This is a genomic window from Burkholderia sp. MSh2, from assembly GCF_000731655.1.
Taxonomy (GTDB): Bacteria; Pseudomonadota; Gammaproteobacteria; order Burkholderiales; family Burkholderiaceae; genus Burkholderia; species Burkholderia paludis.
Window position 1 is genome coordinate 57,672 of sequence record NZ_JPGM01000012.1, and the last position, 57,671, is coordinate 115,342.

Annotated in this window: 48 protein-coding genes (2 of these 48 cut by a window edge); 9 read left to right on the plus strand and 39 right to left on the minus strand. The window is 67.8% G+C overall.

Annotated features, from left to right (window positions below; genetic code table 11):
- From GQ57_RS09165 to GQ57_RS09220, 12 genes are all read right to left on the minus strand, one after another.
- Positions 1-227, minus strand: the 5' portion of a protein-coding gene (locus tag GQ57_RS09165) for a VOC family protein (protein ID WP_034197692.1). It extends 736 nt beyond the left edge of the window; only the first 227 of its 963 coding nucleotides appear in the window; the start codon lies at positions 225-227; its stop codon lies off the left edge, out of view.
- Between the two features lie 18 nt (positions 228-245).
- Positions 246-1,736 (minus strand): aldehyde dehydrogenase, encoded by a 1,491-nt coding sequence (locus GQ57_RS09170; RefSeq protein ID WP_034197693.1) that lies wholly within the window; start codon positions 1,734-1,736, stop codon positions 246-248.
- A gap of 72 nt (positions 1,737-1,808) precedes the next feature.
- The gene (locus tag GQ57_RS09175; RefSeq protein ID WP_034197694.1) at positions 1,809-2,624 is read right to left on the minus strand and encodes an aspartate dehydrogenase; all 816 of its coding nucleotides are present in this window, start codon (positions 2,622-2,624) and stop codon (positions 1,809-1,811) included.
- The gene (locus tag GQ57_RS09180) at positions 2,617-4,284 is read right to left on the minus strand and encodes a thiamine pyrophosphate-binding protein (RefSeq protein ID WP_031399104.1); all 1,668 of its coding nucleotides are present in this window, start codon (positions 4,282-4,284) and stop codon (positions 2,617-2,619) included. Before GQ57_RS09180 ends, GQ57_RS09175 begins: the two co-directional genes overlap by 8 nt.
- Positions 4,277-5,074 carry an SDR family oxidoreductase gene (locus GQ57_RS09185; RefSeq protein WP_034197695.1) on the minus strand — a complete coding sequence of 266 codons (798 nt, stop codon included), beginning with the start codon at positions 5,072-5,074 and terminating at the stop codon, positions 4,277-4,279. The genes GQ57_RS09180 and GQ57_RS09185 overlap by 8 nt, the downstream gene beginning before the upstream one ends.
- Complete coding sequence (locus GQ57_RS09190) at positions 5,071-5,925, minus strand: IclR family transcriptional regulator (RefSeq protein WP_031399106.1); 855 nt, start codon at positions 5,923-5,925, stop codon at positions 5,071-5,073. The genes GQ57_RS09185 and GQ57_RS09190 overlap by 4 nt, the downstream gene beginning before the upstream one ends.
- Positions 5,922-6,818 (minus strand): alpha/beta fold hydrolase, encoded by an 897-nt coding sequence (locus tag GQ57_RS09195; RefSeq protein WP_034197696.1) that lies wholly within the window; start codon positions 6,816-6,818, stop codon positions 5,922-5,924. Before GQ57_RS09195 ends, GQ57_RS09190 begins: the two co-directional genes overlap by 4 nt.
- Positions 6,819-6,836: 18 nt before the next feature.
- Entirely contained in the window at positions 6,837-7,364 is a 528-nt protein-coding gene (locus GQ57_RS09200) for a cupin domain-containing protein (RefSeq protein WP_031399108.1), read from the minus strand.
- A 29-nt stretch (positions 7,365-7,393) separates the two neighbouring features.
- Entirely contained in the window at positions 7,394-8,164 is a 771-nt protein-coding gene (locus tag GQ57_RS09205) for an SDR family oxidoreductase (RefSeq protein WP_031399109.1), read from the minus strand.
- Positions 8,157-9,230: an aromatic ring-hydroxylating dioxygenase subunit alpha gene (locus tag GQ57_RS09210; RefSeq protein WP_031399110.1), complete on the minus strand. Its 1,074-nt coding sequence runs from the start codon at positions 9,228-9,230 to the stop codon at positions 8,157-8,159. Before GQ57_RS09210 ends, GQ57_RS09205 begins: the two co-directional genes overlap by 8 nt.
- Positions 9,231-9,287: 57 nt before the next feature.
- Entirely contained in the window at positions 9,288-9,599 is a 312-nt protein-coding gene (locus tag GQ57_RS09215) for a recombinase-like helix-turn-helix domain-containing protein (protein ID WP_031399111.1), read from the minus strand.
- A gap of 1 nt (position 9,600) precedes the next feature.
- On the minus strand, positions 9,601-9,918 hold the full coding sequence (locus GQ57_RS09220) for a non-heme iron oxygenase ferredoxin subunit (protein ID WP_027789384.1): 318 nt from the start codon (positions 9,916-9,918) through the stop codon (positions 9,601-9,603).
- Positions 9,919-9,985: 67 nt separating this feature from the next.
- Between GQ57_RS09220 and GQ57_RS41485 the strand changes: the two genes are divergently transcribed.
- The 3 genes from GQ57_RS41485 (at position 9,986) to GQ57_RS09230 (ending at position 11,890) form a co-directional block, all read left to right on the plus strand.
- Entirely contained in the window at positions 9,986-10,201 is a 216-nt protein-coding gene (locus GQ57_RS41485; protein ID WP_152603225.1) for a hypothetical protein, read from the plus strand.
- A gap of 160 nt (positions 10,202-10,361) precedes the next feature.
- Complete coding sequence (locus tag GQ57_RS09225) at positions 10,362-11,441, plus strand: porin (RefSeq protein ID WP_031399112.1); 1,080 nt, start codon at positions 10,362-10,364, stop codon at positions 11,439-11,441.
- 146 nt (positions 11,442-11,587) lie between these two features.
- A complete protein-coding gene (locus tag GQ57_RS09230; RefSeq protein ID WP_031399113.1) occupies positions 11,588-11,890 on the plus strand; it encodes a DUF1330 domain-containing protein in 303 nt (100 codons plus the stop codon).
- A 35-nt stretch (positions 11,891-11,925) separates the two neighbouring features.
- Here the strand turns inward: GQ57_RS09230 and GQ57_RS09235 are convergent, their stop codons facing one another.
- The 16 genes from GQ57_RS09235 to GQ57_RS09310 all read right to left on the minus strand — a co-directional run bounded on the left by GQ57_RS09235 (position 11,926) and on the right by GQ57_RS09310 (position 27,944).
- The gene (locus tag GQ57_RS09235; RefSeq protein WP_031399114.1) at positions 11,926-12,819 is read right to left on the minus strand and encodes an IclR family transcriptional regulator; all 894 of its coding nucleotides are present in this window, start codon (positions 12,817-12,819) and stop codon (positions 11,926-11,928) included.
- Positions 12,820-13,079: 260 nt separating this feature from the next.
- Positions 13,080-13,559 (minus strand): type 6 secretion system effector deamidase TecA, encoded by a 480-nt coding sequence (gene tecA, locus GQ57_RS09240; RefSeq protein WP_031399115.1) that lies wholly within the window; start codon positions 13,557-13,559, stop codon positions 13,080-13,082.
- A 99-nt stretch (positions 13,560-13,658) separates the two neighbouring features.
- A complete protein-coding gene (locus GQ57_RS09245; protein ID WP_034197697.1) occupies positions 13,659-14,138 on the minus strand; it encodes a hypothetical protein in 480 nt (159 codons plus the stop codon).
- Positions 14,139-14,198: 60 nt separating this feature from the next.
- Entirely contained in the window at positions 14,199-15,632 is a 1,434-nt protein-coding gene (locus tag GQ57_RS09250) for a Do family serine endopeptidase (protein ID WP_034197740.1), read from the minus strand.
- Positions 15,633-15,697: 65 nt separating this feature from the next.
- Positions 15,698-16,075 (minus strand): hypothetical protein, encoded by a 378-nt coding sequence (locus GQ57_RS09255; RefSeq protein ID WP_031399118.1) that lies wholly within the window; start codon positions 16,073-16,075, stop codon positions 15,698-15,700.
- A gap of 46 nt (positions 16,076-16,121) precedes the next feature.
- On the minus strand, positions 16,122-16,985 hold the full coding sequence (locus GQ57_RS09260) for a hypothetical protein (RefSeq protein WP_034197698.1): 864 nt from the start codon (positions 16,983-16,985) through the stop codon (positions 16,122-16,124).
- Positions 16,986-16,993: 8 nt separating this feature from the next.
- On the minus strand, positions 16,994-17,884 hold the full coding sequence (locus GQ57_RS09265; RefSeq protein ID WP_031399120.1) for a peptidylprolyl isomerase: 891 nt from the start codon (positions 17,882-17,884) through the stop codon (positions 16,994-16,996).
- Between the two features lie 212 nt (positions 17,885-18,096).
- Positions 18,097-18,675, minus strand: a complete 579-nt coding sequence (locus GQ57_RS09270) for a YbjN domain-containing protein (RefSeq protein WP_031399122.1) — start codon at positions 18,673-18,675, stop codon at positions 18,097-18,099.
- Positions 18,676-18,734: 59 nt separating this feature from the next.
- Positions 18,735-19,418, minus strand: coding sequence for a hypothetical protein (locus GQ57_RS09275; protein WP_031399123.1), 684 nt, complete (start codon positions 19,416-19,418; stop codon positions 18,735-18,737).
- 12 nt (positions 19,419-19,430) lie between these two features.
- Positions 19,431-21,242, minus strand: a complete 1,812-nt coding sequence (locus tag GQ57_RS09280; protein WP_031399124.1) for a putative porin — start codon at positions 21,240-21,242, stop codon at positions 19,431-19,433.
- Positions 21,243-21,334: 92 nt separating this feature from the next.
- Positions 21,335-22,033, minus strand: coding sequence for a TonB C-terminal domain-containing protein (locus GQ57_RS09285; protein ID WP_031399125.1), 699 nt, complete (start codon positions 22,031-22,033; stop codon positions 21,335-21,337).
- A gap of 4 nt (positions 22,034-22,037) precedes the next feature.
- Complete coding sequence (locus GQ57_RS09290; protein WP_011354695.1) at positions 22,038-22,448, minus strand: ExbD/TolR family protein; 411 nt, start codon at positions 22,446-22,448, stop codon at positions 22,038-22,040.
- Positions 22,449-22,467: 19 nt separating this feature from the next.
- Entirely contained in the window at positions 22,468-24,264 is a 1,797-nt protein-coding gene (locus tag GQ57_RS09295; RefSeq protein WP_031399126.1) for a DUF2341 domain-containing protein, read from the minus strand.
- Between the two features lie 67 nt (positions 24,265-24,331).
- Positions 24,332-25,984 (minus strand): ShlB/FhaC/HecB family hemolysin secretion/activation protein, encoded by a 1,653-nt coding sequence (locus tag GQ57_RS09300; RefSeq protein WP_235215041.1) that lies wholly within the window; start codon positions 25,982-25,984, stop codon positions 24,332-24,334.
- Positions 25,985-26,133: 149 nt separating this feature from the next.
- Entirely contained in the window at positions 26,134-26,778 is a 645-nt protein-coding gene (gene cysC / locus GQ57_RS09305) for an adenylyl-sulfate kinase (protein WP_034197699.1), read from the minus strand.
- Positions 26,775-27,944 carry a TIGR03032 family protein gene (locus GQ57_RS09310; RefSeq protein WP_235212696.1) on the minus strand — a complete coding sequence of 390 codons (1,170 nt, stop codon included), beginning with the start codon at positions 27,942-27,944 and terminating at the stop codon, positions 26,775-26,777. The genes cysC and GQ57_RS09310 overlap by 4 nt, the downstream gene beginning before the upstream one ends.
- A gap of 638 nt (positions 27,945-28,582) precedes the next feature.
- On the opposite strand from GQ57_RS09310, the gene GQ57_RS09315 reads away from it, so the two are divergent.
- Together GQ57_RS09315 and gspK are read left to right on the plus strand one after the other, a co-directional pair.
- The gene (locus tag GQ57_RS09315) at positions 28,583-29,146 is read left to right on the plus strand and encodes a hypothetical protein (protein ID WP_031399130.1); all 564 of its coding nucleotides are present in this window, start codon (positions 28,583-28,585) and stop codon (positions 29,144-29,146) included.
- 36 nt (positions 29,147-29,182) lie between these two features.
- Entirely contained in the window at positions 29,183-30,178 is a 996-nt protein-coding gene (gene gspK, locus GQ57_RS09320) for a type II secretion system minor pseudopilin GspK (protein ID WP_031399131.1), read from the plus strand.
- Positions 30,179-30,448: 270 nt separating this feature from the next.
- Here the strand turns inward: gspK and GQ57_RS09325 are convergent, their stop codons facing one another.
- Complete coding sequence (locus GQ57_RS09325; protein ID WP_034197700.1) at positions 30,449-32,086, minus strand: transposase; 1,638 nt, start codon at positions 32,084-32,086, stop codon at positions 30,449-30,451.
- Positions 32,087-32,268: 182 nt separating this feature from the next.
- On the opposite strand from GQ57_RS09325, the gene GQ57_RS09330 reads away from it, so the two are divergent.
- Positions 32,269-33,093 carry a hypothetical protein gene (locus GQ57_RS09330; RefSeq protein WP_034197701.1) on the plus strand — a complete coding sequence of 275 codons (825 nt, stop codon included), beginning with the start codon at positions 32,269-32,271 and terminating at the stop codon, positions 33,091-33,093.
- A 294-nt stretch (positions 33,094-33,387) separates the two neighbouring features.
- Here the strand turns inward: GQ57_RS09330 and GQ57_RS09335 are convergent, their stop codons facing one another.
- The 6 genes from GQ57_RS09335 to gspG all read right to left on the minus strand — a co-directional run bounded on the left by GQ57_RS09335 (position 33,388) and on the right by gspG (position 37,375).
- The gene (locus GQ57_RS09335) at positions 33,388-33,639 is read right to left on the minus strand and encodes a FecR/PupR family sigma factor regulator (protein WP_235212697.1); all 252 of its coding nucleotides are present in this window, start codon (positions 33,637-33,639) and stop codon (positions 33,388-33,390) included.
- A 258-nt stretch (positions 33,640-33,897) separates the two neighbouring features.
- Positions 33,898-34,893, minus strand: coding sequence for a FecR family protein (locus GQ57_RS09340; RefSeq protein ID WP_031399135.1), 996 nt, complete (start codon positions 34,891-34,893; stop codon positions 33,898-33,900).
- A gap of 11 nt (positions 34,894-34,904) precedes the next feature.
- Complete coding sequence (locus GQ57_RS09345) at positions 34,905-35,453, minus strand: RNA polymerase sigma factor (protein ID WP_031399136.1); 549 nt, start codon at positions 35,451-35,453, stop codon at positions 34,905-34,907.
- Positions 35,454-35,459: 6 nt separating this feature from the next.
- Entirely contained in the window at positions 35,460-36,206 is a 747-nt protein-coding gene (locus GQ57_RS09350) for a secretin and TonB N-terminal domain-containing protein (protein WP_034197702.1), read from the minus strand.
- Positions 36,207-36,378: 172 nt separating this feature from the next.
- Positions 36,379-36,921, minus strand: a complete 543-nt coding sequence (locus GQ57_RS09355; protein WP_081894903.1) for a GspH/FimT family pseudopilin — start codon at positions 36,919-36,921, stop codon at positions 36,379-36,381.
- The gene (gene gspG, locus GQ57_RS09360; RefSeq protein ID WP_265183112.1) at positions 36,896-37,375 is read right to left on the minus strand and encodes a type II secretion system major pseudopilin GspG; all 480 of its coding nucleotides are present in this window, start codon (positions 37,373-37,375) and stop codon (positions 36,896-36,898) included. Before gspG ends, GQ57_RS09355 begins: the two co-directional genes overlap by 26 nt.
- Positions 37,376-37,439: 64 nt before the next feature.
- On the opposite strand from gspG, the gene GQ57_RS09365 reads away from it, so the two are divergent.
- Positions 37,440-37,886, plus strand: coding sequence for a type II secretion system protein N (locus GQ57_RS09365; protein WP_052001183.1), 447 nt, complete (start codon positions 37,440-37,442; stop codon positions 37,884-37,886).
- A 13-nt stretch (positions 37,887-37,899) separates the two neighbouring features.
- Here the strand turns inward: GQ57_RS09365 and gspF are convergent, their stop codons facing one another.
- Positions 37,900-39,117: a type II secretion system inner membrane protein GspF gene (gspF, locus tag GQ57_RS09370; RefSeq protein ID WP_031399141.1), complete on the minus strand. Its 1,218-nt coding sequence runs from the start codon at positions 39,115-39,117 to the stop codon at positions 37,900-37,902.
- On the opposite strand from gspF, the gene GQ57_RS41490 reads away from it, so the two are divergent.
- Both GQ57_RS41490 and GQ57_RS09375 read left to right on the plus strand, forming a co-directional pair.
- Positions 39,116-39,469, plus strand: coding sequence for a hypothetical protein (locus GQ57_RS41490; RefSeq protein ID WP_152601748.1), 354 nt, complete (start codon positions 39,116-39,118; stop codon positions 39,467-39,469). The genes gspF and GQ57_RS41490 overlap by 2 nt on opposite strands.
- 313 nt (positions 39,470-39,782) lie before the next feature.
- The gene (locus tag GQ57_RS09375; RefSeq protein ID WP_031399142.1) at positions 39,783-41,087 is read left to right on the plus strand and encodes a substrate-binding domain-containing protein; all 1,305 of its coding nucleotides are present in this window, start codon (positions 39,783-39,785) and stop codon (positions 41,085-41,087) included.
- 574 nt (positions 41,088-41,661) lie between these two features.
- On the opposite strand, the gene GQ57_RS09385 is transcribed toward GQ57_RS09375, so the two are convergent.
- From GQ57_RS09385 to GQ57_RS09395, 3 genes are all read right to left on the minus strand, one after another.
- Positions 41,662-54,552: a filamentous haemagglutinin family protein gene (locus GQ57_RS09385; protein WP_437341006.1), complete on the minus strand. Its 12,891-nt coding sequence runs from the start codon at positions 54,550-54,552 to the stop codon at positions 41,662-41,664.
- A 65-nt stretch (positions 54,553-54,617) separates the two neighbouring features.
- Complete coding sequence (locus tag GQ57_RS09390; protein ID WP_052001185.1) at positions 54,618-56,885, minus strand: tetratricopeptide repeat protein; 2,268 nt, start codon at positions 56,883-56,885, stop codon at positions 54,618-54,620.
- Positions 56,882-57,671 carry the 3' portion of a tetratricopeptide repeat protein gene (locus GQ57_RS09395; RefSeq protein WP_034197703.1) on the minus strand. Its footprint extends 1,454 nt past the window's final position, so 790 of the gene's 2,244 nt are visible here — the last part of the coding sequence; its start codon lies beyond the right edge, outside the window — the gene reads right to left on this strand; the stop codon is at positions 56,882-56,884. The genes GQ57_RS09390 and GQ57_RS09395 overlap by 4 nt, the downstream gene beginning before the upstream one ends.

A 57,671-nucleotide genomic window follows, 5' to 3' on the forward strand; every position in this document is an offset into this window, starting at 1 on the left:
GCGACGCCCCACGTGACCTCCCGCAGCGTCGGGCCCGCCTCGAACGCGGGCGGCAGCGCCGGATCGTCGGCCTTGACGACCAGCACGGTGCAGCCGTTCAGCGTCTCGAAGCGCACCTGCGTTTCGTCGTGCGCGACTTCCTTCAGCCCCCAGTCGGCGAAAAAGCGCCGGCAGGTCGCGAGATCGTCGACACCATACGTGATCTGCTCGATTCCCAAGATGCTCATTGCGTCATTCCCCTTCGCTCAGTTCGCCCACGGCAGCGGCGCGTCGTTCAAGCCCCAGTAGAGGCTCTTCTGCTGCATGTACTCGCGGATGCCGAGACGCCCCTTCTCGCGGCCCATCCCGCTCTCCTTCCAGCCCGAGAACGGCGTGGAGATCGAGAACAGCTTGTACGTGTTGATCCAGACGGTGCCCGTCTCCAGCGCGCGCGCAATGCGCCACGCGCGCTTGTAGTCGCGGGTCCAGATTCCGGCCGCGAGCCCGAACACGCTGTCGTTCGCCTGCGCGATCAGCGACGCTTCGTCGTCGAACGGCATCGCGACGAGCACGGGCCCGAAGATCTCTTCCCGGCAGATGCGCGCGCTGTTCGGCAGGCCTTCGAGAATCGTCGGCTGATAGAAGAAGCCGTGCTCGCGCCCGTCGCCCGTCGGACGCTCGCCGCCGCACAGCAGGCGGCCGCCTTCCTCGAGACCGAGCGCGACGTAGCGCTCCACCGATTCGCGATGCTTCGCGGTAATCAGCGGCCCCATCTGCGTGTCGGGGCGGGTCGGGTCGCCCACGCGCAGCTTGCGTGCGCCGGCCACCAGGCGCGCCATGAACGCGTCGTACACCGAGCGCTGCACGAACAGCCGCGAGCCCGCGATGCACGCTTCGCCCGACGAACTGAAGATGCCGTACAGCACGCCGTTGACCGCGTGGTCGAGATCGGCGTCGTCGCACACGATCGTCGGCGACTTGCCGCCGAGTTCGAGCGACACCGGCATCAGCTTCTCGGCCGCGAGGCGCGCGATGCCGCGCCCCACCTCGGTGCCGCCCGTAAACGACACCTTCTTCACCAGCGGATGCCGCACGAGCACGTCGCCGATCACCGAGCCCTTGCCCGGCAGCACGCTCAGCACGCCCTTCGGCACGCCGGCTTCCTCGCAGATGCGCGCCAGCGCGAGCGACACGAGCGGCGTGACTTCGGCCGGCTTGAGCACCACCGCGTTGCCGCCGGCGAGCGCCGGCGCGAGCTTCTGCGCATCGGACGCGATCGGCGAATTCCACGGCGTGATCGCGGCGATCACGCCGATCGGCTCGTACACGCTCATCGTCAGGTAGTCGCCGCGCGACGGCGTCAGTTCCTCGTCGAGCGTTTCGAGGCACGCCGCGAAATAGCGGAACGTGTTCGCGGCGCTGGCCACCAGCACGCGCGTCTCGCCGATCGGCTTGCCGTTGTCGCGGCGCTGCAGGTTCGCGAGCGCCTCGTGGCGCTGCATGATCAGATCCGCGATGCGGTACAGCACCTGCGCGCGCTGGTGCGGCTTCAGCCCGGCCCAGTCGGCGCGGCGCCATGCCGCGTCGGCGGCCTCGACGGCGTCGGCCGCGTCTTCCGCGTTCGCGGTCGACACTTCCATGTTCGGCGACTGGTCGGCCGGATAGACGCTCGTGTACGGCGCGCCACGGCCGCGCCGCCACTCGCCGCCGATCAGGATGTTGCCGTCGGGCACGAGGCTCGTATCGAAAGGAGTCATGTCACAAGTCCCACAAATCTGTGTCTGCACGTCCGCCCTCGCCGTGGCGCGGGCGGACCTTCAATGGCCCGGTCAGATCACGCAGCGGGCCGCACGGTTGCGCAGCGCGCGGATCGCGCTGTACGCCGTCAGCGCGGACGTCTTCGGGTTGTCGGGCAGCGGCTTGCCGCTCATTTCCAGCGACATTTCGCCGAACGCGCCGCGCGCGACGATGCGGTGCACGTTGCGCGTCACGGCCGGATCGGCGATCAGGCGCACGTGCGTCGCGTCGAGGCCCAGGCCCGCGAGCGCCACCGTCGCCGCGACGTTCGCGTTCTTCGGATACAGGCGCGCGGCGTCGCGCGCGGTGCCCTCGAAGATCACCTTTTCCTCGCGCATCGCGCCCAGGTCGCACAGCGCCTCGGCCGGCGTGCCGAGCCAGCCGAGCGGCGGCTTGCGGCCGACGTACAGCACTTCGTCGAGGCCGCCCTGCTTCGCGGAAGCCAGCGCATCGATGCCGCCGATCGCGCCGGACAGCAGCGTCACGGTCGCGTCGCCTTCGTCGGCCGCCTGCGACAGCACGTCGAGCAGCGCGAGATCGGACAGCGCGCCGATCGACGCGACCGCGCAATCGGTGCCGGCCTTCAGCAGCGGCACGACGTGATCGACGAGCGCGCTGTGGCCCGCGCATTCGAGCGCGAACGCGGGGCGGCAAGCCAGTGCGTCGACCGACGACACGACTTCCACCGCCGCGCCGAGCACGCCCTGCACGGCCGCGCGCTGGTGCTCCGGCACGATCACGTGCGCGACGCGCAGCGACGCGTCGTGCTCGACCCCGTGGTACACGGCCGCGCCGATCGCGCCGAAGCCGATCATCGCGACATCGACGGGAGCGTGCGCGTTACGCATACTGGCGCTCCGTCGGCGCTTCCTTCTTCACCGGCGGGCCCGCGAACGCCGACGCGAACGAGCCGACCGACAGCATGTCGACCTCGACCATCACCGGCCCTTCCTTCGCCATCCCCTCGCGCACGATCGCCTCGGCCTGATCGAGTGACGTGATCCGGTAATGCGTGAGGCCGAAGCTCGCGCAGAACTGCGCGAAATCGGGCTGGTGCAACTGCACGAAGCAGCGGCGGCCGCCGTAGTGCGCGTCCTGGATGTTGCGGATCACGCCGTAGCACTGGTCGTTCATCAGCACGATCATCACGTTCGCGTTTTCCTGAACGGCCGTCACGAGTTCGCCGACGTTGACCATCAGGCCGCCGTCGCCGACGAGGCAGACGGTCTTTGCCGCCGCGTCCGCCAGCGCCGCGCCGATGCCCATCTGGATGCCCTGGCCGATGCCGCCGCCGAGCGCATGCACGCCCGAGCGCGGCTCGAAGATCTTCAGCAGCCGGTTGCCCCAGGTGCTGTTCGAGATCGTCACGTCGCGCACCCAGTTGTAGTCGCGGCCGATCGCGCCCTGCAGCGTGTCGACGAGCGTCTTGTACGGCCCGAGGCCCTTCGCCACGTCGGCCGACGCCTGCTCGCGCGCCGCCGCGAGATCGGCCGCGAATTGCGGGTCGACCGCCAGGCGGCCTTCGAGGCGGTCGGCCAGCTCGGCCAGCACGCGCTTCGAATCGCCGTGCACGAACAGCTCGTTGCGATAGCCGCGGTTGTCGGCCAGCGCGTCGGCGTCGACACGGAACAGCGGCTGCGGCAGCGCGAGCTTGTACTTCAGCGTTTCGTTGCCGCGCAGGCGCGAGCCGACGACGACGAGCGCGTCGCAGGTCTTGTAGAACGCTTCGACGGACGCGTGCACGTTGAATGCGCCGAGCGTCGCCGGATGATCCTCGGGCAGCACGCCGCGGCCCTGCACGCTCGTCACGACGCCGAAGCCGAGCTTCACGAGCCGTTCGACTTCCGCGCGGGCGTGGCGGGCGCCGCCGCCGAGCCACAGCAGCGGGCGGCGCTTCGCGGCGAGTGCGTCGGCGAGCTTCGCCACGCGGGCGGCGTCGTGCTCGCGCACCGCGACGTGCGCCGGCGCGAGGTCTTCCGGCCATTCGATTTCGGCGGCCTGGATGTCGATCGGAATCTCGACCGATACGGGGCCCGTCGGCGCGGTCTGCGCGATGCGCACGGCTTCGCGGATCGTCGGCAGCACGGTCTCGACCGTGCGCACGCGGAACGCGGCCTTCGAAATCGCGTCCAACATCGACAGCTGGTCGGGCGCTTCGTGGATGTACGCGAGATCCTGGTCGAGATACGGCGTCTCGATCTGCCCGGTGATGTGCAGCAGCGCGGTGCCGGCCGTCAGCGCCTCGACCATCGCGCCGGCCGCGTTGCCGGCGGCGGTGCCCGTGCTCGTGAACGCGACGCCGAGGCCGCCCGACACGCGGGCCAGGCCGTCGGCCATGTTCAGGGCGCCCGCCTCGCCGCGCGCGCCGACATACCGGATGTTGCCGCGCGAATTGATCGCGTCGAGGATCGGCATGTTGTGGATCGAGATGACACCGAATGCGGTTTTCACGCCGCACTGCTCGAGAAAGGCGGCAATCAGCTCGCCAACCGTGGTTTTTTTAGACATGGCGTGCAAAGCCTCCAGAAACGTCGATATGGCTGCCCGTCGTGTAGGACGACAGATGCGTTGCGAGATAAAAAAGCGCCCAGGCGGCCTCGTCGGGCTTGCCGAAGCGATTCAGCGGAATGTTCTTCTTGCGGGCGAGCGCGCCCGTCCAGTCTTCCCAGCTTTCGCCGGGCTGCGCCTGCGCCTCGTGACGGCGGCGCCACTGGCCCGACTCGACGATGCCGATCAGGATCGAGTTCACCCGGATGCGCTGCGGCGCGAGTTCGGCCGCGAGCGACTTCACGAGGCTCAGCACGCCGGCGCGCGCGGACGACGTCGCGACCATGTGCGGCTCGGGCTGCAGCGCGAGCAGCGAATTCACGCAGGTGACCGTCGGCGCGTGCGCGTCGCGCAGCAGCGGCAGGAACGCGCGCGTCGGGCGGATGATGCTGAAGTACTTCAGCTCGAGTTCTTCGCGCCATGCGTCGTCGGTCGTGTCGGCGAAGGTCGACACGCGGCCCTGGCCGGCGTTGTTGACCAGCATGTCGGCGCGGCCGAAGCGGGTGGCGACCGCTTGCGCGAACGCGCTCACGTCGGCTTCGTCGAGCACGTTGCAGCGCGCGGCGAGCAGTTGCGCGTCCGGATGTTTCGCGCGAAGCCCGGCCTCGGCGCGCGCGAGACGGTCGCTGTCGCGGCCGCAAATCGCGACCGACGCGCCGGCCTGCAGGAAGCGTTCGGCGGTCGCGAGGCCGATGCCGGACGAACCGCCCGTCACCACCGCCACCTGCCCGGTCAGATCGATCTCAATCATCGGAGTCCTAAAGCCTTCAGAAACGTATGCTCGTCATCCGAGCGGTAATTGAGCCGCCGCGACAGTTCCGCCGCCGCGCGCTGCACCTTGTCGATCAGCCCGTCCGAGATCAGCGCCGCGTCGATCTCCGGGCGCGGCACCGTCACCGTGATGCACGCGACGATCCGCTGCGTCTCGTTGCGCACCGGCGCGGTGACCACCGAGATGCCGCGCTCGAACGACGAGTTGCTGACGCCGTAACCGCGCAGCGCATCCTCGCGGATCACTTCGTACAGCGCGTCGACCGTCTCCGGCGTCGCGCTCGTCATCCGGTTCAGCGTGCCTTCCGGGTACAGCACGTGCAGCTCCTGCAGCGACAGGTCGCCCATCAGCACGTGGCCGTGCGTCGTCGCATGCGCGGGCAGGCGCGTGCCGACGTTCACGCGGATCGAACTGAACACCGGCGACTGGCTCTGCGCCTTCGCGACGAACACCACGTCGCGGCCGTCGCGGATCACGATGTGCGTCGTGAAGCCCGTCGCGTCGCGCAGGCTCTCGATCACGGGCAGGCCGAGATCGGTCAGCTCGAGCGAGCTCAGGTATTCGAAGCCGAGCCGCAGCACGGCAATGCCCAGCTTGTAATTGCGGTCCTTGTCGGCGCGCTCGAGGAAGCCGAGCGATTCGAGCGTCTGCAGCAGACGGAACACCGTCGTGCGCGGAATGCCGAGCCGCTTCGACAGCTCGGGGGCGCCGAGCACCGGCTCGCGCGGCGAGAACTCCGCGAGAATCCGCAGCCCGCGTTCGAGGCCGGGCACCACGTAGCCGGCGTCGGCCTTGCCGTTGTCGGGCGCTTGTTGCAGCGGTTCGCTCATGCGCGCCCCCGTTGCAGGTCGCACTGACGGCAGAAGGTTTCGATCAGCGCGGAATAGGCCTCCGGCGCTTCCACGTAGCCGGCGTGACCGACCTGCGGAATCACCTGCAGCCCGACCTGCGCGGCCGCGGCGATCCGCTCGCATGCGGCCGGCGGCGTAATCGCGTCGTTCGCGCCGACGGCCACGGCCGTGCGGCCGCGAAAACCGGCGAGATCGGCCGCGAGATCGGCGTTCGCAAGCAGGTGCGTGGCCTGCGCATAGCCGTGCGGCACGATGCGCGCCATGTTCCAGCGCACCCAGGCGCGCGCGTCCTCGCTCGCGAAACCGGACAGCATGTTGCCGCTGCGCTGCCTGGCGAGCCCGGCAGGGCCGAGTTCCGCGAGCATCGCGAGCCGCGCGTCGCGGCGCGATTCGCGCGTGTCGGCGGGCGCGCTGCCGTAGCCGCCCGCGGGCGAGATCAGCAGCAGGCCGGCGATCCGCCCGGGCAGCGCGCGGGCCAGCCCGCCGGCCACGATCGCGCCGAGCGAATGGCCGACCAGCACGTAGCGTTCGATGCCGAGCGCCTCGAGCCACGCGTTCAGCGACGCCGCGTAATCGGCGGCGACCGGCGACGCGCCGGACACGGGCGTCGACACGCCGTAGCCGGGCGCATCCCAGGCGAGCACGCGGCGCGACGCGCCGAGCGCGTCGAGCTGGCGCACCCACGACGCGGCACCCGAGCCGATGCCGTGCAGCAGCACGACGGGCAGCGTACGGCCCGCATGCTGCGCGCCGGCTTCGCGATAGCCGATCGTGCCGGCCGCGCCGGCCGCGCAACGCTGCTCGGGAAACTGCCCGAGCAGCGCGGCGAATGCCGACGGACGGCCCTGATCACGTTTGTCGATGACACGCATTGCTTTGCCCGCTCCGTCTCAACGCTTGATCTTCGCGAGCGGCGAATCGGGCGGATACGTCGGCGTGATCGGCTTCGACGAACCGAGCATCACGCACATCAGCGCGTCTTCCTCGCCGATGTTGATTTCCGTGCGATACACACCCGGCGGCACCGAGATCAGGTCGCGCTCGCCGAGGATCGCTTCCCACGTCTCGCCGTCGCGCTCGCAGATCACCTTCATCTTGCCGCGCAGCACGAAGAAGATTTCCTCGACGTCGATGTGGATGTGGCTCGGGCCGATGTTGCCGGCCGGAATGACCATCGTCGAGAACGTGAAGTTGCCGGCCGGCACCGTGTTGACGTCCTTCGCGACGCCCGTGCCGCCCGTGCCGACATAGCGCATCTGCGCGCGACGGTACTTCGGGTCGTAGTCGGCCTGGAACTTCAGCGCGTCCCAGTCGTAGCGCCGCGTTGCGTAGCGCGCCACGCGTCCTTCCATCCAGTCGCCGAAGCTTGCGTCTTCGGGCTGGTCCCACGACTTGCGTTCGAGATCGGCGTCCGCCATCGTCCTCTCCTTCATCAAGGGTAAAAACATCAATTCATTACGAAGCCGCCGTTCACCGGCAGCAACTGGCCCGTCACGAAGCGCGCGCCGTCCGACAACAGGAACAGCACGGGGCCCGTCACGTCGTCGGGCACCTGCGCGCGCGTCAGCGCGCGGCCCTGCATGTAGAACGCATGGCGTTCGGCCGGCACGTAGGCCGTCGCCTCGACTTCGGTCAGCCCGGGCGCGATCGCGTTGACCGTCACGCCGTGCGCGCCGAACTCGCGCGCCTGCGCATGCGTCATCGCGATCACCGCACCCTTGCTCGCGACGTACGCGAGCAGCTTCGGCGCGCCCCACAACGCGGTGTCGGACGCGAGGTTCACGATCGCGCCGCGGCCCGACTGCGCGAGGTGCGGCAGCGCTGCATTGCTGACGAGCCACACGCCGCGCACGTTCACGTTCATCACGGCGTCCCAGGTCGACACGTCGAGCTCCGTCGACAACTTGCCGCCCGAGTTCGTGATCGCCGCGTTGTTGATCAGCGCGTCGATGCCGCCGAGCGCCGCCGCGCCCTGCGCGACGAACGCGTCGACGCTCGCCGGATCGGCCAGGTCGAGCGTGAAGAAAAATGCGGCGTGGCCGGCCTGCGTGAGCTGCGCGGCCAGCGCGCGGCCCTCGTCGGCGAGCACGTCGCCGAACGCGACCTGCGCGCCCGCCGCGACCAGCGCCTTCACGAACGCCGCGCCGAGCCCGCGCGCGCCGCCGGTGACGAGCACCCGGCGCCCCGCGAGCGACACGACCGGTGCGTGCTCAGCCATTTGCCGGCTCCGCCGCGGCCTGCGCCGCGCGATGCGCGTCGAGCGCGGAAAGATGTTCCTGCGCGCGCTGGCGCAGCATCCGGCGCACGCGCGTGATGCCGACGTCGTGCTGATACAGGTATTCGTGATCGCGCGCTTGCGGCGCGAGGCTTTCGAGGACGTAGCGGTCCTGCTCGAGCACGTCCCAGTGCAGGCCCTCGAGACGGTTGCGGTACATGAAGCGCCACACGTCGCGCTGCCAGCCGCCGACCTTGCGCGTGCGCCAGAAGTAGACCTGGCAGTGGTCGCCGTCGACCGGCGTCGCGAAGCCGATGATCCCGAAGTTGCCGCCGGGGCCGAACTTCTGCTTGTACGGAATCGCGAGACGCATCCACAGGCAGCCGGTTTCGCCGAGCTCCACCCAGTCGAAGTTCACGTCGCGCTGGCCGATCTTCTCGAACATCAGGCCCGTGTCCGTCTTGCGCACGCGCATGTCGGCCTGCTTGTCGCCTTCGGCCATCGAGTGCGACGTCGCGTGCAGGTAGGCGCCGTGCATCGGGTCCATCACGTTGTCGATCGCGTACTGGTAATTGCACGTCCAGTTCGACACGCACAGGAAGTGCGCGTACTCGTCGTCGACCAGTTCCTCGGGCAGGTTCAGCGGCGCCGGCTCGCGATGCGCGTCGTCGCCGAACCACAGGAAGATCGCGCCGGCACGCTCCTCGACCGGATACGACTTCACGCACGTCGTGCCTTCAAGCGGACAGTTCGACACGGCCGGCACGCGGCTGACCGTGCCGCCGCCGTCGACCTCGATGCCGTGGTACCAGCAGGCGATGTTGCCGCCGAGGTTCCAGCCGAGCGACAGGCGCGCGCCGCGGTGCGGGCAGCGATCCTCCAGCGCGTGGACCTTGCCGTCGTGATCGCGCCACAGCACGATCTGCTCGGACAGGCGCGTGAGGCCGACAGGCGCGTTCGACACCTGCCAGCTCGGCGCGACGGGATGCCAGTAGTTCTTGATGCCGCGGTCGAGATAGTCGCGGACCGGGTCGGGTTGTGTCGTGTTGTGTTGTACGGGGGACGTCATCAGTGTGCTCCGGATTCGGTTGTCGTCGGATCGTCGGGTCTCACGCGCTCGGCGCGCTCATTCCGCGAGCGCGGCCAGCTCGGCGCGGAAGCGCTCGGCGGTCCACGGCGAGCCGTCCGGCGCGCGGAAGCCGATGCGGTTCAGGCCCGCGACGACCTCGTCCAGCTCGACCGCGCCGGCTTCGAACACGCGCTCCAGCGCATCGCCGAGGTCGTTCTCGTACTGGGTCGGCGCGGCCTTGCGGTTCTGCCAGACCTGGTTCCCGGCCTGGCCGGGGATCTCGATCTGCCCCTTGCCCGCGACGTTGTTCGGCTGCGGCGCCACCCACGGCTTCAGGAAGGGATTGAAGTTGACGGTCGCTTCTTTCATGTCATTCCACCTTGATCTGGATTTCCTCGCCGGCGAGGCGCACCGCGTACTGCTTCAGCGCGCGCCCGCCCGGCCCCTTCAGGCATTCGCCCGTCCTGATGTCGAACACGGCCTCGTGCAGCGGGCATTCGACGGTGCCCTCGTCGACGAAGCCCTGCGTCAGCAGCGCATACGCATGCGGGCATACGTTCTCGAGCGCATACACGTCGTCGCCGACGCGGTAAATCCCGATTTCGACGCCGTCGGTCCGCTTGAACTCGATCGGCGTGTCCTCCGACAGCGCGCCGGCATGCCCGGCGCAAATCCATTGTTCAGACATCTCACACCCTTCCTTCTGAGCGACGCTCGGTTGTCTCCGATTTGTTCCATACCCGGAACAGCAGTTTATGGATGGTGATTATAGGAGCGACTTTCCACGAGTAAAACAAAAAGCTGCATGTCCTAGGGAAAACACCGACCGCCCGGTCGCCGATCGCTTTCTGACGCCTTGCCGGAAGTATTTTTTTGTTTTACAGCAGGGATTTACCGCCTTTTCCCGGGTGTGGCGCAGCGTCGCCGCGCAGCCGCCTGAAGCCGGTCCGTCCCGAAAAATTTATTTTTGATCCGGCGGCCGACGCCCCTATACTCCATTCCATCAGAGGCACACTGTTCCTTGTATGGAACATACGAATGCCCATCCATGGCAATCCCGCGCGACGGCCGGCCGTTCCCGCTCGCGCCGCCACGGCACGTTTTCATCAGGTTGGAGATTCAGGAGATCAAATGGTCAAGCAAGCGGTAGCAGCAGCAGTCATCGGATTGGGCGCCGTGTCGGGCGCGTGGGCGCAGAGCAGCGTCACGCTGTACGGCAGCCTGGATGCCGGCGTCGCGTACGTGAACAACGTCGGCGGCCAGGCGAAGTGGGCGATGATCCAGGGCAACACGCAGCCCGATCGGTGGGGCCTGAAGGGCAAGGAAGATCTCGGCGACGGCGTGTCGGCCATCTTCCAGCTCGAAAACGGCTTCTATACGAACAACGGCCAGCTCGCGACCGCGAACACGCTCTGGAACCGCGCGGCGTACGTCGGCCTCAGCTCGGAGCGCTACGGCACGCTGACGCTCGGCCGCCAGACGCCGCTGTCGTTCGACTATCTCGATCCGCTCAGCACGGCCTACCTCGCGATGAGCTGGTACGCGTTCCACCCCGGCAACATCGACGGGCTCGCCGCGACCGGCAACGTGCCGTACAACAACTCGGTCAAGTACCGCTCGCCGACCTTCGCGGGCTTCACGGCCGCGACGACGATGGCGCTCGGCAACACGACCAACTTCTCGACCGGCAAGTCGGTCGGCGTCGCGCTGAACTATGCGAACGGGCCGTTCAAGGCGTCGGCCGTCTACTCGAACGAGCACGACCGCTCGATCCTGATCAGCACGACCGGCATCACGACGTTCCAGGGGCAGAACACCGCGAACGGCTACACCGCGAACAAGGTGGAGAACATCGGCGCGGGCGCGTCCTACCAGCTCGGCGACTTCCTCGTGCACGGCCTCTACACGCGCACGAAGATGCAGTCGAACGGCTTCTCGGACACGTTCCAGAGCTATGACGCGGGCGTGAACTACCAGAGCAGCGCGTTCAACACGATCGCGGGCGGGGCGGCGACCACGACGCTGGCCGGCCGGCGCTGGACGCAGGTCGAACTCGGCGACATCTATGCGCTGTCGAAGAGCACGCAGCTGTATGCGAACGTGCTGTACGAGCATGGCTCGGGCGGCGCGCAGGCCGCGTTCTTCACGGCCGGCGTATCGAGCACCGCGAACCAGGTGGTCGTGCTCACCGGGATTCACCACTCGTTCTGAGCGGCGCCGGGCGGCAGGCGCCCGACCCGGCAGGAGCGGCCCGCGCGGCCGCTTTTTTTTCGCCGGCGCGCCGCGATGGCGCGGCCGCCGCGCGCGGCGGGCCGGCAACGGGTAGCATCAGGGCATCCCGACCGACGGAGACGACCGTGGCAGTCTATTTGCTGGCGCAACTTCGCTTCACGCACCGCGACGCATACGACCGGTATCAGGCGCGCTTCATGGAGGTATTCCGCCGGTTCGACGGGCGCCTGCTCGCTGCCGACGATGCGCCGGTCGCCCTCGAGGGCGCATGGGACCGCGACAAGGTGGTGTTGATGTCGTTTCCCGACGAGGCGGCGGCGCGCCGGTTCGTCGAGTCGCCGGACTACCGGGAGATTTCCGAGGATCGCCACGCGGGCGCCGACACGCTCGCGCTGCTCGTGCACGGCCTGCCCGCGCCGCGCGCGTAAGCCCGGCGGCGGGCCGGGCCGAGACGCCTACGCCGTCAGAACATCGCGACCTTGTGGCGCGCGTGCGCGAACGTCGGATCGCTTTCGAGCGGACGATAGTTCAGCCGCTGCGACAGGTCGACCGCCGCGCCGCACACGGCTTCGACGAGCCGCTCCTTTTCGCCCGCCTCGCCGATCTCGGAGCGCGGCACCGTCGCGGTGATCGCCGCGACGATCGAGCCCGAATGATCGCGCACCGGCGCCGTCACGGCCGAAATGCCGCTCTCGAACGCGGCCTCGCTGACCGCGTAGCCGAGCCGCGCGTAATGGCGCACGCGCTCGTACAGCTCGTCGACGGTGCCCGGCGTGCGTTCGGTGAACTGCTCGAGCCGCTTTTCCGGATACAGCTGGCGCAACGCATCGCGGGTCAGGTCGCCCATCAGCACGTGGCCATGCACGGTCGCGTGCGCGGGCAGGCGCGTGCCGACGTGCACCTTCACCGAACCGAACATCGACGCGTTGCTCTGCGCCTTCGCGACGAACACGACGTCGCGCTGGTCGCGGATCAACAGATGCGTCGACAGGCCGGTCGCGTCGCGCAGCCGTTCGAGCACGGGCCCGCCGAGGTCGGTCAGTTCGAGCGAATTCAGGTATTCGAAGCCGAGCCGCAGCACGCCGACGCCGAGCCGGAAATGGCGGTCGCCGTTCACGCGCTCGAGGAAGCCGAGCGCCTCGAGCGTCTGCAGCAGGCGGAACGTGGTCGTGCGCGGAATGCCGATGCGCTTCGACAACTCGGGCGCGCCGAGCACGGGCTCGCGCGCCGAGAATTCGGCGAGGATCCGCAGCCCGCGTTCGAGCCCCGGCACCAGATAGGACGAAGCGCCGCCGGACGATTCGTCGTCGCCGGGCGCCGCGGGTTCGGGTGCGTCGCTCATCGTTGTCTTGACCATGTGGACATGGACGGTAGGAAATCAGTCACGAAACAGGTCGCGGATCGTCGCGGACAGCCGGTCGTGCCGTGCCGGCACGCGCATCCACGACGCCATGAAGAGTCATTCACGGTCGAGAGGATAGCAGCGATGGACGGCGCGACGCCATGCGGACATCGCCGGACGCCGGCAGGACGTCCGCCCGGCCGCGTACGCGGCGAGCAGCCGGGGGATGGCGGCCGGCACGGCATGCGCCGCCGAATCGGCCGCCCGACGGCGGGCTACAGGCGCGACAGGTGAACCCGGACGTTCGCGCGGTCGTACGTAAAGCCGCCGGCCGTATCGGGTTCGAGCACGCGCGCCAGATCGACCGCATACATCCATCCGCTGCCCAGGCGCCCGCCGTTCACGGCGCGGATCCGGCTGCCGCCGACCGCGATCGCGGCATGGAACACCGTGCCGCCTCGCGAAAAGCCGACCGCCGTGCCGGCCGGAATGCTCGCGCGCCCGTCCCATTGCCCGCCGGTCTCGAAGTTGAACCGGGCCCGCCAGTGCTGGCCGATCGTGTCGAGCAGCGCACCGGGCGCGATGATCGCATCGCTGCGCAGCAGATAGCGGACATAGGCCGCGGCGTCGTAGCAGACGCCGCCGGAAACATACTCGTTGATGTCGGCCATGCCGAACATCAGCGCCTGGCCGTGTTTCTGCCGTTCGGTGAAACCGGACTGGGCGACGTGCCCGCCCAACGGGGTCAGTTGCATGGGTGGCTCCTGTTGAAGAAGAAAGGCGTCATGGTCCCGCCGACGCGATAACGTCTTATCTTATTACGATATCCGCCACCCTCGGCCTGATCGTGCGCGTCACGGCATGCGCGCCGCCGCCGCGGGCGCGTCGGCGGCCGCGTCGGGATTCGGCGCCAGCCTCAGCCGCACGCGCAACGGCTGGCGCATGTCGGGCGGCGGCGGCTCCGCCAGCGGGCCGGCCGTGAGCAGTTGCCGCAGCGTCGCGTCCGCGTCGGTATCGCCCAGCGACGCGAACTCGACACGCGTGACGGCGCCGTTCGCGCCGATCCACGCGCTCACGACGATCGCGGGCAGCGGCGCGTCCGCGCTCGCGTTCAGCACGCGCGTCTCGAAGTAACGGTGCAGACGGTCGGCCGCGTCGCCGTCGGCTTCGAGCCACGCCTGGAACTGCTGCCCGGCGAGCTGCCCGTAGCGCAGCCACGCCTGCGGCACGTCGGCCGTCTGCGCGGCGGCCGGCGCGGCGCCCACACCCAGCGCAGACGCGACGGCGAGCGCCCGCCCCCATTTCGATGCCCACCACGCCTGCATTCGCTTCATCCCGCCTCCCGTTTCGATGGTTCGCCGTTGCCCTGCGCCGCCCGGCCGGTCGACCGGCCGTCAACCGAGCCCGATCGGTACATACAGCCGCGCGGCGCCGCGCTGGACGAGCAGCGCGACATTGCCGCGCGCGGCGTCGATCTCGGTCATCAGCGCGGCGACGCTCGCGACCGGCGTACCGTTGACCGACAGCACGACATCGCCGGGCTGCAGCCCCGCGCGGGCGGCCAGACCGCTCGCCTGCTCGACCACCAGCGCCTGGCCGACGCCGAGCCGCTGCCGCTCCTGCTCCGTGGCCGCGCGCAGCGCGAGCCCGAAGCGCGCGGGCCCCGGCTCGCCGCCGGCCGCACCCGTACCGCTGTCGAACGTGTCGATCGTCGCGCTCACGTGCATCGCGCGGCCGGCGCGCCACACGAGCAGATCGGCTTGCCGCCGGGCCCGCATGCCCGCGACCATGCCGAGCAGGTCCGCCGATTCGGCCACCGGCCTGCCGTCGAGCGCGAGCACGACGTCGCCGGGCTGCAGGCCGGCGCGCGCGGCCGGGCCGTCCGGCTCGACCACCGTGATCAGCGCGCCGTCCGGGCTCGCGAGGCCGAACGAACGCGCGAGCGCCTGGCTCACCTCCTGCAGGGCCACACCGAGCCGGCCGCGCGTGACCTTGCCGGTGCGCAGCAACTGGTCCTTCACGTCGAGCGCGATGTCGATCGGGATCGCGAACGCGAGCCCCTGATAGCCGCCCGTCTTCGAGAAGATCATCGAGTTGATCGCGATCACGCGGCCGTCGAGGTCGAACAGCGGGCCGCCCGAATTGCCGGGGTTGATCGGCACGTCGGTCTGGAGAAACGGGATCGCACGCTCGCCGGGCAACGAACGCGCTTTCGCGCTGACGATGCCCTGCGTGACCGTGTTCGCGAACCCGTACGGCGAACCGATCGCCATCACCCAGTCGCCGACCTCGGTGCGCGCCGGATCGCCGGTCGCGACGACCGGCAGATGGTGCGCGTCGATACGGATCACCGCGACGTCGGACACGGGATCGCTGCCGATCACGCGACCCGTGAACTGCCGCTTGTCGGTCAGCTTCACGTCGATCGCGACCGCATCGCCGACCACGTGCCGGTTGGTCAGGATCACGCCGTCGGCGCTGACGATGAAGCCGGAACCGAGGCTCACCTCCTCGCGGTTGCCGATCACGCGCCGCGCGAGAAACGGCGCGAGCGGATGATCGGGCGCGATGCCGGGCGGCAGCTGGATGCCCATCTGCGTGACTTCGCGCGTGACGCTGATGTTGACGACGGCCGGGCCGACGCGCCGGACCAGCTCGGCGAAGTTCGGCAGCGCGACGGGCGGCGGCGCAGCGGCCGCCCGCGCGGGCCGTTCGGCGACCGGCGTGATTGCGCAGGCGTCGACGCACGCGCATGCGAGTACCCACGCGAGCACGCCCGCGATCGCCCGCGGCCGCGCCGCCCGGCCTGTGTGCCGGCCCGCTTTCATGTCGAGGTTCCTCGTCGGTGCGCGCCGGTGCATCGCCACCCGCGCCGCACGGTTGGCCGCGTGCATCACTTCGGCGGCACCGCGACCGGCGCATCGGGCCGTTGCGGCGTGACCGACCGCCCCCAGTTCGAACCGAAACGGTTCCGCTCGGTCGACAGGTTGAACGTGCCGAGACGGTTCGACGGCTGCTTCGACAACCGCTCCGAATCCGTTTGCGATGCGCCCGCCTGCGGATCGGCCTTCGGTTTCAGTTGCTGGCTCAGGCAGTCGTACGACAGTGCGCGCCGGCCGTCGACTTCCGCATCGACGCACACCGGCTTCGCGGCCGCCGCCGACGCGGCCGCACTCGCCGCACTCCCCGCCGCGTGGCCGCCCTGCGCGTGCGCGGCGGCGGCCGGCAGCAGGCAGACGACCGTCGCGACGACGCTTCGTCGCATCTTCATGCGCGCCTCCTTCGGAAAGGGCTCCATTGCACTCGCGCCGCCGGCATCACGGGTTCGCGCCCCGCGCCGACGCGCGCGCCAGAAATCGCGCGAATGCCGCGCGATCGGCTGCGCCGACGGCTGGCCCCTGCGCATCGGCGTGCCGCGTCCATGCGTCGCGCATGCCGTCGACCGGCTGCCACGCATGCACCTGTGCGCCGGTCGGATACGGCGTGACGAGCGGTTCGCGGTAGTCGACGCGAAACAGCGGCGGCGCCTCGCTGCCGGCCGTCCACAGATCGCCGACGTCGCGTACGCTCGCGTCGAACCAGAACCGCACCCAGCGCGCGGTGGGCGCATGCGCGTCGCTGCCCGGCGCATCGCCGGAACCCGGTGCGGCGGCGCCCGGCTCGACGGCGCCCGACGCCTCCGGCACGCGCAGGAAGCCGGCCAGCACCAGCAGCACGGCCGCCAGATCGTCGTCGCGCAGCATCCGGTACGACCAGAGATCCGCGACGTCGACGCAGTCGATCACCGCGACGAAGCGCGCGATCGTGAGCGCGGGCCACGCGCGCCGCATCAGCGCGTAATGGCGCGCCCACTGCGCGACGAAGCGTTCGCGATGATCGGCGGCGACCTGCACGTCGCGCGAGCCGCGAATCGTCAGCTCCTCCGGCTGGTACTGGCGCGTCGTGAGCACGCATTGCGCGGAACACCGCGCACTCCGGTGCCGTGCATAGCCGCCGGCGCCGGGCAACGGCTCCAGCGCGCCGAAGCACAGCGGACAATGCGTGGGCCACTCGCCGGGCCGGCCCGGCCACGGGTTGGCCTTCGGCATGCGTGGGCGGTCGGCGGCCGCGGCCGGGCGGCGGCGCCCGGGGGTACGCGCGTCGGGGGCCTCGACGCGCGGCGTCGAACGGACGGTTGCCATGCGCGCGCCTACCGGGCGGATGCCAGCGCTTTCTTCAGCGCGTCTTCGTTGATCGGCGCGTTCGCGGCCAGCTTCGCGAGATACGCCTGCGCATTCTGCTGCGTGCGCTGCGCGCGCAGCATCTCGCGCAATTGCGCCTTCACGTCGGCGAACGGGCGCGGCGCGGCCGCGCGTACGTCGATCAGCTTCACGACGTGAAAGCCGGCCGGCGTCTGGATCGGCGCGGACACCTGGCCGGGCTTCAGCGCGTCGGCCGCCTGCCGGACCGCCGGCACCATCAGCTGATCGGGCACGAAGCCGAGATCGCCGCCGTTCGCCGCACTCGCCTGGTCCTGCGAATTCGCCTTCGCCAGCGCCGCGAAATCGCCGCCGCGCGCGCGGCTCGCAAGCTCGGCCGCCTGCTTGCGCGCCTTGTCGAGCGTCGCGGCATCCGCGTTCGGCGGCACCGCGATGTAGATCTGCGCGACATGCAGCGCACGCGGCGCGTTGAACGCGGCGCGGTTCCGGTCGTACGCGGACTGCAGCTCCGCGTCCGACGGGTAATCGGCCGGCGGCGCGCTGACCGACGCGAGATAGCTGCGCACGACGATGTCGCGCTGCGCCTGCTCGACGGCCGCCTGCACCTGCGCCTGACGGTCCCAGCCCTTCGCTTTCGCTTCGGCCAGCACGGCCTTCTGCGCGAGCGTCGAACGCACGATCTGGTCCAGCGTCGCGGGATCGGCCGCAAGACGCTCGCGTCCCTCCGGACTCACCGTCTTCAACAACCCCGCGATATCGGCCTGCGTGACCGACGCCTGCGCGGCGTTCGCGATCACGTCGTCCCCGGCGTGCGCCACCGGCGGCACGCCCAGCGCAAGACTGCCCGCCACCGCTGCCAGCCACTTCATCTTCGTCATCATCGTTCGACTGCCCTCCGGATTACTCTCGAAATGCGGACGCTGCGTCGGCGCGCGTCCGTCGGCATCACGCGCAGCACTCGCGGCTGCGTCATCCCGCCCGGCGGCGGCGCCCCCGGCCGGCCGGCCGACGAGCGCGGCGCGCGCGGCCCGGCAACCGGCCGCGCGGCGCCGATCGTGCGGCCTGCGATCCGCGCCCTGGCCCGCCGCGAGCGTCACTGCGCGGCCGCCACCGTGGCCGCCCCGGCGGCCGATTCGGTCGGCCGCTCGTCGGCCGCCGCACGCGTCGCCGCTTCCCGCTCGGCCATCGCGGGACGGTTGCGCAGGTGCAGCAGGAATTCCTGGATCAGGCGATCCCACAGCTCGATCGTCGAGCGCAGGTAACGCTCCGACACGCCGCCCGCGACGACCACGTCCATCTCCAGCGCGAGAAACGCCCCGTGGCTCGCGAGCCGCGCGAAGCGCTTGGTCCGGTTCCAGTCCGCGACGAGCTCGGCCGGCAGGTCGCCCTGCACCTGCAGCACGCACGACAGCGTGTAGTCGATGTACGGCAGCGCGGCAGGCTGCGCATCGGCGCCCTGCGGCGCGAGCGCGACGGCCGGGTTGCCGAAGCGCACCGCGAAGCCGATGCCCTGGCTTGCGCTCATCAACTGCACCGCGCCGTTCTGCTCGGCCGCCGTCACGCGGTAGCCCGCGCGGCGCAGCACGTCGGCGAGACGGTCGGCGCTGATCGCCTCGATCGGCGCGTCGGATGCCGCGCGTTCGTCGCCGGCGTTCGGTTGCTTGTCCTGCATGTCTGTCTTCTCCGTATTCAAAGAATGGTTCGGTGCATTCCCGGCTGCGCGCCGCGCGCTCACGGCGCGCCCGCCGACGCGGCCGACGCCGGCACCGGCGTGGCGGCAACGGGCCGCGCGGCCGGGTCGTATTTGCCTGCATACAGCGCATCGCCGTAGCGTTGCGCGATATCGTCGTACTTCACGCGCGCCGACTGCGCGAACGGCTGCCGCGACGACAACAGCGTGCCGAGCCCGACATGCTCGTACGCGTCGAGAATCTCGTGCCCCACGCGATACAGCTCGGCATTCCCTGCCTGGCAGGTTTTCAGCTGTGTGTCGCGCGCAGCGGCATCCTTCTGCAGTTGCGCGTGCTGCGCATCGCGGGCGCGCGACACGGCGAGCAGATCCTCGTAGGAGGATTTGTATTTCGCCAGCGACTTCCCGTCCTGCTCGCGGCCGGCCCGCTCCTGCGCGAGCGCACGCTTCGCGGCCGCCTCGGCGCCCGAATCGCCGCGCGCGGACGCAAGCTGCCCCTGCAGCGCCTTCAGTTGCGCAAGCGCGTCGTCGCGCTGCTTCTCGGCTGCCGCCTTGTCGCTCTGCAACTGCGCCTGGCTGTCCTGCAACTGGCGCAGCTCCTGCACGGTCGAGCGCAACTGGCTGCGCAGCTTGTCCTCGATGCCCTGTGCGTGCGCGCCGCCGGCCGCCAGCAGCAGCGTGCCGCCGAAGGCGGCCGCCAGCATCGTGCGAGTGATCGTATTCATGCGCGGCTCCGGTCAGAAGCGAGCGTTGAGCTCGATCTGCAGCACGTCGATCGAGACCGGCGGCCCGTACACTTCCTTCGAGCTCAGGTAGCGGGCGGACACCCACGTGTCGCGCGCAACCGCATACGCGGCGCCGAGCACGTAGCCACGCGCATTGGTGCCGCCGAGATGGAAGTCGGGATCGTTGAACGCGTCGAGCACGGCGTCCGGCTGCAGGTACTTGTACGCGATCGAGAAGTTCCACTGCCCCTTCTCGCGCGGCTCCGGCTCGCCGAACGTCGCCTTCGCGAGGAAGCCGTTCGGGCCGCTGCGGTAGTCGGCGCGCGACGCGTTCAGCGACGTCGTGTCGTAGTTGTTGACCGGCAGCGACGCCGCCGCGAACGCCTTGTTGTCGTTGTACGCGAGGTTGCGCACGTATTCGCCGTCGAGGCGCAGCTTGAAGCGATCGGCCACCACCGTGTCCCACTGCGCCTTCAGGTCGAGCAGCCGGTAGTTGTAGGCCAGGCCGAACAGCTGCGGCTGCGGCGTCATCCCCGGCGCGAGGTTCGGGTTCTGCACGATGTTGCGCAGCGCGATCAGCGTGTTGCCGCCCTGCATGAACGCGGGCGCCTCGTTGTCGGTGCTGCAGCTCGTCGCGCCGAGATACAGCGCGCACGGCGACGACAGCGTGCCGCGCATGTTCTGGAAGTCGTAGTACGCGACCGCGCCGCGCAGCCGGTTCTTCGCGTCGATCTTCCAGTCCGCGCCGAACTGCGCGCCGAACATCCACTTCGTGTCGCTGCCGGCCTTCTCGGTGCTGTTCGACGGGAAGTTCTCGCTCGTGTACTGGATCGGGAACACGCCGAGCGTGCCGAACAGCGTGACATCGGGATTCCACGGCAGCGCATGGCGCAGGTTCGCGGCGATCCCGTCCATCATCAGGTCGTCGGAGAACACCAGGTCGGACTTGAAGAACGGGTTGTCGAAACGGCCGGCCGTCAGGTTCAGCCACGACGTCGGCTTGTATGCGAAGAACGCCTTGTTCAGCCAGATGTTCTTCTTCGCGAAGCCGCCGCCGGCGGTCGCCGTGGTCGACACGGGCCCGTTGTCGTTGCCGCTCGCGAGCTGGATGCCGGCGATCATGTCGTCGGACAGCGTCGCCGTCACGCCGAGCCGCGCGCGGTAGCGCAGCAGGTTGTTGCGGTTCTCCCGCGTGTTCTGCGTGGGAATCTGCGTGTTGTTGGTGTTCTGGTTGATGTCGAAGCCGCCGGCCTGATTGATCGCCGCGAAATTCGTCACGCCGTTCGTGTTGCCGCTGCCGTAGAAGTGATACTCGTCGCGCACGCGCAGGTCGCCGTCGAGCTTGATGCGCGACACCCAGTCGGGGAACGTGTTCGGCTGCGCCCAGTTCTCGGCCTTCGCCTGCGCGATCACCTCCTGCTTTACCTGGTCGCGGATCTGGTCGCGCACGAGCTGCGGCACGTACGGCACCGCCACGTCGCCCGGCTGCGTCGGCGGGTTGACCATGCCGCCCGCCACGACCGGCGCGCCCGCTGCGCGCGCCGACTTCGCCTGCACGGCCTCGCTGCGCGCTTCGGCGATCAGCTCGTTCGCGTTCTGCTGCGTGAGCACGCCGCGCTTCACCAGCAGGTTGATCAGGTTGATCACCACGCTCTCGGTCGGCGCGGCCTTCCCCGATGCCGCCTGCGCCTCGAGCGACTGCCCGTGCGCGGCGGACGCGCACGTCAACCCGAACATCAGCACCGCCGCGCCTGCGCGCGACAGGCGCGCGGGCGGCGCGCCGTTGCGGGGTACCCCACCCCGTCCGTTCATCTTCCCAATCATCGAAGCACTCCGAACAATTTTCGTTTCTTTTCCGGCGGCATCCGTGCGACGGCGCCACCCCATGATTCTTTCGTCGTTTCGCGCGCGCATCGTCATGCCGGCTTGCGCCCCTGGAGCTTCACGAGCACCGGATACGCGGTCGCGGGCGGCGGCACCTCGTCGACCTTGCCGAGCGCCTCGACCGCCGCGACGACGGCCGCGTCGATCTTCGCGTCGCCGGTGGACTGCGCGACCGTCACCTTCGTGATCCGCCCCGCCGCATCCATCCACAGGTTCAGGCTGCCCGCGAAACGCGCGCCGCCGGCTTCCTGCACGCCCCTGTCCTGCTCGATCGCGCGCTGCAGCACGTACACCATGTATTGCGCATAGCTCGCATTGCCGAACTTGCCGCCCCCGCCGCTGCCCAGTTGCCCCGAGCCGTCGCCCGCGCCGATGCCGAAGTTGTCGCTGCCGGCCTGTGCGTCGGCATTCATCGTCATCTGCTTCGGCTGGTTGTCCGACGGCTTCGGCGCCTCGGACGGCTTCGGCGCGATCGTCGGCCGGTCGACCGGCGTCTTGACCTCTTCCTTGATCTTCTCGGGCGGCGGCTTCTGTTTCGGCGGCGGAGGCGGCGGCGGCAGCGGGATCACCGTCGTCACCTGCGGCGCGCTCACGCGCTTCACGCCGGCCGTGTCGCCCGCGTAATGCCAGATCAGCGCGGCCAGCCCCGCGAGCACCAGCGCGATCGCGACCGGCTTCACGTAGCGGCCGGGGCCCTTGTCCGGTGGGCCGCCGTTATAGGTCATTTCCATCACGTCAGCCGCCCTGCTTCGCCTTGCCGGTCACGAGGCCGACCTGCGACAGGTCGAGCCGGCGCAGCAGGTCGAGCACGTCCATCACCTTCTGGTACTGCACTCCCGCGTCGCCCTTCAGCACGATCGGGAACTCCGGGCTGGTCGCCTTCTCGGTGCGCAGCCGGCTCTCGAGCTCGTCCATCGTCACCGGGTATGCGTCGAGGAACACCTGCCCCGAATCGGCGACCGTGATCGCCTTCGTCTTCGGTTTCGCGAGACTCGCGGACGAGCTCGCCTTCGGCAGATCGACCTTGATGCCCTGCACCGACGCGGTCGTCATGATGATGAAGATGATCAGCAGCACGTACGCGAGGTCGAGCATCGGCGTGATGTTGATGTCGTCGTACGGCTTGTCGTCGTCCTGAACCTGCATGGTGGTCTCCTGCGTGCGGTCAGTCGGCCAGCACCGCGTGATCGGGCGCGCGGTGGGCTTCGGCGAGGCGCGTGACGAATTCGTCGACGAACACCTGCATGTTCGCGGTCACGTTCTTGTTGCGGATCAGCAGGTAGTTGTAGCCGAACAGCGCGGGGATCGCGACGAACAGGCCCGTGACCGTCGCGAGCAGCGCGGCCGCGATACCCGGCGCGATCGCGTTCACGTTCACGTCGCCGGCTGCCGCGATCGCGGCGAACGTGATCATCACGCCCACCACCGTGCCGAGCAGGCCGAGGAACGGCCCGCCCGAGATCGCGATCGTCAGCAGCACCATCGACTTCGACAGCCGCTGGTTCTCGCGCACGAGCGTCGCGTCCATCGACGCGCGGATCGCCTCGATCGATTCGGTGGTGATCACCGTGCGGCCGTTGCCGTCCATGCGGCTGTGGATTTCGTGCACGCCGGCCTTGTACAGCCGGTACAGCGACGACTGATACAGCCGGCGGCCGTCGTCGCTCGCTTCGTCGACATGCGCGAGGCCGACCAGGTGGCGGCCGGCCACTTCGCGAAAGCGCTTCACGAAGTACTGGTTCGCCTTGTCGACGGCGCCGACGTAGCGCGCCTTCGTCCACATCACGATCCACGACACGAGCGCCATGCCCAGCAGGATCGTGATCACGACCCACGCGTCGACCGTCACCGACTGCACGATCACCCCGAAGTAGCCGAAGCCGAAGCCCGACTGCTTCTCGTCGGCGCCGTACGCGACGAGCTTCGATTCCGAGCCCTGCGCGAGCGCGTCGACCGCGATCGCGGCCGGCGTGCGCGCGATCTTCGACAGGCGCAGTTCGTCGAGCGCGCCCGCATACGCGGCGAACCCGGCCGGCGCACCCGTTGCGTCCGCACCGACCGTTGCCGCGCCGCTCAGCGCGGGCAGCGCCGCCGCGACCTGCGCCGCCTGCTTGCCGTTCACGTACACGGTCAGGTTCTTGCCGTCGGCCGTGACCGCGAGATAAGTCCACTGGTTCGCGGCAACCGGCGCGGCGGCCGGCGTGCGCACCGGGGCCGCGCCGCCGTCGACTTCCGCGAACGGCACGCCGTTGTCCAGCCCGACCAGCAGCGCGTTCGCGCCGTCGCGGCGGCTGTAGAGCAGCGTGTTCGGCGCGAGCGCGGACGGTTTCACCCATGCGCTGAACGTGAAGCTGCCACCCGCCGGCACGTTCAGCGACGGGCTCGCCGGCAGCGTCAGCGACCCGCTGCCGTCGAACCGCGCGCCCTTGCCGACGATGCCGTCCTCGATCGTCCGGAACGACGCGTTCTGCGCGTGGTTGCCGTACGCGGTCAGGTCTTTCGGCGGCGCGCCCGCCGCGCCGTTGAAGTGGTAGACGAGCGTGTAGTCGGCATCGAACGTCTCGGCCGGCTTGCCGCCGTCCGGCGCCTTCTTGTTGCCGTAGTACATCCAGATCGACTCGGCCGCGCCGGCCGGCATCTTCGGAATGTCGACCCAGATCAGCGCGACGCCGAGCACCGGGTCGTACTGTTCGATGTGATAGTTCAGCGGCGTCTTGTCGTCGGCGGCGACGAAGCGGATGTCCGCGCCGTTGTCGGCCAGCCCGTCGAACTGGAAGTTGCCCGAGTGCAGGCGGATCAGCAGCGGCACGCGGCCGGCCGATTCCGCGAGATTCGCGCCTTTCGGGCTCGCGTCGATCGTGATCGCCTTCCGGTACGACCAGTCGTTCTGCCACCATGCGTTCGCGATGCCGGGCAGCACGCCGAGCATCACCGCCAACAGGAAAAACAAGACTCGCTTCACGATCCACTCCCCGAATGTGCGGGCGCCGCGCTCGTCGCATCGCCCCGGCACGATCAAAAAAAATCCGTCAGAAACCCAGCCTTACGTAGAAATCGAACCGCGGGCTGTACTGCCGCGTATAGACGCCCGCCTTCAACGGCCACCCCGCCTCGAAATCCGCGCTCGCGTACTTCATGAGCTGCACCCGCGTGCCGACGCCGACACTCATCAGGTTGAAGCGCGACGTCTGCTCGGGCAGCGGGCTCAGCAGCCACAGGTGCGCCGCGTCGAAGAACGCATGGAAGCGCCACTCGTTCACGCGGCTGCCCACCGCACCGCCGAGCCACTTCGCGAGCGACGGACTGCGCAGCTCGAGCGACGCGATCACGCCGCTGTCGGCCGTGTCCTCCGCCTGCATGTAGCCGCGCACGCTGTTCATCCCGCCCGCGGCGAACTGCTCGCTCGACACGAGCGGCGAGTTCGAGATCTGCGCGTTCACGTGCGCGTTGGCCTGCATGTCGTTCGCAAAGCGCTGCGTGTGGTTGATGTCGAACTTGCCGTACACGAAATCGGGCGTCGCGTTGTAGCGCTTGTTGTCCCATGCGCCCCAGTCGCTGCCGATGCCGCGGATGTTCGTCGTCACCGACGCGGAGAACGACGTCTGCGAGTTCTTCAGGCTCAGCTGGTCGTTGTACGACAGCGTCACCGGCACATACGTGAGCGGCGCCGTCGAGCCCGCCTGGCCCGGCATCGACACGTTTTCGTCGAAATGCTTGCGGTCGATCTCGACGCTGACGGAGTGCGCGTAAGTGTCCGACGCCGGCAGCGCATAGATCGCCGTGAAGCCGTAGGTCGTTCCCTTGCCGAGCACGTTGGTGCTGGCGACCGACGCGACGTTGCTGTCGGAGTGCACGACCGTCGCGAGGAAGCTCCAGTGCGAATCCCGGATCGGCGCCAGATACGAGAACGCGTAGACGCGCGCGTCGTTCGGATGCTGCGGCGCGAGCACGTAGGTGCCGGAAATCACGTGGCCGAGCTGCCACAGATTCGAGTAGCTGAGGTTCGCGGTCGTGCGCAGCGTCGACGTGCCGGGGCTGTTGTCGTTGTTCAGTTCCAGCGAGCCGTGCAGCGGGCTGTGATCGTCAACCTTCAGGTCGACGTCGACCGTCTGCGGCAGCGTGCCGGGCTTGAGGACCGGAATCACCTGACGGTCCGCCGAACGGTTCAGGTCGGTGAGCTGCTGCTGCGCCTGGTTGAAATCGGGCACCTGGCCTTCGGCCAGCGCGGGCACCGCATCGCGGATGTTCTGCGGCGAGTTGTATTTCGCGCCGTCGACGCGCAGGCGCCCGACCTTCGCTTCGGTCACCTGCAGCAGGATCACGCCGTTCTTCACCTGCTGCTGCGGCAGCTCGACGACGACCGACTGGTAGCCGCGATCCTGGTAGGCCTTCTGCAGTGCGTCACGCGCGGCGTTCACGTCGGCGAGCGTGCGGCCCGGCCCCTCGAACGGGTACACGGCCTTCTCGATCTCGAGCGCCGGCAACGTCGTGTTGCCGCGCACCACGAAGGCATTCACGTCGAACGACTGCGGTGCGGCCGGCGCCGCCTTCGCGGCCGGCGCGGCTTCCTGCGCTTGAACACCCGGCGCGAGGCCAAGCCCTCCGGCCAGCACGGCGCCGGCCAGGCATCGGCCGTTCAGCCGCCATCGTTCGCGTGACTTGCGGTCTACTCTCGGCGGCATGCGCCATTCCCCTTTGTTGTTCCGGATCGAAGCGTGCGCATCGCGCCAGCCGTTCGCCCCGTTATCAAATGCCTGTTTCACTTTGATGACGTTTCGTTCGTCATCCTTAGCATGACGTGGACAATGCTTTCCCGTTCTTCGCTTCCGACTCAGCCGCGACGCACCTGCACCGGACGCTCCGCCTGCCGGCCGAACTGCGTGCACGCGAATCGCATCAACGTATCGACGCACTTCGCGATCGACTCGTTGCCCGTATCGATTGCAAGGTCGGCCCGAACGGGCGGCTCGTACGGCGCTGAAACACCCGTGAACTCCGGCAGCACGCCGAGCCGCGCCTTCGCGTACAGCCCTTTCGGGTCACGCGCCTCGCAACAGGCCAGCGACGTGCTGACATACACTTCCCGGAATGCCGCCCCCACGATCGCTCTCGCCTGATCGCGCATCGCCGCAAGCGGCGAAAGAACCGCGACGATCGCGAGCGCGCCGGATTCGCTCGACAGCGCCGCGACTTCGGCGATGCGCCGCACGTTCTCGAACCGGTCCTGCACCGTAAAGCCGAGATCCCGGTTCAGCCCGGCCCTCAGCCGGTCGCCGTCCAGCACCACCGGACGCGCGTATCGTTCGCGCAATCGCACCGCGAGCGCATCGGCCAGCGTCGTCTTGCCGGCACCCGACAGCCCCGTGAGCCACAGCACCCCGCCCGACCGCAGCGGCGACGCGCCGCACGCCGCATGCGCAGCGTCTACCGATAAGGACGGAACGACGCCGGACAACCCGCAACGATCGACGTTCATCGTGCTTTCCCTTCGGCGTTCGCGGGCTCGTCTTCCTCGCGCGGACGCGTCTGCCAGAAACCGCCCTGCATCGTCACGATCGAAGGGCTCTCGGCCCATTGATGCGGGCTCAGGATTTCGGCGCGCCGCACGTCAGGAAGCACCTGCACGTCAAAGATCTCGTCGACGCCGTTGAAGAACTGAAGGATGCCGAGCACGTCACCGGTATTCGCATCGAGCGCGGCAACCCCCGCGATCAGCGCATCCGATTCGCTTTCGATCGGCAGCCCCTGCGGGCCGCGTTTGTCACGCAGCCTCGACAGCCCGACGAACAACACGCCGCCGTACTCCGCGAGACCGTGCGTAAAGCCCGGCAGCTTCGCGAGCACACGCCGCGCACCGGACTGCGGATCGATCTGCAGCACGTGGCCGCGGCCGCCTTCGAGCACATGCAGCCGCCCGCCGATCACGCGCGGCGAATGCGGCATCGACAGCCCCGACGCGACGACCCGGCCGGACGGCACCTCCATCACGATGCCGCCGTTCGCCATCCCGCTCCGCCAGCCGAACGGCTCGTTGCTCATGCCGAGCGCGGTCACGAAACGCACCTTGCCGTCGGCAAACGCCATGCCGTTCAGGTGGCAGCGATCGTCCGGCACGGTCTCCGTCACGAACGGCGGCTGCCAGATCGGCGTGAAGTTGAAATAGCCGTCGATCACGCTGATGCACGAATAGCGCGTGTTGACCGCGAGCAGCACGTGCTTGTCGAACGCCATGTCGTGCAGGTCGAGATCACCGGTGTAGTAGGACATGCGCGGCACGAACATCGCGTCGTAGTGGTCCGGGCGAGCCGGATAGCGCGGCGCAAGCGTCGACACGTTCGCGAACACCATCAGCTCGTGGATCGTCGCGACCGCGAGCCGGTTGCCCGACACGGCCATGCCCATCGAGCGCGGCAAAAGGCACGCGGACAGCGTGGGAACGCCGTTGTCAACGCCGATCACGGCTACGCCGGAGGGACGGCGGCTCACGGCCAGCGAGCACTTGAGCGCCTCGAGCACCTGCAGGAAGCGCCCCGTGTCGCGCAGGTTGATCACCGGCGACAGCGCTTCCTCCCGCCGCGCCGATGCGTCGTCCGCTGGCGCGCCGCCATCGCCGGCCGGCCTGCTTTCCTCGAACTGTTTCACTGTCGTGCACCTGTCGGCTTCATGCCGCCTGATGAGAAAAAATGTGCGTATCCGCGTGTTCCCGCGCGCCGGCACGGCGCGTCGGGGCCGCGTACGACACACCAAGTCGCAGCTCCCACCTACCTAGACGGAACGAAGCGCGCATTGCCGCAATGTTTTTTGCGTGACGTCGACCGATCCGCCTGTACGGGGAAACGATCGACGCAAGCGGGCTGCGATGCACGCGCAGCCGCCCCTCGCGCAAGACTTGCGAGATGCGGCGCATGACCTTGCGTGGCCCCCGTTTCGTGTACGTGTCGTCGCGCGGCCGACGTGTTGCGCCCGGCGGTCCGCCGTTGCGCGCGGACGACCGGCAAACGTGTCGCCGTCCGGCCGGTCAACGCGCGAAAGGTGCGACGTGCCGGCGTGCGGCCCGACAATCCTCGGGTTTCAACAGGGAAGTTTTTGTGACATTCCGCTGAAGATATTCACGAAACGCTCGCAAAACACGGCAAGCGATCGACGAGACCGTTTGCGCGGCGCCGCGAAATCGCGATGCGCAGCGCGGCCAAGCGCCGGCACGTGCGAAATCCTGCGGATTGCGGCCGCCCGCTTCGTCCTAGCTATTGAGAACAGCACACGTCAACGACAGGACCTCCATGTCATTCGCCACGATGCTCGTACGATGGCTCGCCGGGCGATTGTCCGGCACCGCCGGATTGCCGGGCCGGCCGCTTCCGCCCGCCGCTCATGCCGCGCCGATTCCGCCGCTACGCTGGCGCGCGCCGTGGCTCGCGTGGCAGTTGCTGTCATGGTCCCTGCTCACACTGCTCGCGCCGCCGATCTGGATGATCGGCACGCTGCTGCTGATCAATCCGTCGAGCGACCAGCCGCTGTTCTGGGGGCTGGCGATGACGATCGTGCCCGTCGCAAACGGGGTCGCGATCGTCGCGACGAACCAACGGCATCACCGCCTGCCGTTCACGCGGCGTCCGGTAGTCGCGGCACACATGTTCGGCATCGCGATGACCGTCGGCTGTGCGCTGTTCGTGCTGCTGCTGTGGCGCTCGCACGCGATCGCCAGCCTGGTCGGCCCGCTTGCAAACGACGGCATGCGTCCCGCGACGCTCGCGGGCTGGATCGCGGGGCTCGCCGCGCTGTTCGGCGTCACGTCATCTGCGCATGCGAGCATCGCGCATGCGTGGCTGGCGTTCGAGGTCTGAGCGCACCGCGCCGACAGACACTGTGGAGGCACGCGGATGCATCGATACGGGACGGGAAGAACGGCGCACGCACGACGCGAACGCGGCATCGCGATCGTGACGGTGCTGCTCGTCGTCGCGCTGGCGGCCACGCTTGCCGCCAGCGTGCTGTGGCGCCAGCAGGTCGCGACCCGCGACGTCGAGAATCAGCGGCTCGCGACGCAGACGATGTGGATCGAGCGCGCCGCGGTCGAGTGGGCACGCTCGACACTGCGTGCGCAAAGCGCAACGTCGAACGTCACGTTCGTCGGGCAGCCGTGGTCGGCACCGGTCGCCGACGTGCGGCTCGCGGACCTGCTGCCGTCCGACGCGATCGCGGTCAACGCCGAACTGTCGCGCGCGTGGATCTCGGGCAGTGTCGAGGACGCGCAGGCGCGCTTCAACCTGACGAACCTCGTGTCGCGCATCGCGCCCGGCAAGCCCTGGCAGTCCAGCGGCGAAGGCGTGCTGGCTTACCGGCGCCTGCTCGGCCAATTGTCGCTCGATCCCGCACTCGCGCAATCGACGGCCGACTACATGCTGCGCTCGCTGCGCGACGCGAACGGCCCGGGCGGCTGGCCGCTGCAGCTCGTGTCCGTCGACGATCTCGCGCGCATTCCCGGCTACGACGCGCATGCGATCGAAGCGATCGCGCCATTCGTGACGATCCTGCCCGACCTGACCGTCGTCAACGCGAACACCGCGGCCGAACCCGTGCTCGTCGCCGCGATTCCGACGCTGTCGCCGAGCCAGGCCAGGCGGCTCGTGGACCGGCGCGCGACGGCCTATTTCGTCAGCACCGGCGACGTCGCCGAATACCTGCTGCCGGCGCAGGGCGGCAACCCGACGCTGCCTGACGGCTCGGCCATCGGCGTGAACAGCGGCTATTTCATCGTGCATTGCCGTGTGCATTCAGCGCGGATCAACACGCGTATCGACACGCTGATCGCGCGCTACGGCAGCGGCAATTTCGCGTGGACGTCGGTCATCTGGGTGCGACGGCTCACGAGTTGAAGCCGACGCACGGATGGCCTCGATGCGTACACGGGCCGACGTACTTCATGCCGGAACGCCGCGTCGGATGAGCCCATCCGGCAAATGATCCCGAGTAGCCGGAGCACCGATGAGCCGCGACGGGCGAGCGCCCCGTCCTGTCTCGCATGGCCGCGGTTTGGCTGCTATCCCGGTCCCGATGCGATCCCGATGCCGTCGCAACGGGATCCCGGCCGGCGCCTTGCTCGAAACACACCACTGTCGACAACCGCGAGTCGCCAAAACGGAACGCTAGACCCGCGACAATTCGCCCAACCCGACCGCACGCTCCCCCTGCGGCGTTACCGCCGCATCGAACGACAGCCGCGTGAAGCTCGTCTCGCGCACTTCGCCGAGCAGTCGGTTCCAGTCGTCGATCGACACGAGCAGCGCGATAGGCCGGTTGTACTTGGTCACCATCACGAGCGCCTCGCCCGCATGCCGCAGCGCCTTCGACGGATTGCTGCTGAAGTCGCGCGTCGCCATCGCGATCGTGCGCAGGCTGAACACATTGGAAGCCGGATCGTCGCCGTCGTCGTGCATCAGGCGTTCGAGCGTCGCCGCACGCAGCAACGCCTGCGACTTCGCGGACAGCCGGTTGTCGCGGCGCCGACGCCGCTCGCTGCGCGGGTCGACGTGCACGGCGAGCATCCGCACGATCTGGCCGAGCGTGGTCGCGGGCAACTGGTCGTATCGCTGCCACCAGTCCGGCGGCAGCGCGATCATCATGCCCGCATAGGTCGCCGCCACGCCGTCGGCGATCAGCGACGGCAAGCGGTCGACGTCGCGCGCATCGAGATCGAGCGCACCGCCGACGACGCGCGTCATCACGCTGAACGCGTTGTATGCAAATGCGGCGATCCCGCTCGCCAGCAGCGCCGCGCGGGCGGGCACGGCGCCGAACGACGCGCCGCCCGTGACGGACTCGAGCGCCAGCGGCAACGCGTCGCGCCAGCGCCGGCACGACAGCGCCACGACCTGCGGTGCGTCGAATCGCCCGGCCGGCAGATCGGTCAACAGCGTGACGATTTCGCCGGGGGAATCCGTGCGGTGCCATTCGATCCGCCGAAATACACCCGACACGCCGCCTTCGCCGGCCATCCTGACGGATTGTTCGCGAATGCGTCCGTCGCCGAACGCACCGCTCTCCTGCCAGGCACCAAGCGGCCGGCACGCGGCCGAGCGGCCGTATTCGCGCAACACGAACGCGCCGCCGCGGCGCGGCCAGCCGGAAAGGAGCGCGTCCGTATCGAAGCCCCCGTCGACAATCCACAGCTCGCCGGGCCGGACCGTTTCAAGCAACGCGCCGACGAATGCACGCTCGTTCGTTCGGCCACGCTCGCACGGCAGCAGGTCGACGATCATCCCGAGTTCCGGATCGTAGACCGGCAGGACGCGCGCACCGTCCGCCGCCGCATCGCGTGCGGGGTCGTCGCACGAGCGTCCGCAGTCGCACCCGCCGGCCTGTGGCGCGCAGGCCTCGCCGGTACCGTCCAGCACGCGCAACCGCATCCCGTCGACGGCACGCGTACCGTCGACCTTGCGCACCGATGCGACCGGCAGCAGCAGTTCGACGCTGTCCTTTGCCAGCGCGCGCCCCCAGCCGGAACGCCATCGGCTCATGCAATCGTGCAGTGCCGTCACCGCCGCGCCAAACCCCGGCGCGGCGGCCACGCCGGCATCCGGCGTCCGCTGCCGCGCGGCCATCGACGCGATCGCGTCGACGGCGAGGGTGAACAAGGTCTCGCGGATCGACTCGCCGTCGAGCGCGTCGCCGGCGTCCGCCGCGACGCCAATCCAATCGTCGTGCAACGCGCATTGCAGCACGAGCCGCGCCATGATCGTCATCGGACTCTGCTCGACAAAGCGTTCCACGATCGTGCGCATCATCGGATTACCCCACACTGTCTGGTTGATCGCACGCGCCGCTGCAACGGCACGCGCACGCCTGCGGCGCGATACGCGCGCACTTGACGAGCCGCCCGCGACGCCGCAGCATCGTGGGCGACCGGACCCGCGCGGCGACGCGCCGCCGCGGCGGTCCGCCCGCAATCGATGCACGAGGCACCGGCATGTACGTAGATCCCCGCGTGGCCCATGGCCGCGCCCGGTTCGACCTGAGCGGCTCCCCGCGGCTCGTCGCCGACGAACGCCGCTGGGAAATCAGCGACGTCGTCACGCGTGGCCTCGACGATTTCACGGGCGTGCGCAATCGCCGCAACCTGATGCGGCTGCTCGAACGCCAGATCGCGCCGAAGCTCGCGCGCCTCGGGCTCGAGCCATACGTCGGCGCGCTCGGTCATGCCGAAGGGTTGTTCGTCAACTTCTCGACGATGAGCGCCGAGCACGGCCTGCGCGAATTCCAGCTGCAACTGACGGTGCCCGACCTCGTGCTGCGCAGCTTCGCGTCGAACGCGATCCGCCCGCACGCGGTCGCGCGCTGCATGCAGCGCAACGGCGTGATGTCGCTGGCGGAAATCGAACATGAAACCCGTATCGCCTTCGTCGCGGCGCGCGTGATGCGCTCGCTCGCCCTCGCGGAAGGCTGGCAGCAGATCGGCGTGCCGACACCGCACGGGCTGTTCGTCGGCATGCTGACCGATGCGCGGGACGTCGCGATGAACACCTATTTCCGGCCCGGCGACAACGACCGCCCGTCGCGCTGGAGCGGCTTCTCGGCCCTCTTCTCGACGATGCCGGACTGGCGCCCGGAACAGGTCCGGTACGGCGGCGATCTGCTGCAATGGATGGTCAACCATATCGTGGCCCTGCAAGAATCCGCACCGTTCGTCGAACGCTTTCCCTTTCTGCGCGAGCCGCTGCGCGATGCCGGCGATCCGCTCGACGCCGCCTGGAACGGCGCACGCGCCGGCCTGCAGCCGCAGTCGCCCTCCTGAATCGTGAACCGGGCTGGCGCGACGCAACCGGCACCTCGTGGCCACCCGCGAGCCAGCGCGGCCGGACGGCGATCCGGGAGCCGTCTCCGGCCCCCGTTCCCCGGTCTCCGCTTCACCGCCCTCTCTGCACGGCCCCTCTTCACGGCCCCTCTTCACGGCCCCTCTTCACGGCCCCCTCGCTCTCTCATATACAAGGTCGAAGCAAACCCGCCTAACCCGCAGACTTTCTTGCGGCGCCCGGGCGCCGGCGCGGTTTTGCGCACCGCCCGGGTGCACGGCTTGCGCCGCGCCGCGTCAATGCGTGCGTGTCGGCCCGCCGGGCTCCTGACGGCCGACCGTCTCCAGCACGGCCCACATCCAGATCAGCTCGCGGACCGTGCGAGCATGCTCGTCGCTCTGCGCGCGCCAACGCGCAAAAACGTCGAGTTCCTGCTCCGTCGTGTCGCCGGCGCGTAACCACAGCAGCCAGCGCACGGCGCCCTCGCGGATCGAATCGGCGCGCGTATTCGCGTCGCCGGGATCCGTGTCCCGTTGCGATTCGTTCATGATCACGCCACCGCCCGAAGCTCCATCGACACACATCCCCCGCACCGCGCATCGCTGCGCGGCCGGGGCGCTTGCCACCCACGCCTCGGGTCCGACGACGTCACACCGGGCCGCCATCAAGGGCAGCCCGGCGTTTGCCGGCCCTCATTGATCAAGTCGTATCGAGCGGCCGTAACCCGCAGGGCGCGGACGGCCGGAAGCGCCGCGAACGCATCGCCGGCGGGAGGAAGACGGAGGAAATGAAACGGGGGAAGCCCGTCAGCTCAGCAGCACGATGTTGCCGGGCAGCCGCGTGATGTGCGCGCCGTACAGGCGGCCGACCATGTCGATCACGTCGTCGAGCCGCGTGATCGGGAACTGCGCCTGCATCCGGTTCTCGCCGAGCGACGCGCTGCGCAGGATGACCTTGCCGCGCCGGTAGCGGTTGATCTCGTCGACGACCTGCGCGAGCGGCACGCCGTTGAACACCAGCATGCCGCGCCGCCACGCGCTGACTGCGCCCGGATCGATGCGCGCCACGGGCTGCACGCCGCGATCGTCGTAGACGACCTGATCGTCGGCCGCGAGCGTGCGCGCACCGCGCGGATGCGCAAGCGCGACCGTGCCGGACAGACAGGTCACGCAAACCTGCGACCCCGTGCGCCGCACGTTGAAGCGCGCGACTGTCGCCTGCATGCGGCCGCCGCCCGCCACCACGGTGACGGGCTGGATCGGCGTCGCGCGGCCGGCCGGCGGTGCGGCCGCGTCGATCTCCGCTTCGCCGGCGACCACTTCGACGCCGTGCGCGGCATCGCTCGCCGCCAGCACATCGAGACGCGTCTGCGTATTCAGCTCGACCGTCACGCGCGACGACAGCGCGACGCTGCGCTGCTCGCCGGTGCCCGTGTGGTAATCGGCCGCGAGATCGCCGAGCGACGGCCACAACTGCATCGGCGGGCGCACTGCGAGCCACGATGCGCCCGCCGCGACCGCGAAGCCGATGAATGCGCGCCGCCCGGTGCGCATCGTGCGCTCGCGCTTGGCAACGTTTGCCCAGGCTGCGGCCGCGCGCTCCTCGTGCGCCAGTTCGGTCGCGGCCGTGCGCAGCGAACTCCAGGTATCGCGCAACAGGCCGGCGGCCTGCGGACGATCGGCGCACCAGCGCTCGAACGCATCGGCTTCCGCCTGGCTCGCGTCTCCCGAGCGCAGACGCAGCAGCCACGCACTCGCTTCGTCGAGTTCGTCGTGGGCAGGTTCGGCCTGGGCTTTCGTCATCGTCCGGATGCTCAAAATTTACGCGGGCCGCCTCGCGAACCCGTGTACGGATCACCGTCTTCCTGCATGCGCTGCAGGCAGTACTTCATTGCCGCGCTCAGCTCGCTTTCGACGAGCCGCAGCGAAATGCCGAAATGCTCGGCGATCTCGCGGTTCAGCAGGCCGTCCACGCGGGCGGCCAGCAGGATCGCGCGGCGCCGCGGCGGCAAGCCGCGCAGCACGTCCTTCAATGTCTCGACCTTGCGGCGCGCCGCGACGATCCGCTCGGGATCGGCCAGCTCGTCGGGCATTTCCAGCAGCGTCTCGACATCGTCGTCGTGCAGATGCCGGCGTTCGCGGCGATGCTGGTCGATCGCGACATTGTTCGCCATCCCGAGTATATAGGCGTCCGCGTTCGTCACCTGCGTCGAAACGTTCGCGTTCTCGAGACGCAGCCAGGTTTCGTGCAGCGCGTCGGCGGCGCCGTCCTTCGACCCCGTCACGCGTTCGAGGCGCCTGACCAGGTACGCGTAGCGCGTCGCCAGCACCTTCCTGAGCCCGGTGCGGTTGCTGTCGCTCATCGCGGCCTAGCCCCGAACGGCCGGCTGCGGCGCCGGACAGCGGAAATGCACGCCGTTGCCGGCCGGACGCAGCAGGATCGTGACCGGCTGCGGCAGGTCCGCCGGCGGCGCGTCGTCCAGCTTCAATGCGCGCAGCGCGCGCATCACCGCCGCGTCGCGGGCGGCCGAACCGCTCGATGCCACCATGTTGACCGCCACCACCGCCCCCCTGTTGTCGATGCGCACCTGCGCGACGAGTCGATAGCTGCCCGGCACCGCTGCCGGCTGCGCACAGAGCGCATCGATCAGATGCGCCTGCAGCAGGCCCGCGAACGCGTGCCGCTCGCCGGAATCGCCGATCCCGTCGATCGGCAAGGCCGCATCCGCCGGCGTGTCGGCCGGCGCGGGCGCCTGCTCGGCGGCCGGCTGCGCGACGATGATCGCTTCGTCCGGACGCGAGAATTCCGCACGCAACCCCGTTCCGGCCAGCATCCGCTCGAGCGCGTCGCGCGGCGCGAAGTCGCCCTGCACCGGCGCACTCGTGCGCCCGTCGAGCAGCGGCGCCGGCGCCAGCACGAGCAGCTCGGTGAGCCGCGCGAAATCCCGCAAGGTCTTCGCAAGCGGCTGCGCGGGCAAATCGAAACGCACCGTGCTGCCCGTCTGGCGGACGATGGAACCGGTCTCCTGCGCGTGTATGCCGTGCATGCACGGCACGACGAACGCCAGCCACGCGACGAGCACCAGGACACCGGTCGGCGCCCGTGAACGAGTCATGAATCCCTGGACGGAAGTGGAGTTGCACGTTGCCGGCGAAACGCGCACCCCCGTGAGCGGTTACGCGACAAACGAACGTCAGATTGTGAGCGGGCACTATGACAGTCAGGTGAAGCATGTCGCGACGCGATTCAATCCGGCGCTCCGCGCGCTCGCCGGCGTCGCATGCGGTTCATGGCCGGCGCACGACAAAGTTGCCGATGCCGGTGCCCACCACCGCCATCCGCACGTCGCCGGACCACAATGTGATCGTCACCGGCACGTCGATGCTTTCGCTGCCGAGCACGATCTGCGACGGCGTTTCGCCGCCGCCGGTGTAACGCACCGACACGCCCGTCACCTCGCCGCCCCAGCGACGCGCGCGATACAGGTCGTCCGTCATCGGCGCCCACGCACCGTTTTCCGTGCGCTGCACGAACCGATAGCCGCCGCCCACCGGCTGCCACGCGATCGGCATCGAGCGCACCTGCGCTTCGTCGCCGGCCGATTCGAGCAGGTTCGCCAGCCGCTGCGCTTCCTCGGCGAGATCGGTGCGACGATTGCGCGACGGCGCGAGCGTCACGACCGCGACCAGCAGCCCGACGATCACGAGCACGACGAGCATCTCCAGCAGCGTGAAGCCGGATTGACGATATCGGCGCGATCGCCGCGGCGCGTTCGTGCGCTTCATGTGCGCGATGCACGTGCCCTTACTGCCACGAGCCGATGTCCGCATCGTTCCCCTCGCCGCCCGGCTTGCCGTCCGCGCCGTAGCTGAACACGTCGATCGCGCCGTGCGCGCCCGGGTTCAGGTATTGATATGCGTTGCCCCAGGGATCCTTCGGCAACCGCTCCAGATAGCCGCCGTCTTTCCAGTTGTTCGGCACCGGGTCGACGCTCGGCTTCTGGACCAGCGCAGTCAGCCCCTGCTCCTGCGACGGATAACGGCCGTTGTCGAGTCGATACAGGTTCAGCGACTGCATCATCGTGCCGATGTCCTGCTTCGCCGCGATACGGCGCGCCTCGTCGGGCCGGCTCATGATCTTCGGCACGATCAGCGCCGCGAGAATCCCGAGGATCGCGACCACCACCATGATCTCGATCAGCGTGAAGCCGCGTTGCGTGCGACGGCACGCATGTTCATGCGTGCTGCCGGTACGCAACGTTCCGACTTCTTCGTGGTGCGTCATCATGCATTCACCCTTGCGTCAAAGAATGGAAACCGTTCCCTGCTCATCGAACCGATCCGTTGCCATGAAACCGCTCGCCCTGCTTCGCACCGTTCCGTCACGCATCGATCCGTTGCCGCTCGTCGCAACGCTTGCAGCCGGCGCGGCGTTCGTCGTCGTATCGATATGGGCCGCACACGTGCTGAACGCGCCCGATGCGCCGGCACCTGCCCGCCCCGCACCGCCCCCACCGGTCGACGTCACGGCCAGCGCGCAGCTGTTCGGCGCGAAACCCGACGACAGGCGCGACACGATCCAGTTGCTCGGCGTGCTCGCGTTCGACGCGCGCCGTGCGGCCGCGATCGTCAGCGTCGGCGGCGAAGCGGCGCGCGTCGTATCGCTCGGCGCGGCGATCGGCGAAGCCGCGAAGCTCGCCGAGGTTCGCGCACGCTCGATCGTCGTCGATCGCCACGGCACGCAACGCGAGGTCGCGCTGCCCGCCACGGAGAAAGCCAACGCGTTCGTGCGCTGAGCCGAGCCGCGCATCACTGCACCATGTTGTTCAGCTCGATGATCGGCATCATCACCGCGAGCACGATCACGAGCACCACGCCGCCCATCGCGAGGATCAGCAGCGGTTCCAGCAGGCTCGTCAGGAACATCGTGCGGCGCTCCAGTTCCCGTGATTCGCCTTCGGATGCGCGGTCGAGCATCGTCGTTACGTCGCCAGTCGCCTCGCCCGAACGGATCAGGTGCACGAGCACCGGCGGGAACGTCTTCGTATGGGCCAGCGCGCGCGACAATGCCGAGCCTTCGCGCACGCGCACGATCGCATCGTCGACGTTCGCGCTCATCGCGCGGTTCGACAGCGTCTCGCCGGCCGCCTGCAACGCGCGCAGGATCGGCACGCCGGCGGCCGTCAGGATGCCGAGCGTGCTCGCGAAACGCACCGTGTTGTAGCCGCGCACGAGCTTGCCGGCGAGCGGCGCGGTCAGCAGCCAGTGATCGAACCGCAGCCGCGGCCCGTCCTGCGACAGCACCTTGCGGATCGCGAAGGCGATCGCAACCATCGCCGCGAGCGACGCCCACCACCAATGCCGCACGAAATCGGACAGCGCCATCATCACGACCGTCAGCGTCGGCAGCTGCTGCTTCGTGCTGGTGAACACGTTCGCGACCTGCGGCACCACGTAGCTCAGCAGGAACGTGACGATGCCGAACGCGATCAGCGTGACGATGCCGGGGTACGTGAATGCCAGCAGGATCTTCTGCTTCAGTGCGTTGCTCTGTTCGATGTAGTCGGCCAGGCGCGACAGCACGATGCCGAGCTTGCCGGTGTGCTCGCCGGCCGCGACGAGCGCGCGATAGATCTCCGGGAAATCGCGCGGATGCTGGCTCAATGCGTTCGCGAACGAATGGCCGCCGACGACTTCCGCGCGGATCGACGCCATCAGCTCGCGCACGTAGTCGCGCTCGGCCTGTTCGCTCAACACCGACAGCGATTCGTCGAGCGGCAGCCCCGCGACCAGCAGGCTCGCGAGCTGGCGCGTGATGATCGCCTGCTCGCGCTGCGACAGCTTGCGGCCAAGCGATAGCCGTTGATGGCGCTCTCCATGCAGGCGCTGCGCGGCCAGTTCGACGACGAGCGGTGTGAGGCCCTGTGTGCGCAGATGGCTGCGACCTGCGCGTGCGCTATCGGCTTCCAGCACGCCTTTCAGCGTGCGGCCGGTGGGATCGATCGCTTCGTAGCGGAATGCCGACATGCTGGGTTCTCTCCTGTCACGGGTGCGACTGCTTTCCATGACGTCGCACAGCATGCCGGACGCAGTCGCCGGGGAAGACTACGGAGCGAACCGGCGCAAATTTATGACGAATGCTGGGCTACCTTTTTCGGCGGTTTTTATTACCTTGCATCGTTATTCTTATAACTTAAAAGCGATTTCATTTTCACCAAAGAAATCAATCCATCTCATATTAAACACACAAGATTTTCGGCGACCGCCCATTTACGGATTCGCCCGCCCAACAGAAGCAATACATCGAAGACAAACGCATTCATCGACGCGCGGAATGTTCCGTAACATCCGCCACAAAACCGCCTTGAAGTTGGGATAGCACTGCGCATTGCTCGCATACGAAGCCAACGGCCAGCACCACGCGTGATGCTGGCGCCCGCGCACAATCCGTCGAACGACTCCCGGCCACATCCCAATATCTGGACGCTCCGGCCGGTGCCGAATAACGTTCCATTCGATGCTTTACCAATTCGAATAACGCAACGTCCTATTCGATAAAAATGTTGAGCACCATTCGTTACGAAAAATTCACACGCGTCATACGGATTTCCCCCTACATTTACCCGGCGGTCCACAAGTATTCCAACCGCAGTAGCAGGGGTTCCGTTTATCTTCGTCCAAGGAAATTTCTCATGAAATCCAGCAAGCGCAAGATCTGTCAAGTCCTCGCTCTCGTTGTTTCCGGTCTGGGCGCCACGGCCGCAATGGCCTCGCCGAACGTACAAGGCGGCGGCTCGTCGCTCGTCGCCCCGACCATCGGCGCGATCGGCAACACCGCGACCGAAATCGGCCTGTTCGGCACGTCCCAAGGCTCGTTCACGTATTTCTCGGTTGGCTCGGGTGCCGGTCAAAACGCGTTCCTGAACAACCAGCCGACGTACTTCGGCTCGACGGTCTCCGGCACGGTCCACTTCGCGAACAGCGATGCGGCCCTGTCGACCGCCCAGCTCACGTCGTACAAGGCCGGCCTCGGCGCGACCAACGGCCCGCTGATCCAGATCCCGTACATCGTCACGCCGATCACGGTGCCGGTCGTCAACGGCCCTGCGGTGACGAGCACGACGACGCCGCAAACGACGCCGGGTCAGGCAAACAGCATCGCGCTGAACGACAACGACCTGTGCGGCATCTTCTCGGGCAAGCTGACCGACTGGAACCAGGTCGTCAACCCGCAAACGGGTTCGGCATACACGACGACCAGCTCGCCGATCAAGGTCGTCTATCGTGCTGACGGCAGCGGCACGACCGAACTGCTGACCCGCCACCTGGCAGCTGTCTGCTCGACCGCCAATACGGCCACGGGCGTAACGTTCGTCGATTCGCTGACGTTCACGGCTTCGTTCCCGGGCGGCGTGCCGGCAAACTTCACGCCGGCCTCGGGTAGCGGTGGCGTCCGTACGCAACTGGTGAGCTATCAGTCGGCCGGTACGGCCGCTGTCGCTTACCTGAGCCCGGACTACACGAACACGTTCCTGGCTCCGCAAAGCACGGTCGTGACGTCGGCCAGCGCCTTCCAGCTGCCGGTGGCGAGCCTCGTGAACGCGACGAACGGCACGTACTACGCACCGACGTATGCGAACGCAACGACGGCGCTCAGCACGGCAACCGTGCCGAGCAGCCAGGCTCGCGCCACCAATCAGGCCAACTGGGTGCCGAACGTCGGCAATCCGGGTTCGGGCTATCCGGTTTCCGGTACCAGCCAGATCATCCTGAGCCAGTGCTATGCGGATTCGTCGGTCAAGACCGCCGTGCATGACTTCCTGAACGCTCACTTCACGAACGCCAGCTTCGCGTCGATCGTTCACGGCAACGGTTTCGACACCGTGTCGTCGAACTTCCAGACGGCAATCTCGGCTGACTTCCTGAGCAACACGAGCGGCTACAACCTCGACATCGGCAACACGGGCGTCTGCACGGGCACGGTTACCGGGCGTTAAACGGCTGGCAGACCGAGCGGTCCGCTGTTGACTCGACCGCGCCCCCGCTTATCGGGGGCGCGGTTTTTTTCATATATGCGATCGATTCGTATTGCGTGACGATTCTCATGCAGGCGGCAAAACCGCCAAACGACCCGTCACCCCGCTCGACGCACAACATAACCCGACATACACGCATATAACGTTTTGCATTCCTATTCATCTTGCAGAAAAGCGTAAAAATCCGGCAGAACCGGATCATATAGTCAGCTTCCGCGTTGCAGTGGTACGCCCACTCGCCTGGGACTTCATCAACGCAAGCTTTGCCGATTCGTCACCCGGGGCCAACCGGACCGCGAAGGTCGACCCCGAGGGTCGTACTCGCCGTGACGGGTAGAGGTTCGCCGAACGTCGCGCCGACGATCTGCACAATCGGCAACACGAGCGCCTGCGCGGAATTCACCGCGAGCCACCAAGCACAGGACGTTCGTTCAATGCCGATCCACATTGGATCGTGCTCGCCATGCGGCCCTTCGTCCATGGGCATCGTCGAATACGGGTTGCCAGTCGTTCCGGCGACCCGCATCGACTTTGCTCAGATCTTGCCCAGCCGTGCGCGCTCGTCAGGTGTAAGTGTCGCCCGTTCCGACGGCCCCGGCTGCCCGAAGCCGAGGATCGACACCGCGCTCGACGGGTCGTAGCCAACCTGTTGCTTGTGCTTCTTCCCGCCGTCGCCGTTCGCATCGCCAAACCCCTCGACCTGCACCGAGATCGTCCAGCGCCGTGCCGCCCCACCTGACGCGTTGTTCTTCGCGATGTCTTGCGCAACCTGGGTCGCGGCCGATGCGGCCGCACTCGCCGCCGTCAACGCCCCCGTGTTTACCGCTTGCACAAGCGGGATGCCGCTGGCCTTGCCGGTCACCTGGATATTGTCCGCGTTCACGACACGCAGCGCGGCGACGTTCAGGTTACCTGCGCGAATCCCTGCATCGCCAGCGTCGACTGTGCCGCGTGGCGCGATCAGGTTGATCGTGCCGATCGGCACGCCCGGCACGCTTTGCAACGTGGCGATGCCGGCGCCCATGACCTGGCCGCGCGCGTCGACCGTGCAGTAGTGGTTCGCATCGCACACGTATTGCGGCGTCGGCGTATCCGCCGACGACTTCGCGCCCTTACCCGCGTTAATGTCGCCGTTCGAACTCCAGATCGTCATGTCGCCACCCTGTTCGGTGAAGATGCGGCTCTGTGCCAGCAGGACACTGCGGTCCGTAAAGATGTCGATGTCGCCCTTCTCGAGCGTGAGGATCCCCATCGTCCCGGGCCCGGCAATCACCCGGCCGGTGGCATCGACGATCTGCGGTGGCGCGGATGTGCTGCCGACCAGCGCCTGCCCACCGGGGCCGAGAATCGACACGTTGCCGCCCTGCTGGGTCTGGATGGTGGTGCTGCGAACATCGAGGTCACCCATATCGACAAGCTTGTTCGCCCCGTTGCTGCCCCCGCCGAGATTGTTCGCCGTGTAGCCCAGCGTGGCCGGGAACATCGTATTGAGCGCCTCGTATCCACGTGCATATTTCTGATAGTACGGACTGGCGGGATTGTTGTAATCCTCGCCGACACTGGTCAGAACCTTGAACAATACCTGTTCCGCGAAGAGTTGCTGGACATACTGCGGTAGCGCCTTGAACTGCGCCCACGCTTCATCAGCGGTCAACGGTTTGATTGCCGGCTGATCCTTGACCAGGCCCGTATCGACCGAAAGACCCGCCACGTATTGCTCCATGAACGCGACCAGCTCAGGTGTCGTACTGGAAACGCCTGGCGCCGATTTGGTCGGATCGACGTACGTCGAGATAAACGAAGCAGTGTCGATACCCGGTCCAACCCCGAACAGCACATTGACGTTCGCGCTTTCGTGCGGCAAATAAGGATTGTTCGCATTGCCGATCGTATCGATCCCCGTTTGGATCCCGGAAACATAGCTGCCGGCGCCCAAGCTTGCATAAGCCGTGAATTGACTCGTCATCGGACCGATATTCCGGCCAGCTTCGACATCGAACGTGCCTGGGCCGCCGAGCACCAACGCCGGCACCACAGCGGACGTCGATTGAATAAGAGGCGTGTCATATATATCCCGCCCTGCGACAATGCGCGTAATGTCCGACTTGCGCAGGTTTTGCCCGATGAATGACAGATTCACGATGTCGCGCCCTGCCTGAAGCAAAGCGGGCTTGTCTATCACTACAGGCACCAAACTGCCGTAGAAACCCGCGGCCGCGCCAGTCGTTTGCAGCACGCCGTCAACGATATCGCCATTGAGACTGTAGATTCTTGCCGGCACGATGTCGTCGCGATGCAGCGTATCGGCATCGTGTGCCGCCGCCGATGCCACGGTTGGATCTGCGACGACAACATTCGGCCTCGCCGGCGAAGGCATCGCGGACGGGTCGACATCGAGCATGCCGAATGATGGCGATCCGACTGGAGGCCCCATTCCGTTGATGCTCGACAGATTGACCGACTGGTCGGCAATCAGATTGAGATTACCCGACGCCGACGGGTAAAGCTCTCCGCTCGCCGCCACCGTGATGCCGCCTGTGAACGCGGTCAAATCCACCGACGCCGGCAAGATGGACGACAGGTCGAGCTTGCCCGGTATCATCGGATTCAAATTGCCGCCACCGATCAGCGCGACATTGGAAAGCGTGCCGATCGCGACATCGCCCGTCGTCGATGCGATATTGACGGCGGACGTCGACGAATAGCCCTGCATGTCGACTTGTTGCTTGTATGCGGACAACAGTACATTGCCCTGCACATAGGACGGATCGAACACGCGCCCGATGCCGACGCCTTGTCGCGCATTCACGTCGAGTACGCCATCCTGAGTCGCCAGCAGTGTATCCATCGTTATCGGGGAGGCGCCCGGAATGTCCGACGGCACCGCGATGTCCGATCCTATCTTGCCGCCCGCCGTAATCGCCCCAGTTCCCTTCGCGACGAAATAGCCGCCGCTTAGAATATTCCCGCCGGCCCGCACCGACAGGTTGCCACCGCCGACCGTATTGACGGTCGGGGTGTCCGTATTGGCGCCGGTCAACCACCACGTGGTCGGCAGCGACACCGACAGGTCGGAGATATTTCCGCCCGCCGACACGGACACGTTTCCGCCCGCGCTCAGCACGCCTTGATCGAATGCGCCGAAATTGATCGATGTCTGGACGGTCTGCGTCGCGGGATTGGTCGCACCGACCGTTCCGGTCGGATTGCCGATCTGCATCCACTGCCACCAGAACTGGCTGATGTTGGTGCCCTTCCGTCCGGTCACCGTGCCGTTCGTATCGGTCAGATATTCCGCACCCGTGATATCGCCTTGCGCGTGAATCGTGATATCACCCGCCGAGTCGGGACTGACGGTTGGCGTGATCAGAATGTCCTGATAGCCGGTTCCGGCATGCAAGATTGCCAGCGTGGGGCTTCCCGTCGGCGCAGAAGCCGCGGGCGCACCACCGGTATAGATCACGCCCGGCACGATCAGGTCCGTATCGTTCGCTTGCGCAGCGCCTGTGTCGACCAGGGCAACACCGTTGCCCGCCGCCACATCGATCGCACCCGTACCGGTTCGGATCATCGTCGGCGCAAGCACCGCAAATCCGTTGCTGTCGACATATGTCGCATGGCCATCGAAGGTCACGCTCTTGCCGTTCGTCGCGCCCCCCACGGTCAACGGCTGAAGCGCCAGCGGATTCGTGCTGTTCAGGTCGGCCCCTGCTACTACCCGGAACGAACTGCTCGCTCCGCCCGCCAACGACGCTGACTGCAGAGGAATCGGGTTGGTCGCGACCGGCGTCGGTGACGGTGAATTGTCGGTCACGGCAGGCAGGCTGATCGTCGACGTCGCAATCACCGCAACCGGTTGAACGACAGGCGCTGCGGGGATATCCACCAAAGGATACCTACCGATCTGAGCCTTGAATCGCACCGAGTCCGCCAGGTATTTTTGATACTGACTCAAATAGATCAGGTAGGCACCAGGATTGGTGGCTTGCTCGGCAGCAGAGGGAGCAATCGGTGCCTTTGGTTGCCCGGCAATCACGCCACTGCTGTTGAACCGCAGCACGTCGACGATACCGATGTTGTTGTAACGAGGATCTATGTTCAGAATTGACGAGAGACTCGTTGCGGTCTGATCCAGGAAGTTCGCATACGCCATATAGAGTGCGTAGTACTCCGCGATCTCGTCCGGAGTACCGCCAACGGGTTGCCCAGGAGCGAACGCTTCATTTTTCTTCGCGTAGAACCAGATTCCGTACTCGTAAGGGTAAGCGTTGTAGCCTGACGGCAACTTGAAAATGGCATTTGCCTCGCTCAACGTCGACAACGGCGGCACCGCAATCGTCCCACCACCACCCAGCGGGTTCGCGATCTGGAAGAACCCGTCCGACAGGCTCGCATTCACCTTTACGTTGTTCTCGGCGCGCAGCGTCACGACCGGCGCCTGCCCGTCAAAACGGAATGCGAGATTCGTCGGCGATGCGCCCGCCCCGAGGTTCCAGTTCGTCAGCACCTGGATATCGCCGCCGTTGATCGCAGGACTCGGGTTGTCAAGCTCGATTCCCGGCACGATGCGCGTATTCGCGATGTTCTTTCCTGCGAAGGGATCGACCAGCGTATCGAGCCCGTGCTGCACGAATCCCATCAGCGTGCCCGGCGCCGCGGTCGACGCATCGCCGCCTTGATACCCGTAGAAAGTCTGGTGATCCGTATTCGCGCCGTTACTCGCCGGCGCAAAGTACATATTGTTCAACCCGCCGAACCCGACCGTGGTGTCGCCATTTTGAAGCTGTGCCTGCGTGATGCTTGTCGCGACGCCGGTCGCCTGGTTCGTCAGCATGCCGCCGCCGGAACCATCCGGCGCAAACGCGAACGTCACCGGCGTACCGGAAGTTCCCTGCGCGGTAAACGTGCCGGCCAGCAGATGCCCGCTCTTGTCGTACCATCCCGCCGGATCGATGACCCCGTCGAAATGCTTCGCCCCCGTCGTCGCGTCCGTCGTGCTCCACACCGCGTAGGCCTCGAGCGAGGTCGCACGCGACCCGACGATCCCCTTGCCGGCATTGAACGCTTCAGGCAGATCGACCTTCACGCCGTTATCGATCAACAGCGGCGCACGGAAACTCACAACGCCGCCCGACAGGCCACCGGCAGTACCGCCGGACACGTCGATCAGTGCATTCGCACCGAGCGCGATGGCGCCTGCATTCGCGCGCAGAAAATTCTCGTAGCCATAGGTCGTGTTGTTCGCGATCGAGTTGCCGTTCGCGTCGACGATCGTCGGGTCGAACATTGCAGTCGTGCCGATGTTGACCTTGCCGCCGCGCTGGTTCGGATCGGAGCCGCGTGCCAGCAGCGATCCTTCGATGTCCACGCCGTTGCGACCGTACAGGTCGATTTCGCCGCCTGCCTTGCCGGACGCGTCGATCGTCCCGAGCACGTTCACGTTGCCGTTCGCCGTATCGGCCGAGCTTCCCGAACCGCCGTCGGCCGTCAGCAGCACCGAATGCGCGGTCAGTGTGTTGCCCTGCGACAGCGTCAGGTTGCCCGTCTTCGTGTGGACGGTGATCGCCTGATTCACGCCGCTCGATGCAAGCGTCTTCGACAGCGCATCCAGATCCGCCGCGCCGCCCGTATTGAGCGAGAACGACCCGCCCGCGTAACCGCTCGCCGCGCCGCCCTTGATCGTGCCGTTCAGGTTCACGACCTGTTGCGGCGCCGACAGCGAAAGGCTGCCTGCCGCGCCACCGCCGCCGGCCCCGGAGAAATCGAGCGTCGAGCCGGCCTGCACGTCGACGGTTCCCGCGTCGGCCGTCAACGCAATCGATCCGGCCGGCGCGTAGCGCATCACGTCGAAAAACTGTTTCGACACGCCCGCCGCGCTGACCGTCGATCCGCCGCCGATCGTCAGGTTTCCGGTCGTCGCCTCGAGCGTCACGTTGCCGGCCGGCGCGCTGATCGTCGCACCGTTGTCGTTCACTGTGCCGCCGATGAAGGTCCATGCACCGCCGACCGCATCGCGCTTCAATGCCGTGCCCGACGCACCGTTCAGCGTCAATGCACCCGTCGTTTTCACGGTGGCGGCCGAGCTCGTATCGGCGAGGTAGACCGGCGCATTGAGCGTCGCCGGCAATGCGCCGAAGTCGAACGTGCCAGTACCCTGGCCGACGATGGCGCCCGTCGCGTTCATCGTCGCCGAGCCGAAGCCGCTTGCCGCCTTCGTGCCCGTGCCGAAGTCGATCTCTTTCGCGTTGACCGTTAGCGTGCCGTTTCCGGCCGTCGTCGTACCGGGCGTAGCGCCCAATTCGTTCGTGAGCGCGATTTGCTGGGCATTCAGCACGACATGACCGCCGTCGCTCGTGAACGTGCCGGCACTCAAATCGACGCTGTCGCCGAACGTCGCGTTCACATCGCCGACGAAACCGATCGCGCCGTAGCTGCGCAGCGTGACCTGCTGCGCGTTCGCGAACTGCGCGAGTCCGGCCGGATCGACGACAAAACCCGGCAGGTTCGCCGCCGAGGCGCCGCTTGCGTTGGTGAACGTAATCGCGGAACCGTCCACCGTGATCGCCTTGGCCGACAGCACGGCGGACGGATCGACCCTCAGGTCGCCGGACGAATCGAGCAGCAATGCCTGTCCACCCGCGAGCGTTGCGCCCGCGCCGACCGCCAGCAAGCCCTTGCCCGTGCCGCCGGTGCGCGACAACGGCGCCATCGCGCCATTCGACACGCGCAGCAACGCGCCGTCGCCGGCGATCGCAATCGGCTGATCCTTGGCTGCCGGGTAGTCACCCTGCGCAGCGATCGACGCACCGGCATCGATGCGCAGGCCGTTCGCCGCATTGGGATCGGCGCCGCTGTCGCCGGTCTTCGTGACGAGCAGGATCTCGGGGCCCTTCAGCGCCGTGTTTCCGTCGTTCGACACGACGACACTGTTCGCGATCGGCGTGATCGTGACGCCGCTCGTGGTCGCTGCGCGCGTGCCGCCGATCAGCAGGCTGCCCGCGTTCAGCGAATCGAGCGCGTCGCTGCCAATCTGCAGATAGCCGGGCAGCGCCGCATTGCCGTTACCGGTGATCTGGATGTCCTGCGAAGCGACGTCGACCTGAGCCGGCGCGCCCCCCGTACCGGCGGCCGCATTCAGCGTCGCGCCGAGCGTCAGCGCCTTCGTCGCCGCCAGCACCAGTTGACCACCGTCCACCGGCAGCGGCGGCGTCACGTTGCCCTTCGTCGCGGCGAGCTTCGTGAAATACGCGTTCGCGCCCGTCAGCGTGTATTGCGAGTACTGCTGCCACACATTGTTCGACTGCACGTTGAACAGCGTCGGCGTCGCGCTGCGGCTGCCCGTCAACGCGTCGGCGAAGTAGCCGGCCGTCACGACCGTGCCGTCCTGCAGCACCTGGCTCGCGCCCGGGACGAGATTGCCGGCCGTGCTCGATACCGTGACGCGATACGCGCCCGGCAGCGTCGCGTACTTGCCCGGCAGCAGCGTGTAATAGCCGGGCGCCAGCCCCGGCACGCCGGATAGATACACGGCCTTGCCGACCGGGTCGGTCAGGCTCGCCTGTCCGACGCCCATCGTCGCCGTCGCGGTCGTTGTCGTGCCGTTTGCGTTGGTGGAAGGCTGTACCGTCTGCGCGATGGTCGGGTCGTAAGCCGCGACCGGTGATTGCTTGCCCGGCACGATTGCATAGACGTTGCCGGCCCCGGCATTGACCGGCACGGCCGTCCCGCCCTTGCCGCTTGCATAGCTCACGTTGTATTGCGACAGCACGTCGCGCGTGCCGCCGGTGCCAGGCACCCATTCGGCGGCCTGCAGGTCTCCGCCGCCAGACAAGTCGATCGTCGCGCCCTTTTCGAGCGCGACATTGCTGCCGTTCACGCCCACGTATTTCGCGGGCGGCGCGGTCAGGTCGGGCGTCGTGTTGCCGGCAAGCGGATTGAACTGCCACTCGACCCCATCGATCGTCGCGCCGTACGGAATCACCGCACCGCCATTCGAGACCGACGTCACACTGCCATTCGCCAGCTTCACCGAATCCGTTGCAACGAGCGAAAGACCCGCGAACTGCGCTTGCGTCGCCGCGTTTGACTGATCGCCTACGCCGAACACGATCGTGCCGGACGGCGCGCGCACCGTGCCGCCCTGCACGATGTTCGTCGCGTCCACGAGCAGCGTGCCGCCGGCGGAAAGCGGCGCGCCGGACGCGCCGTTCGATGCGAACGTCACCGTCGTCGGCGCCGGTTTGCCGGTCGACGCATCGGTCGGGCCAACCGCAGCGACGACGAACGTGGTGCCGGTCGACGGATACAGGTCCGCGGCCCTGAAGGTCAGGTCGCCAGGCGTATGGAGAATCCCCGGCGCCAGCCCCTGCGTCTGGGACTGACTCGCGTTCGTCGAGCTCAGGCGGATATCGCCGCTGCTCGTGAAGTTCGCACGAGCAAAATTGTTGAGCTGGAACTGGTTCTTCAGATCGATGAACGATGCATTCACGTTCAGCGTCGCATCGGACAGTGCCGCGACCGGTTTGAACTGGGGTGACTGCGACTGGATGAGCGGCCCCGACAACGCAACGTATGGCGCATCGATCCCGACCGTCGTGCCGAGCGACGGCTGCGGCTGAGCGAACAGGCCATCGACGGCGGCCGCGAGCGTCCCGTCCGCCTTGCGCGCAGGGGTCGACAATAGCGATGACAGTTGCCCCATGCCGATGGCGGCGACCCGCCCCGTGTTCAGGATCACGGATTCCGGCAACGAAAGCGCAACGTCTCCCGCAAAAAGAATCGAGGGAACCTTTACGCCGGCGAGATTGGGCGACGTCGTGTTTCCGAGCACAAGATTCGCGATCCCGGATCCGTCGAGCCGATCGACCGCGAACTGAATGAGGCCACTGGTTTGTCCGATCGGCAAGCCCGTCGTCGGGTCGATCGCCGTCGCGAAACTCTGCCCCGGCAACAGGCCCGCGGGCACGAGCGTAGCGTCTTGTCGGACGACCAGTGCTGTGCCGGTCGAACCATCGGTCTGGCTCGGCAGGATCGTCAGCGTCCCGCCGCGTGCCTGCGTGGCGCCCGGCCGCCCCACCAGCGTCGCGTCCGCGAACAGCCCGTTCGCCGCCGACAGCGTGATCGATCCCGCCTCGCTCCATACCGGTTGCGACGCGTATCCACCGTTCGCCTGCAACCGGTCAAAATTCGCCGACGTGCCGGACACATCGATGGTCGAGCCTGCCTGCGCGACCACGTAGCCCGTATCGCTCGACATCGTCACCGAACCGCCCGGCAGCACCTTTCCCGCGTTCGGCACGACTGTCGTCCCGCCAATCTTGACCTGAGCCGCAAGCGGATTGGCCAATGCCGTGCCCGATACGTCGAGTGACGCATCCGCACCGAGCCAGACCGACTGGCTCGCACTCCGGAAGCCGGTATTGAACTGCCCCGCCTGCGCATACGTGCCGTTGCCGTCCGCGCTCAGCGTGATCGACCCGCCCGGCGCAACGATCGAGCCGAGTACCGTGACCTGCGCCGGCGAGCCGAGGCCGATGCTCGCGCCGGCATCCGCGTGAATCGACGTACCTTCCGACAGCGTGACTGCGCCGGTGACGCCCGGATAAGACGGCGTCGCGCCGGCCGGGCTTCGCCACGACGTAGCGTTGCCGCCGGTCAGAACGAGATTCGTTGCCTGCCGGTGATAGGCATCGAGCTGGTCGATCGTGGTCAGGCCGCCCGCCGACAGGTTCGCGCCCGTGGCTGCCTGTTGAAGCGCGAACATATCCGGAATACGGTTCAATTGCGTGACGGCAACCGACGCGCCGGGTGCGACCGTCGTGTCGTAGAACGCATTCAGCACGTACTTGCCGAAGCCCTGCCGCGCGAAGAAGGTTTCCGGGAGATAGATATCCCATGGCGACGCCGCGGCCTCGGCACCGCCGATCCGGAATCCGAGCGCCTGCAGCGTCAGCGTTCCTCCGCCCGAAAACCCTTCGCTCAGGATCGTGCCGCCCAGTGCGATCGTGCCTGCTGTCGGCTGTGCAGTCGGCAGGGTTGGCGCGCCGTCCGACGCGCCAAACTGTTTCAATGGCGTCGCGGCATACGCTTGCAACGTCACATTTCCGCCGCGTCCGGCAGGCACGCCGTTCTGCATCAGCATCTGGCCTGTCGACAGCAACTCGCCGCCGCTCGACACGTCCAGTATGCTACCGGGCTGCAGCAGCACCGAACCCGAGGTATCGCCGAACAGCCCGCCGCCGACGACGTTTGATCCGAGCAGCGCGGAGAGCGTAATGCTGCCGCCGTTGATGAACTGGCTGTTGCCGGGTGTCGTGCCCGGCGCCGCCTGCACATCGTTGTTCACCCACTGCCCTGCGGCACTGATCACGCCCTGCGGGCCGACGATCACATTGCCGCCGCTGGTAATCGAAATCGCCCCCGACGGTGCGGACAGGCGGCCGGCCACGTTGACGTCGGTACCGGGTACCGGGCTGTAGAGGGTGATGGAACCGCCCGGCTGCAAGCTCAATTGCGTGCCTTGCGGCACGACGATGCCCTTGCCGCCGACCTTGTCCTCGGTCACGTTCAGGTTCGCGAAGCCGCCGTTGTTCAGCGTTGCGACCGGTACCACGGTCGTCGTCAGCACGTTGCGCGGATCGTTCGCGGGCAGCGCCTGCAGCGCCGTCTTGTCGAGCGGCGTATCGATGGAGAAACCCGGCGCAATGTCGGCGAGCTGCGGCGCATTGTCCTGCAGCACGATCAGGCCCGCGGCACCCGACGCGACGTCATTGTTGTTCGACGTCAGGTGCACCAGCGCGGCACTGTCGAGTTTCGGATCTGCGCCGAGGTTGAACGTCCCGCCGCTCGGCAGGCTGTTGCCCTGCATCTGCTTCGCGCCGCCGAACGCCTGCGCGCTGATGTCGCCGTCGAGCACCGTCGATTGCAGCGCGTAGATGTCGAGCGTGCCCGCGTTGCCGCCGACGATGTAGTCGCCCTGATAGCCGCCCATCGTCAGCAGCGGGTTGTACCACGTCTTCGTCACGCCCCAGCGCGGATGCGATTCGACGAATTGCCCCGCGATGCCGACGTAGGTGTCATACGGGCTTGCCTGTCCGATTGGCACGAGCGCGCCATTGGCGTCGACCAGCCGCGTCGTGTTGACGATCCCGCCGTCGTAATGCACATAGCCGCCGTTCAGGTTCATCGACGAACCGGTCGCGGTCATCACCTCGTTGCCCGACAGCGTGATCGAGCCGCCATTGGTCAACAACTGGTCGACCGTGCGCGGAATCAGGTTCACATATCCCGAAAGGTTCAGGATCGGACTGCCCACCCATTGCACGCCATCACTGCGCGTGCCAGTCAGCGTGCTGTCGAACACGAGATTCTTGTACCCAAGCAGGAACCCGTTGCGCAGCAGCGGCGAATCGGCGAGTTCGTTCTGGCCGATACGGTCGACCGTCACAAGCGTCTGCCCGATCGGCACCTCGACGTTCGCGAGGCCCGACACGTCGATCGTCGCGCCGCTGTCAACATAAATCCGGCCCGGCACGGCGGTCTGGCCGGCCGGCGCTTGCGCGCCCGATGCCGAAGGCGTCAGCGCTGCAACCGATACTTTCGAACCGGGTGCCTCGATCAGCGAGCCGCCCTGGAACCAGACCGAACCGGCCGTCATGCCGATGCTGCCCGGCGTGAAGGTCGCTCCGGGCGTCGATGGCGTCGTCTGGCCGTTGCCGTCCGGCATCACCGTCGTCACCGAATCGGGGCCGAAGCTCAGCAGGCCTGCACGGTGCGTGTCGTTGGCGCCACCGGTGCCGTCCGTCGTCTGAAGCGACTGACCGAAATAGGCCGCCCCGGTTGGATTGTTGGAAAAATATTCGTCGACCGTGGAGATCGTGATCGCGCCGGGCGAATTGACGCTCGTCGTCACGCCGACCACGCCGTTCTGCGCGACGCGGCTGCCGAGCAGGTTCACGTTGCCGCGCGCGGCCTCGACGATGCCGGTATTGGTCAGCGTACCGGCCGGCGTGATGTCGGTCATCTGACCGTTCGGGCCGAGCAGCGTGATCTTTCCGCTCAGCTCCGGCAGCAGCACCTGCGGATTCTTCGTGGCGCCGCTGTTGGGCCGCAGGCTTACCCCGACGCCGGCTGCCAGCACCACCTGCCCGTCCGTCGCCTTGATATGCCCCGCATTCGTCACGTTCGGTGCGGCGATCATCACGAAGCCGCCATCGCTCGCGTTGCCGTTCGCGTGCGTGGTAATCGACGCGCCCTGTTCGATGGTGACGTCGCCCCACGGTTGATACTGGCTCGCGGTCGTAAGATTGACCTGGTTGCCCAGACCGAGGACCTCGTTCGGAAGCCGGCTGTTGCCGTTCAACCCGCCCGAACTGCCCGACTCCGGATACGCAAGCCCGCCCGTCGTCCCTGCCGGCAGGCTCAGGAACTGCTTGTTGCTCGCGACGATCCCCGCCGCATCCTGCGCGAGACTGCTATCCGTCACAACCGGCACCCGGTTCTGCAGGGTCTGGTTGTAGTTGTTCATGTTCAGCACGTCGAGCGACGACGCCACCAGCGAATGCACATTCACCTGCGACCCGGCACCAAACAGCACCCCGTTCCGGTTGATCACGTACACCGCTCCCTGCGCGGTGATGTTCCCCAGAATCTGGCTCGGCCTGCCGCTCGGATCGTTGATCCGGTTCAACACGGCCCAGTTGTTCGCGCCATTCGTCTGCGTGCCGCCCGACTGGTCGAAGTTCAACGTCGTCTGCCGGCCGACGTTCATCGTCTCCCACGTCAGCACCGCGTTCTGCCCGGTCTGCTTCACGTCGACGTTCACGTGGCCGCTCGCGTCGACGTTCTGCGTCGGCGCGTTCGCGTTGACCCACAGCACCGGATTGTTCGTATCGCCCGACGCGCCCGCCGCCACCTGCAACCCGCCCGACGCCAGCCCGTTCGGCACGGCCGACGGCAGCTTCGCCGCGGCCGCCGCCGCATTCTGCTGCGCGGCGATCTGCGCGGCGATCGCGTGCGCCGCATAGCCGAGGTTGCGGATCGATGGCTGGCTCGCCTGCAGCGCCTGCTGCGGCGACACGCCGAGATTCGGTATGCCCGGCACGCCGCCGGCACCGCCCGCACCGCCGCCCGCCGGGCTTGCGGCCACGTGACCGAGGTTCGTGATGCCCGCCGCGTGCACATGGGCGGACACGCCCGCCGCGAGCATCAGCACGACCGCGCGGTAAAGCGGGCTCAGCTCCGATTTCAGGACCGACCGCGAGGCCGTTGCGCGAAGTTGCCGTTCCGTACGTGCGCGTGCTGCCATTCTTGCCACCCCGATGCTAGGAATTTGCGCGCGGCGCCGGTCCGGCACCGCACATGTCGTTGCGCCTGAAACAGGCCGCTGGAATCCGAAGACCATACGAAGCGCGAATGGCAGCGACATGGCGACTGCTACGGACCATTCCGGCCGCGGTGAAAAGGTCCGTAGCTTTTGTCATGGAAGACTGGTCACGCCGCCACAGAGGACATGCGGCGCACCGTACGGAGCGCGTCGGCCACCCGGCCGATCACTGCCGGCCAATCTCCGGGCCGCGCTTGCCGGAACAGCCGCGCGGACGGATACCACGGACAGTCGTCGCGCTCGAGCAACCAGCGCCAATCCGGTACGCGCGGCAGCAGCATCCAGACGGGCCGCCCGAGCGCGCCGGCCAGGTGTGCAACCGACGTGTCGACGCTGATCACGAGATCCAGCGTGTCGACCAGCGCAGCCGTTTCGGCGAAATCCGTGAGCGTGTCCGTGAACGACAGCACGCCGCTCGCGGCAAACGCGTCGTCGTCGCGTGCGCGTGTCTGAGGTTGCAGGCTCACGAACGTCGCGTCGAACGCATCGCATCCGACGAGCGGCGCGAGCGCGGCGAACCGTATCGAGCGGCTCTCGTCGTTCGCATGGCGCGGATTGCCGGACCACGCCAGCCCGACCCGCAGCCGGCCCGGCGGCGATATCGCGTCGATGCGCTGCGCCCACGCGGCGCGCCGCGACGCATCGGCGCACAGGTACGGCACGTCGGCCGGCACCGTATCGAGCGTCGTGCGAAACGCATACGGCAGGCTCATCAGCGGACACTGCAGGTCGAACGTCGGCATCGGCTGCCCCTCCGTGACGACCCGGCTCACGCCGCGCAGCGTACCGAGCAGTTCGCCGAGCGCGGCCGGCGCCTCGACGATCACGGTCGCGCCCGCGTCGTGCGCCAGGTTCGCGTAGCGACAGAACTGCAGCGTGTCGCCGTAACCCTGCTCGGCATGCAGCAGCAGCGTGCGGCCGGCGAGCGGTTCGTCACCGGTCCACAGCGGCCGATCCGCATGACGCCGGTTCAGCATCGCGTCGGCCGCACTCCAGCGCGCCTCGTGCTGCCGCCAGCCCGTGTCGAAATCGCCTGCAAGCAGCCGGCAGAACGCCTCCGAACGGCGCGCGGCGCCGTGGTTCGGATCGCGCCGGCATGCATCGACGTAATCGCCCAGCGCCGCGTCGTCGTCACCGAGATGCTGGCGCGCGAGCGCACGCGTGAACAATGCCTGCGCGGTTTCCGCCGGTGCGCCGGCGGCGGCCGCATGGCTCGCGAGCGCCTCGTCGTAACGGCCGAGCTGCTGCAGCGCGAGTGCGCGGTTGTAATGCAGCTCCGCATGGGGGCCTGTCTGCGCCAGCGCCGCGTCGTAATCGGCGAGCGCGTCGTCGAACCGGCCGAGCGCGCGCAGCGCGGCCGCGCTGTTGCGGCGCGCGTCGATATCGTCGGGATTACGCGCCAGCGCTTCCGCATAGGCCTCGGCAGCTTCCGCATGGCGTTCGAGCCCGAGCAGCGCATTGCCGCGCCCGACCCACGCAGCGACATTGCCGCGATTCAGCGCGAGCAGCCGGTCGCAGCGCTTCAGCAATTCGTCGCGGGCGTGCAGCAGATCCAGCGCGACGCAACTCGCGTACAGCAACTGCTCGTCTTTCGGCTGTCGTGCGAGCCCTTCGTCGAGACACGCGAGCGCGTCGTCCGGACGACCGAGTTCGGTCATCACGACACCGCACGCGTAAACGAGCTCGGGCGTCTTGCCGCGCACGACCATCGCGAGCTGATAGCTGTGCAGCGCCTGCTCGCAATGGCCGAGTGCGCGCAACGCATGCCCGCGTTCGATGTTCGCAGCCGCATCGCTCGGGTCGAGCCGCAACGCGCGCTCGACGCTGATCAGCGCATCGGCGGGCCGTTCGAGCCGGCGCAACGTCTCACCGCGCTTGCGCCACGCCGCGACATGGGCCGGTTCCGGCACGAGTACGCGATCGTAGGCCGTCAGCGCCGCGTCGTATTGCCCGAGCGCGAGCAACGCGTCGCCGCGCGCCGCATGCGACGGCGCATGTTCCGGATCGGCCGCGAGGGCGCGATCGGCCATCGCGAGCGCATCGCGATGACGACCGACGCCCGTCAGCGCGGCCGCATGGTTCGCCAGATTCCACGGCTGGTTCAGCCCGAACCTCATCGACCGCGCGATCAGCGGCTCCGCCCGTGCAGGATCGCCGAGCTGCAGATACACGAGACCCAGCAGGTGCAGTGCCTCGACGTGGTCGGGCGCCATCGTCAGCACGCCTTCGTAGAACCGCCGCGCCCCGGCGAAGTCGCGCAGTTCGAGCCGTGCGCGCGCATTGCGCAGCGCATCGTCGAGCACGGCGCGCAATGGCGCGGCGGTTGCGCCGGGTCCGACGCCGGTCAACGGTGCAACCTCGCGGCGCGCACTCATCGCGCGCCGCTGCCGACGAGCGTCGGCAACCCGGCTGCGATCCGCTCGACGACGGGCGCCCACTGCCCGCCCTCGGGCTGGCGGAAGAGTCGCGCGGACGGATACCACGGGCTGTCGTCCCGTTCGAGCAGCCAGCGGAAATCGGGCGTATGCGGAATCATCAGTGCAAGCGGCCGGCCCAACGCTCCGGCGAGGTGCGCGACGGACGTATCGACGCTGACGACGCCGTCCATCAGCGCAGTCAGCGCCGCCGTATCGGCGAAGTCCACGAGATCGTCGCCGACGAAGCGGACCGCGCTCGCGTCGAGTACCGCGCGATCCTCGTCGCGAACCACCTTCTGCAGGCTGATCCACTCGTAGCGGTCGTCGAACAGCGGCAGCAGATCCGCGAGCGTCATCGAGCGGTTGCGGTCGTTCAGGTGCAGCGGATTGCCGGACCACACGAGGCCGATCCGCGGCCGCGTCGCCGCGCCGAGCCGTTCGCGCCATTGCGCGACACGCACGGAGTCGGCAGCGAGATACGGTACGCCGGCGGGAATCGACGCCAGGTCCGTGCGGAATTCGAGCGGCAGGCTCAGCAGCGGGCAATGCAGGTCGAACGGCGGCAGCGGCTCGCCGCGCGCGACGAGCGTATCGACGCCGTCGAGCGTCGCAAACAGCGCCTTCAGTTCGACCGGCGCTTCGAGCACGACGCGTGCGCCGAGCGCTTTCACGAGCGGGACATAGCGGCAGAACTGCAGCGTGTCGCCGAGCCCCTGTTCCGGGTACAGCAGGATCGTCTTGCCG

Bases quoted from the DNA above. Each gene is read 5' to 3' on its own strand.
- GQ57_RS09170 (WP_034197693.1), bottom strand. From the start codon at position 1,736: ATGACTCCTTTCGATACGAGCCTCGTGCCCGACGGCAACATCCTGATC.
- GQ57_RS09175 (WP_034197694.1), bottom strand. From the start codon at position 2,624: ATGCGTAACGCGCACGCTCCCGTCGATGTCGCGATGATCGGCTTCGGC.
- GQ57_RS09180 (WP_031399104.1), bottom strand. From the start codon at position 4,284: ATGTCTAAAAAAACCACGGTTGGCGAGCTGATTGCCGCCTTTCTCGAG.
- GQ57_RS09185 (WP_034197695.1), bottom strand. From the start codon at position 5,074: ATGATTGAGATCGATCTGACCGGGCAGGTGGCGGTGGTGACGGGCGGT.
- GQ57_RS09190 (WP_031399106.1), bottom strand. From the start codon at position 5,925: ATGAGCGAACCGCTGCAACAAGCGCCCGACAACGGCAAGGCCGACGCC.
- GQ57_RS09195 (WP_034197696.1), bottom strand. From the start codon at position 6,818: ATGCGTGTCATCGACAAACGTGATCAGGGCCGTCCGTCGGCATTCGCC.
- GQ57_RS09200 (WP_031399108.1), bottom strand. From the start codon at position 7,364: ATGGCGGACGCCGATCTCGAACGCAAGTCGTGGGACCAGCCCGAAGAC.
- GQ57_RS09205 (WP_031399109.1), bottom strand. From the start codon at position 8,164: ATGGCTGAGCACGCACCGGTCGTGTCGCTCGCGGGGCGCCGGGTGCTC.
- GQ57_RS09210 (WP_031399110.1), bottom strand. From the start codon at position 9,230: ATGACGTCCCCCGTACAACACAACACGACACAACCCGACCCGGTCCGC.
- GQ57_RS09215 (WP_031399111.1), bottom strand. From the start codon at position 9,599: ATGAAAGAAGCGACCGTCAACTTCAATCCCTTCCTGAAGCCGTGGGTG.
- GQ57_RS09220 (WP_027789384.1), bottom strand. From the start codon at position 9,918: ATGTCTGAACAATGGATTTGCGCCGGGCATGCCGGCGCGCTGTCGGAG.
- GQ57_RS41485 (WP_152603225.1), top strand. From the start codon at position 9,986: ATGGATGGTGATTATAGGAGCGACTTTCCACGAGTAAAACAAAAAGCT.
- GQ57_RS09225 (WP_031399112.1), top strand. From the start codon at position 10,362: ATGGTCAAGCAAGCGGTAGCAGCAGCAGTCATCGGATTGGGCGCCGTG.
- GQ57_RS09235 (WP_031399114.1), bottom strand. From the start codon at position 12,819: ATGGTCAAGACAACGATGAGCGACGCACCCGAACCCGCGGCGCCCGGC.
- tecA (WP_031399115.1), bottom strand. From the start codon at position 13,559: ATGCAACTGACCCCGTTGGGCGGGCACGTCGCCCAGTCCGGTTTCACC.
- GQ57_RS09245 (WP_034197697.1), bottom strand. From the start codon at position 14,138: ATGAAGCGAATGCAGGCGTGGTGGGCATCGAAATGGGGGCGGGCGCTC.
- GQ57_RS09250 (WP_034197740.1), bottom strand. From the start codon at position 15,632: ATGAAAGCGGGCCGGCACACAGGCCGGGCGGCGCGGCCGCGGGCGATC.
- GQ57_RS09255 (WP_031399118.1), bottom strand. From the start codon at position 16,075: ATGAAGATGCGACGAAGCGTCGTCGCGACGGTCGTCTGCCTGCTGCCG.
- GQ57_RS09260 (WP_034197698.1), bottom strand. From the start codon at position 16,985: ATGGCAACCGTCCGTTCGACGCCGCGCGTCGAGGCCCCCGACGCGCGT.
- GQ57_RS09265 (WP_031399120.1), bottom strand. From the start codon at position 17,884: ATGATGACGAAGATGAAGTGGCTGGCAGCGGTGGCGGGCAGTCTTGCG.
- GQ57_RS09270 (WP_031399122.1), bottom strand. From the start codon at position 18,675: ATGCAGGACAAGCAACCGAACGCCGGCGACGAACGCGCGGCATCCGAC.
- GQ57_RS09275 (WP_031399123.1), bottom strand. From the start codon at position 19,418: ATGAATACGATCACTCGCACGATGCTGGCGGCCGCCTTCGGCGGCACG.
- GQ57_RS09280 (WP_031399124.1), bottom strand. From the start codon at position 21,242: ATGATTGGGAAGATGAACGGACGGGGTGGGGTACCCCGCAACGGCGCG.
- GQ57_RS09285 (WP_031399125.1), bottom strand. From the start codon at position 22,033: ATGGAAATGACCTATAACGGCGGCCCACCGGACAAGGGCCCCGGCCGC.
- GQ57_RS09290 (WP_011354695.1), bottom strand. From the start codon at position 22,448: ATGCAGGTTCAGGACGACGACAAGCCGTACGACGACATCAACATCACG.
- GQ57_RS09300 (WP_235215041.1), bottom strand. From the start codon at position 25,984: ATGCCGCCGAGAGTAGACCGCAAGTCACGCGAACGATGGCGGCTGAAC.
- cysC (WP_034197699.1), bottom strand. From the start codon at position 26,778: ATGAACGTCGATCGTTGCGGGTTGTCCGGCGTCGTTCCGTCCTTATCG.
- GQ57_RS09315 (WP_031399130.1), top strand. From the start codon at position 28,583: ATGTCATTCGCCACGATGCTCGTACGATGGCTCGCCGGGCGATTGTCC.
- gspK (WP_031399131.1), top strand. From the start codon at position 29,183: ATGCATCGATACGGGACGGGAAGAACGGCGCACGCACGACGCGAACGC.
- GQ57_RS09325 (WP_034197700.1), bottom strand. From the start codon at position 32,086: ATGATGCGCACGATCGTGGAACGCTTTGTCGAGCAGAGTCCGATGACG.
- GQ57_RS09330 (WP_034197701.1), top strand. From the start codon at position 32,269: ATGTACGTAGATCCCCGCGTGGCCCATGGCCGCGCCCGGTTCGACCTG.
- GQ57_RS09335 (WP_235212697.1), bottom strand. From the start codon at position 33,639: ATGAACGAATCGCAACGGGACACGGATCCCGGCGACGCGAATACGCGC.
- GQ57_RS09340 (WP_031399135.1), bottom strand. From the start codon at position 34,893: ATGACGAAAGCCCAGGCCGAACCTGCCCACGACGAACTCGACGAAGCG.
- GQ57_RS09345 (WP_031399136.1), bottom strand. From the start codon at position 35,453: ATGAGCGACAGCAACCGCACCGGGCTCAGGAAGGTGCTGGCGACGCGC.
- GQ57_RS09350 (WP_034197702.1), bottom strand. From the start codon at position 36,206: ATGACTCGTTCACGGGCGCCGACCGGTGTCCTGGTGCTCGTCGCGTGG.
- GQ57_RS09355 (WP_081894903.1), bottom strand. From the start codon at position 36,921: ATGCGGACATCGGCTCGTGGCAGTAAGGGCACGTGCATCGCGCACATG.
- gspG (WP_265183112.1), bottom strand. From the start codon at position 37,375: ATGACGCACCACGAAGAAGTCGGAACGTTGCGTACCGGCAGCACGCAT.
- GQ57_RS09365 (WP_052001183.1), top strand. From the start codon at position 37,440: ATGAAACCGCTCGCCCTGCTTCGCACCGTTCCGTCACGCATCGATCCG.
- GQ57_RS41490 (WP_152601748.1), top strand. From the start codon at position 39,116: ATGCTGGGTTCTCTCCTGTCACGGGTGCGACTGCTTTCCATGACGTCG.
- gspF (WP_031399141.1), bottom strand. From the start codon at position 39,117: ATGTCGGCATTCCGCTACGAAGCGATCGATCCCACCGGCCGCACGCTG.
- GQ57_RS09375 (WP_031399142.1), top strand. From the start codon at position 39,783: ATGAAATCCAGCAAGCGCAAGATCTGTCAAGTCCTCGCTCTCGTTGTT.
- GQ57_RS09385 (WP_437341006.1), bottom strand. From the start codon at position 54,552: ATGTCGCTGCCATTCGCGCTTCGTATGGTCTTCGGATTCCAGCGGCCT.
- GQ57_RS09390 (WP_052001185.1), bottom strand. From the start codon at position 56,885: ATGAGTGCGCGCCGCGAGGTTGCACCGTTGACCGGCGTCGGACCCGGC.